The 57,671-nt window shown below is 61.4% G+C and carries 50 protein-coding genes (2 of these 50 running past the window's edge); 42 read left to right on the top strand and 8 right to left on the bottom strand.

What is annotated here, in order from left to right:
* From R5M92_RS07640 to R5M92_RS07585, 12 genes are all read left to right on the top strand, one after another.
* Window positions 1–766, top strand: partial view of an HAD-IIB family hydrolase gene (locus R5M92_RS07640; RefSeq protein WP_346799098.1) — the 3' portion only. 143 nt of this gene lie to the left of the window's left edge; 766 of the gene's 909 nt are visible here — the last part of the coding sequence; its start codon lies off the left edge, out of view; it ends in the stop codon at window positions 764–766.
* A complete protein-coding gene (locus R5M92_RS07635; protein ID WP_346799096.1) occupies window positions 763–1,983 on the top strand; it encodes a glycosyl transferase in 1,221 nt (406 codons plus the stop codon). The genes R5M92_RS07640 and R5M92_RS07635 overlap by 4 nt, the downstream gene beginning before the upstream one ends.
* 258 nt (window positions 1,984–2,241) lie before the next feature.
* On the top strand, window positions 2,242–2,853 hold the full coding sequence (locus tag R5M92_RS07630) for a rhodanese-like domain-containing protein (protein ID WP_346799095.1): 612 nt from the start codon (window positions 2,242–2,244) through the stop codon (window positions 2,851–2,853).
* Window positions 2,854–2,954: 101 nt separating this feature from the next.
* Window positions 2,955–3,431, top strand: coding sequence for a hypothetical protein (locus R5M92_RS07625; protein ID WP_346799093.1), 477 nt, complete (start codon window positions 2,955–2,957; stop codon window positions 3,429–3,431).
* Window positions 3,432–3,461: 30 nt separating this feature from the next.
* Entirely contained in the window at window positions 3,462–4,328 is an 867-nt protein-coding gene (locus tag R5M92_RS07620; RefSeq protein WP_346799091.1) for an MBL fold metallo-hydrolase, read from the top strand.
* A 20-nt stretch (window positions 4,329–4,348) separates the two neighbouring features.
* On the top strand, window positions 4,349–4,543 hold the full coding sequence (locus R5M92_RS07615; RefSeq protein WP_346799089.1) for a DUF2892 domain-containing protein: 195 nt from the start codon (window positions 4,349–4,351) through the stop codon (window positions 4,541–4,543).
* Window positions 4,544–4,584: 41 nt separating this feature from the next.
* Window positions 4,585–5,046 carry a YeeE/YedE family protein gene (locus R5M92_RS07610; RefSeq protein WP_346799087.1) on the top strand — a complete coding sequence of 154 codons (462 nt, stop codon included), beginning with the start codon at window positions 4,585–4,587 and terminating at the stop codon, window positions 5,044–5,046.
* The gene (locus R5M92_RS07605; protein WP_346799086.1) at window positions 5,043–5,465 is read left to right on the top strand and encodes a DUF6691 family protein; all 423 of its coding nucleotides are present in this window, start codon (window positions 5,043–5,045) and stop codon (window positions 5,463–5,465) included. The genes R5M92_RS07610 and R5M92_RS07605 overlap by 4 nt, the downstream gene beginning before the upstream one ends.
* A 205-nt stretch (window positions 5,466–5,670) precedes the next feature.
* Window positions 5,671–6,369, top strand: coding sequence for a response regulator transcription factor (locus tag R5M92_RS07600; protein ID WP_346799085.1), 699 nt, complete (start codon window positions 5,671–5,673; stop codon window positions 6,367–6,369).
* Window positions 6,366–7,736, top strand: coding sequence for an ATP-binding protein (locus tag R5M92_RS07595; protein WP_346799083.1), 1,371 nt, complete (start codon window positions 6,366–6,368; stop codon window positions 7,734–7,736). The genes R5M92_RS07600 and R5M92_RS07595 overlap by 4 nt, the downstream gene beginning before the upstream one ends.
* 32 nt (window positions 7,737–7,768) lie before the next feature.
* A complete protein-coding gene (locus R5M92_RS07590) occupies window positions 7,769–8,425 on the top strand; it encodes a c-type cytochrome (protein WP_346799082.1) in 657 nt (218 codons plus the stop codon).
* 10 nt (window positions 8,426–8,435) lie between these two features.
* Entirely contained in the window at window positions 8,436–9,482 is a 1,047-nt protein-coding gene (locus R5M92_RS07585; protein WP_346799081.1) for a c-type cytochrome, read from the top strand.
* Between the two features lie 99 nt (window positions 9,483–9,581).
* Here the strand turns inward: R5M92_RS07585 and dsbG are convergent, their stop codons facing one another.
* Window positions 9,582–10,385: a thiol:disulfide interchange protein DsbG gene (dsbG, locus tag R5M92_RS07580; protein ID WP_346799079.1), complete on the bottom strand. Its 804-nt coding sequence runs from the start codon at window positions 10,383–10,385 to the stop codon at window positions 9,582–9,584.
* A 70-nt stretch (window positions 10,386–10,455) separates the two neighbouring features.
* A complete protein-coding gene (locus R5M92_RS07575; RefSeq protein WP_346799078.1) occupies window positions 10,456–12,288 on the bottom strand; it encodes a sugar phosphorylase in 1,833 nt (610 codons plus the stop codon).
* Window positions 12,289–12,435: 147 nt separating this feature from the next.
* Here R5M92_RS07575 and nrdR point away from each other — a divergent pair, with 147 nt between their 5' ends.
* From nrdR to ilvD, 11 genes are all read left to right on the top strand, one after another.
* On the top strand, window positions 12,436–12,900 hold the full coding sequence (gene nrdR / locus R5M92_RS07570) for a transcriptional regulator NrdR (RefSeq protein WP_346799299.1): 465 nt from the start codon (window positions 12,436–12,438) through the stop codon (window positions 12,898–12,900).
* The gene (ribD, locus tag R5M92_RS07565; protein ID WP_346799077.1) at window positions 12,897–14,078 is read left to right on the top strand and encodes a bifunctional diaminohydroxyphosphoribosylaminopyrimidine deaminase/5-amino-6-(5-phosphoribosylamino)uracil reductase RibD; all 1,182 of its coding nucleotides are present in this window, start codon (window positions 12,897–12,899) and stop codon (window positions 14,076–14,078) included. Before nrdR ends, ribD begins: the two co-directional genes overlap by 4 nt.
* A gap of 44 nt (window positions 14,079–14,122) precedes the next feature.
* Window positions 14,123–15,280: a bifunctional 3,4-dihydroxy-2-butanone-4-phosphate synthase/GTP cyclohydrolase II gene (gene ribBA / locus R5M92_RS07560; RefSeq protein ID WP_346799076.1), complete on the top strand. Its 1,158-nt coding sequence runs from the start codon at window positions 14,123–14,125 to the stop codon at window positions 15,278–15,280.
* A gap of 14 nt (window positions 15,281–15,294) precedes the next feature.
* On the top strand, window positions 15,295–15,783 hold the full coding sequence (ribE, locus tag R5M92_RS07555; RefSeq protein WP_346799074.1) for a 6,7-dimethyl-8-ribityllumazine synthase: 489 nt from the start codon (window positions 15,295–15,297) through the stop codon (window positions 15,781–15,783).
* Window positions 15,780–16,283: a transcription antitermination factor NusB gene (gene nusB, locus R5M92_RS07550; protein WP_346799072.1), complete on the top strand. Its 504-nt coding sequence runs from the start codon at window positions 15,780–15,782 to the stop codon at window positions 16,281–16,283. The genes ribE and nusB overlap by 4 nt, the downstream gene beginning before the upstream one ends.
* A 23-nt stretch (window positions 16,284–16,306) precedes the next feature.
* Complete coding sequence (gene thiL, locus R5M92_RS07545; protein WP_346799071.1) at window positions 16,307–17,269, top strand: thiamine-phosphate kinase; 963 nt, start codon at window positions 16,307–16,309, stop codon at window positions 17,267–17,269.
* Window positions 17,266–17,739: a phosphatidylglycerophosphatase A gene (locus tag R5M92_RS07540; protein ID WP_346799069.1), complete on the top strand. Its 474-nt coding sequence runs from the start codon at window positions 17,266–17,268 to the stop codon at window positions 17,737–17,739. The genes thiL and R5M92_RS07540 overlap by 4 nt, the downstream gene beginning before the upstream one ends.
* Before the next feature lie 72 nt (window positions 17,740–17,811).
* Window positions 17,812–19,065 (top strand): DUF945 family protein, encoded by a 1,254-nt coding sequence (locus R5M92_RS07535; protein ID WP_346799067.1) that lies wholly within the window; start codon window positions 17,812–17,814, stop codon window positions 19,063–19,065.
* An 80-nt stretch (window positions 19,066–19,145) separates the two neighbouring features.
* Entirely contained in the window at window positions 19,146–21,602 is a 2,457-nt protein-coding gene (lon, locus tag R5M92_RS07530; protein ID WP_346799066.1) for an endopeptidase La, read from the top strand.
* Window positions 21,603–21,911: 309 nt separating this feature from the next.
* Window positions 21,912–24,107, top strand: coding sequence for a methyl-accepting chemotaxis protein (locus R5M92_RS07525; protein WP_346799065.1), 2,196 nt, complete (start codon window positions 21,912–21,914; stop codon window positions 24,105–24,107).
* 195 nt (window positions 24,108–24,302) lie between these two features.
* The gene (gene ilvD / locus R5M92_RS07520; protein ID WP_346799064.1) at window positions 24,303–26,147 is read left to right on the top strand and encodes a dihydroxy-acid dehydratase; all 1,845 of its coding nucleotides are present in this window, start codon (window positions 24,303–24,305) and stop codon (window positions 26,145–26,147) included.
* Window positions 26,148–26,405: 258 nt separating this feature from the next.
* On the opposite strand, the gene nudE is transcribed toward ilvD, so the two are convergent.
* Entirely contained in the window at window positions 26,406–27,002 is a 597-nt protein-coding gene (nudE, locus tag R5M92_RS07515; RefSeq protein WP_346799062.1) for an ADP compounds hydrolase NudE, read from the bottom strand.
* A 73-nt stretch (window positions 27,003–27,075) separates the two neighbouring features.
* Here nudE and yrfG point away from each other — a divergent pair, with 73 nt between their 5' ends.
* From yrfG to rsd, 8 genes are all read left to right on the top strand, one after another.
* Window positions 27,076–27,768 (top strand): GMP/IMP nucleotidase, encoded by a 693-nt coding sequence (gene yrfG, locus R5M92_RS07510; protein WP_346799060.1) that lies wholly within the window; start codon window positions 27,076–27,078, stop codon window positions 27,766–27,768.
* The gene (gene hslR, locus R5M92_RS07505) at window positions 27,765–28,157 is read left to right on the top strand and encodes a ribosome-associated heat shock protein Hsp15 (protein ID WP_346799058.1); all 393 of its coding nucleotides are present in this window, start codon (window positions 27,765–27,767) and stop codon (window positions 28,155–28,157) included. Before yrfG ends, hslR begins: the two co-directional genes overlap by 4 nt.
* 17 nt (window positions 28,158–28,174) lie before the next feature.
* Window positions 28,175–29,050 carry an Hsp33 family molecular chaperone HslO gene (hslO, locus tag R5M92_RS07500; protein ID WP_346799057.1) on the top strand — a complete coding sequence of 292 codons (876 nt, stop codon included), beginning with the start codon at window positions 28,175–28,177 and terminating at the stop codon, window positions 29,048–29,050.
* Window positions 29,051–29,385: 335 nt separating this feature from the next.
* Complete coding sequence (locus R5M92_RS07495) at window positions 29,386–30,942, top strand: phosphoenolpyruvate carboxykinase (RefSeq protein ID WP_346799056.1); 1,557 nt, start codon at window positions 29,386–29,388, stop codon at window positions 30,940–30,942.
* A gap of 204 nt (window positions 30,943–31,146) precedes the next feature.
* A complete protein-coding gene (locus R5M92_RS07490; RefSeq protein WP_346799054.1) occupies window positions 31,147–33,489 on the top strand; it encodes a Tex family protein in 2,343 nt (780 codons plus the stop codon).
* A 189-nt stretch (window positions 33,490–33,678) separates the two neighbouring features.
* A complete protein-coding gene (gshA, locus tag R5M92_RS07485) occupies window positions 33,679–35,280 on the top strand; it encodes a glutamate--cysteine ligase (RefSeq protein ID WP_346799297.1) in 1,602 nt (533 codons plus the stop codon).
* A complete protein-coding gene (locus R5M92_RS07480; RefSeq protein ID WP_346799052.1) occupies window positions 35,277–35,792 on the top strand; it encodes a disulfide bond formation protein B in 516 nt (171 codons plus the stop codon). The genes gshA and R5M92_RS07480 overlap by 4 nt, the downstream gene beginning before the upstream one ends.
* 83 nt (window positions 35,793–35,875) lie before the next feature.
* Window positions 35,876–36,376, top strand: a complete 501-nt coding sequence (gene rsd, locus R5M92_RS07475) for a sigma D regulator (protein ID WP_346799050.1) — start codon at window positions 35,876–35,878, stop codon at window positions 36,374–36,376.
* A gap of 306 nt (window positions 36,377–36,682) precedes the next feature.
* Here the strand turns inward: rsd and R5M92_RS07470 are convergent, their stop codons facing one another.
* On the bottom strand, window positions 36,683–39,754 hold the full coding sequence (locus tag R5M92_RS07470; RefSeq protein ID WP_346799049.1) for an efflux RND transporter permease subunit: 3,072 nt from the start codon (window positions 39,752–39,754) through the stop codon (window positions 36,683–36,685).
* Complete coding sequence (locus R5M92_RS07465; RefSeq protein ID WP_346799047.1) at window positions 39,738–40,859, bottom strand: efflux RND transporter periplasmic adaptor subunit; 1,122 nt, start codon at window positions 40,857–40,859, stop codon at window positions 39,738–39,740. The genes R5M92_RS07470 and R5M92_RS07465 overlap by 17 nt, the downstream gene beginning before the upstream one ends.
* A 226-nt stretch (window positions 40,860–41,085) precedes the next feature.
* Between R5M92_RS07465 and R5M92_RS07460 the strand changes: the two genes are divergently transcribed.
* Complete coding sequence (locus R5M92_RS07460) at window positions 41,086–42,060, top strand: malate dehydrogenase (RefSeq protein ID WP_101145309.1); 975 nt, start codon at window positions 41,086–41,088, stop codon at window positions 42,058–42,060.
* A 99-nt stretch (window positions 42,061–42,159) separates the two neighbouring features.
* Here the strand turns inward: R5M92_RS07460 and R5M92_RS07455 are convergent, their stop codons facing one another.
* Window positions 42,160–42,816 carry an HAD family hydrolase gene (locus R5M92_RS07455; protein ID WP_346799045.1) on the bottom strand — a complete coding sequence of 219 codons (657 nt, stop codon included), beginning with the start codon at window positions 42,814–42,816 and terminating at the stop codon, window positions 42,160–42,162.
* Window positions 42,817–43,074: 258 nt separating this feature from the next.
* Between R5M92_RS07455 and R5M92_RS07450 the strand changes: the two genes are divergently transcribed.
* Window positions 43,075–43,566, top strand: a complete 492-nt coding sequence (locus tag R5M92_RS07450) for an RNA pyrophosphohydrolase (RefSeq protein WP_346799043.1) — start codon at window positions 43,075–43,077, stop codon at window positions 43,564–43,566.
* Between the two features lie 43 nt (window positions 43,567–43,609).
* A complete protein-coding gene (gene ptsP, locus R5M92_RS07445) occupies window positions 43,610–45,871 on the top strand; it encodes a phosphoenolpyruvate--protein phosphotransferase (protein WP_346799296.1) in 2,262 nt (753 codons plus the stop codon).
* A gap of 31 nt (window positions 45,872–45,902) precedes the next feature.
* Here the strand turns inward: ptsP and R5M92_RS07440 are convergent, their stop codons facing one another.
* On the bottom strand, window positions 45,903–46,673 hold the full coding sequence (locus R5M92_RS07440; RefSeq protein ID WP_346799042.1) for an NRDE family protein: 771 nt from the start codon (window positions 46,671–46,673) through the stop codon (window positions 45,903–45,905).
* Window positions 46,674–46,860: 187 nt separating this feature from the next.
* On the opposite strand from R5M92_RS07440, the gene R5M92_RS07435 reads away from it, so the two are divergent.
* The 8 genes from R5M92_RS07435 to R5M92_RS07400 all read left to right on the top strand — a co-directional run bounded on the left by R5M92_RS07435 (window position 46,861) and on the right by R5M92_RS07400 (window position 55,718).
* Window positions 46,861–48,060: a response regulator gene (locus tag R5M92_RS07435; RefSeq protein WP_346799040.1), complete on the top strand. Its 1,200-nt coding sequence runs from the start codon at window positions 46,861–46,863 to the stop codon at window positions 48,058–48,060.
* A complete protein-coding gene (locus R5M92_RS07430; RefSeq protein WP_346799039.1) occupies window positions 48,057–48,854 on the top strand; it encodes a sulfite exporter TauE/SafE family protein in 798 nt (265 codons plus the stop codon). Before R5M92_RS07435 ends, R5M92_RS07430 begins: the two co-directional genes overlap by 4 nt.
* 108 nt (window positions 48,855–48,962) lie before the next feature.
* Window positions 48,963–49,766, top strand: a complete 804-nt coding sequence (gene lgt, locus R5M92_RS07425) for a prolipoprotein diacylglyceryl transferase (RefSeq protein WP_346799038.1) — start codon at window positions 48,963–48,965, stop codon at window positions 49,764–49,766.
* 84 nt (window positions 49,767–49,850) lie between these two features.
* A complete protein-coding gene (locus tag R5M92_RS07420) occupies window positions 49,851–50,624 on the top strand; it encodes a thymidylate synthase (protein ID WP_346799294.1) in 774 nt (257 codons plus the stop codon).
* Window positions 50,621–51,166, top strand: a complete 546-nt coding sequence (locus R5M92_RS07415) for a dihydrofolate reductase (protein WP_346799036.1) — start codon at window positions 50,621–50,623, stop codon at window positions 51,164–51,166. The genes R5M92_RS07420 and R5M92_RS07415 overlap by 4 nt, the downstream gene beginning before the upstream one ends.
* A gap of 25 nt (window positions 51,167–51,191) precedes the next feature.
* Window positions 51,192–52,028 (top strand): ProQ/FINO family protein, encoded by an 837-nt coding sequence (locus R5M92_RS07410; protein WP_346799034.1) that lies wholly within the window; start codon window positions 51,192–51,194, stop codon window positions 52,026–52,028.
* A 262-nt stretch (window positions 52,029–52,290) separates the two neighbouring features.
* On the top strand, window positions 52,291–53,397 hold the full coding sequence (locus R5M92_RS07405; RefSeq protein ID WP_346799032.1) for a porin: 1,107 nt from the start codon (window positions 52,291–52,293) through the stop codon (window positions 53,395–53,397).
* A gap of 416 nt (window positions 53,398–53,813) precedes the next feature.
* Window positions 53,814–55,718: a diguanylate cyclase gene (locus R5M92_RS07400; protein ID WP_346799292.1), complete on the top strand. Its 1,905-nt coding sequence runs from the start codon at window positions 53,814–53,816 to the stop codon at window positions 55,716–55,718.
* 22 nt (window positions 55,719–55,740) lie between these two features.
* Here the strand turns inward: R5M92_RS07400 and R5M92_RS07395 are convergent, their stop codons facing one another.
* On the bottom strand, window positions 55,741–57,671 hold the 3' portion of the coding sequence (locus R5M92_RS07395) for an EAL domain-containing protein (RefSeq protein ID WP_346799031.1). It continues 1,147 nt past the right edge of the window; the window shows 1,931 of its 3,078 coding nt (coding positions 1,148–3,078); the start codon falls outside the window, past its right edge; its stop codon occupies window positions 55,741–55,743.

Below are 57,671 nucleotides of genomic sequence, written 5' to 3'. Positions count from 1 at the left end.
GCTCAAGGAGTGGGGGGTGCCGGTGATCCCGGTGACCAGCAAGACCCGCGCGGAAATGCTGCCGCTACGCGAGGCGCTGGGTCTCACCGCGACTCCCTTCATCGCTGAAAACGGTGCGGTGATCGGGCTGCCACCGTCGTGGTGTCATGCTCGCCTGGACCGCCCCGGGTCGGGACGCGACGGTATGGTCATCAAGCATACCGGGGTGGATATCGGTTTCATTCATGCCCGACTCGATGTCTGGCGCCAACGCCTCGGCGTGGCGTTTACCCGCATGGATGAGCTTTCGCTGGACGAGGTCAAGGAATTGACGGGGCTCGACGACGAGGGAGCGCGGCTGGCCTGCTTGCGTGAAGGCAGCGAGCCGCTGATCTGGCAGGACAGCGACGAGGCTTTGGCACGTTTTCGGCACAGCCTGGAAGGAGACGGCCTGCGCCTGACCCGAGGTGGACGGTTCTGGCACGTCATCGGTGTCGCCACCGACAAGGGCAATGCCACGGAGTGGCTGATCGGTCGTTTCAGCGCCTTGCGCGGCAAGCACCCGCTTTCCATCGGGCTCGGCGACGGTCCCAACGATATTCCCATGCTGGAGGCGGTCGACCAGGCGGTAGTGATCCGGGGCTGCCACCAGTTGGACGTGGAGCCCAGCGCTCAGGGGCTGTATCGCACACGCCAGCGCGGGCCGTTAGGGTGGGCTGAAGGAGTGGCCTACTGGTGGGGGCAAAGTGACCGCCGGCTTACGGCGGAAACGAGGGAGACGGCATGAGCGATTTTCATCAGAACGGTGTCATTACCGATTTTCATAACTTGACGCGGCGTCCGGTGGAAGCGCTCGAGGCGGACCTGGTCAAGTTCTCCCGGCGACGGCCCATGGGCTTGATTCTGCCTTCGCTGTTTTCCGAACTGGAAGGCCCGGCGCTTTCCGGGATCATCGATGAGCTGACCAAGGTGCCCTACCTGAGCGAGATCGTGGTGGGCCTGGACCGGGCCGACCGGGAGCAGTTTCTCCATGCACGGGAGTTCTTTTCCCGCTTGCCGCAGCATACCCGTATCCTGTGGAACGACGGCCCGCGCCTGCGCGAGCTCGATGAAGAGCTGGATAGCCACGGCCTGGGGGCGCTGGAACCGGGCAAGGGACGCAACGTCTGGTACTGCTCCGGCTACGTGCTGGCGTCCGGGCGCACGTCGGTGGTGGGCCTGCACGACTGCGATATCCTGACCTACGAGCGGGGCATGCTGGCGCGCCTGTTGTACCCGATCGCCCATCCGCGCTTCAGTTACCGCTTCTGCAAGGGCTACTACCCGCGAATTGCCGAGGGCAAGTTCAACGGCAGGGTGGCGCGCCTGCTGGTCACGCCGCTGCTGCGGGCGCTGAAAATCGTCTGCGGGCCGCTGCCGTACCTGGACTATCTCGACAGCTTCCGCTATCCGCTTTCCGGCGAGTTCGCCATGCGCAGCGATGTTCTGGAGGGGATTCGCATCCCGGCGGATTGGGGGCTGGAGATCGGTGTGCTTTCCGAGCTGCAGCGCAACTATTCCCACCGGCAGATATGCCAGGTGGATATCGCCGATACCTACGATCACAAGCATCAACCGGTGAGCCAGGATGACCCCGGCAGCGGCCTGAACCGCATGAGTCTGGATATTTCCAAGGCGCTCTATCGCAAGCTTGCCACCCAGGGGGTGAGCTTCAGCAGCGAGGATTTCCGCACCCTGAAAGCGACCTACTACCGCCTGGCGCTGGACTTGATCGAAGCCTACGACCACGACGCCACCATGAACGGCCTGAGCCTCGATCGCCACAGTGAGGAGCAGGCGGTGGAGCTGTTCGCCGGCAACCTGCTGGAAGCGGGCAACCTGTTTCTCGACAACCCACGCGAGCGGCCCTTCATTCCCAGCTGGGACCGCGTTCAGGCGGCCGTTCCCGATATTCTCACGCGCATGCACGAGGCCGTCGAACTCGATAACCGGGGAGAGGTGTAGCCCTCTGCTATAAAGGTTTAGAAAAACAACTACTTGAACTAACGTATAAACCGGCCACGTCACCCAATAGTCATGGGTGGCGTGGTCAGTTTTTTTATAGGGATAAGTAAGAGTCAGTACCGTCATCAAATATGGCATGGGAAGCCAGCCGTAGCTCGGGATCGACCTTGGTATTGCGACAACTTGTCTCAGGTAACGGAACGTAAAAAGGACTACTCTCTAGAAATCAAATAGGTTATTTGCTTAGAGGAAATGGTTATGAAAAACCTCCTTTTTTCACGCCGTGCGTTATCCCCTCTTTTGCTGGGGGGCATGGCGTGGGCGGCGTTGGCTTCGCCGGGCATGGCTGACGAAACCGCCGCTTACCGCGAGACCCAGTTGGGTCTTTACCTGACGGCCAGCGAAGCCTATGACCTATTGCAAGAACAGGACGATGCCCTGTTGATCGATGTACGCGATCCCATCGAGATCAAGTTCACAGGCTTTGCCGAACCTACCGATATCCATGTGCCGTGGATGCTTGCCGACCGCGACAAGTTCGATGAACAGGCGCGAACCTGGGCGATGGCGGCTAATGAAGACTTTGCCCGTCAGATCGAGGCGCAGCTCGACATGCATGGCGCGAGCGACGCGACTCCCTTGATCGTCATGTGCCGCTCCGGTGCCACACGCAGTGCCCCGGCGGCGGACGTGATCGCGGACATGGGGTATACCCAGGTGTATTCCGTCAGCGACGGATTCGAGGGGGGCAAGCTCGAAGAGGGAAATTCCGCCGGGGTGAGGGCAAGGAACGGCTGGCGTAACTCCGGCTTGCCCTGGAGCTATGAAATCGATCCAGACGTTGCCTGGCAAGGGAATGATCGACCCTGATATCCGAGCTTCACTCAGCCTCGGTTGGTTGAGGATGTCTTCCGACACCCCTGGTTCCCGATAACTTGTTTCTGAAGGCTTTCTAGCCCACTGGAGATCACATGTCCTTACCATTCAATAATACCTGCCGCTTCAATTCCGTGTTTGCGGGAGTGCTGTGCACGGCAGCCTTGAGCATTGCACCCGTGGCTTTTGCCGATGACGGCAGCGAGGCATCGCGAGAGCGTGCCCTGGTTATCGTCACCAGTGACTCCCTTGAAACCCAGAGCATGGCGATGATTCTTTCCCGTGCAATGCAGGAGCAGGGGAGCGACCTGCACCTCTTGTTGTGTGATGGCGCGGGGGATCTGGCGGTGGAGGGCTATGCCAGCGAACGGACGGTCGCCCCTCGCGACATCAAGCCCGAGGGGCTGTTGGCAACCATGATGAATGATGGCGCGAAGGTGGATGTCTGCGCCATTTACCTGCCCAACTCCGAATATGAACAGGACGACCTGCGGGAAGGTGTCGGCGTCGCCATGCCGGGGCCCATGGCGGAAATGATGCGCGACCCGAAGATTCCGGTCTATACCTTCTGATAACCCCACATTCTGTCGAATGGAGGCTATATGGCAACGCCGCTGGTCACCCCTTTCTTCGATGAACCGACCAATACGTTCAGCTACGTGGTGCAGGACCCCGCCGGCCGGGCGTGTGCGATTCTCGATTCGGTGCTGGACTTCGACTATGCCGCCGGGCGTACCGACGTACGTTCCGCCAACGATATCATTCGGTTCATTCAGGATCGTGAGCTCGAGGTGGAGTGGATACTGGAGACCCACGTGCATGCGGATCACCTCTCCGCTGCACCTTACCTGCACGAGGCCCTGGGCGGCAGGACGGGGATAGGCGCTCGCATCCTGGAGGTGCAGGATATCTTCGGCAAGGCATTCAACGCGGGGAGCGAATTCGCTCGGGACGGCAGCCAGTTCGATCGGCTTTTCGAGGAAGGCGATACCTTCACCATCGGTGGACTTGAAGGTTATGTCCTGCATACCCCGGGGCACACGCCGGCGTGCCTGACCTATGTCATCGGCGACGCCGCGTTCGTCGGCGATACGCTGTTCATGCCCGACTACGGCACCGCCCGCTGCGACTTTCCCGGGGGCGATGCCCGCACCCTGTTTCGCTCGATTCAGAAAGTTCTTGCCCTGCCCGATGCCACGCGGCTGTTCCTTTGCCATGACTACAAGGCACCGGGGCGCGATACGTATCAGAACGAGACCACGGTGGGCGAACAGCGATCCCATAACGTGCATGTGCGGGAGGGCGTGAGCGAGGACGAGTTCGTCAGCATGCGTACCGAGCGCGACGCCACCCTGGGCATGCCGAAGCTGATCCTGCCCTCGGTTCAGGTCAACATGCGAGCCGGGCATATGCCACCGGCCGAAGAGAACGGCCAGGTCTATCTCAAGGTCCCCCTCAATCTTTTCTGAAGCGCTCGAAGGAGAAAACCATGAAACACAATGTAGGCAGTATCGACAAGATCGCCCGTATCGTGATCGGCCTGGCGCTTATCGTGCTGGCACTGACCGGCACCATCGGGATATGGGGCTGGATTGGTATCGTGCCGCTGGCGACGGGGCTGCTGGGCACCTGTCCGCTCTACTCGCTGCTGGGGGTCGATACCTGCAAGCGCCGTCATTCGTAAGTGGGCGAGCCGGCAGTTAACAGGTAACGGGAGAACATTACGTGGATTGGAGTGCGAGTCTGCAAGGCTTGGTGGGCGGAATCTTCATCGGCCTGTCCGCCGTCTGGCTGATGGCAACCATGGGGCGAATTGCCGGTATCAGCGGCATCGTGGGAAACCTGGTGACCCGTCGGCCCCCAGGGGACAGCGCCTGGCGCGCCACCTTCGTGCTGGGCCTGATCAGCGGGCCGCTGTTGCTGATGGCATTCGGTGGCGGCTTGGGCAATGTCGAGGGGCGACCGGGAGCGGTCGTGGGCGAACCGCTCGGGGGTGTCTCGCTGATGCTGGTGGCGGGCTTGCTGGTGGGCCTGGGCACCGGGCTGGGAAGCGGCTGCACCAGCGGCCATGGCGTTTGTGGCCTGGCGCGGCTGTCGAAACGCTCGATGGCGGCCACCGGCGTGTTCCTGGTGAGCGCAATTGTCACGGTCTTCGTTGTGCGCCACATATGGGAGATAGGAGTATGAATGCCGCTGCAATGCGAACCGTCATGGGCTATATCGCCGGGTTGCTGTTCGGCCTGGGCCTGGCGCTTGCCGGCATGACCGATCCTGCACGGGTGGTGGGGTTTCTGGATATCGCCGGCGCCTGGGACCCTACCTTGATGTTCGTGCTGGGCGGTGCGGTGGTCACCACCTTCATTGGTTATCGTCTTGTATTCAGGCGAACGCGTCCGCTGTTTGACGAAGCATTCCAGCTACCCACGCGCCGCGACCTTGACGCCAAGTTGCTGGGAGGCGCGGCACTGTTCGGCATCGGGTGGGGGCTTTCCGGCTACTGTCCCGGCCCGGCCATCGCGTCCGTGGGAGGGATGACACCGCCCTTGGCGGCCATGCTGATTGCCATGGTGGCGGGGTGGTTCGTCGCCCGGCGTTACGCGGGGTAGCGCCTGACGCTGGAGCTGTGTGACGGCGCCTTTCCGCTCTCGCATTTCACTACCGTTTTTCACCCTTGGCGCTTGGCGTCAAGGGTGTTCTCGTTGCGCCACTGTTCGACCATTTGCCGTGGCTCGGGTCGTCTTGCTCTCCCTCGGGTTAACGCTGTGTTAATGCTGCCTTGGCATGCTCTCACCCATCAACAAGGACACTTTCATGCATGTACTGCTGATCGAAGACGACGCCTTGGTGGCAGCGGGGATTCGCGCCGGGCTGAAGACCTACGATTTCGTCGTGGATCACGTTACCACTCAGGCCGCCGCCCGCCAGGCCATTCTGGGCGTGGCCAGCGACGTGGTGATACTCGATCGTGGACTGCCAGACGGTGATGGGCTGGATCTGCTGGAGGAGTGGCGTGATGCGGGAATTGCCACCCCGGTACTGATCCTGACGGCCCGCGATGCGGTACACGACCGGGTGGATGGCTTGCGCGGCGGGGCGGACGACTATCTGGTCAAGCCGTTCGATCTCGATGAACTGGTGGCGCGCCTGCATGCCCTGCTGCGGCGTGCCGCCGGTCGTTCGCGAGCGGTGATCGAGCATGGCGCCTTGCGCCTGGACCCGGCCAGCCGGGAGGTGACGGTGGGTGGTCGCCCGGTGACCCTGTCGCGACGTGAGCTGGTGCTGCTGGAAACCTTTCTCCAGGCACCCCGCAGCGTGCTGACCAGCGACCAGCTCAAGGACAGCCTGTACGGCATGAACGACGAGGTCGAAAGCAATGCCTTGAACGTCCATCTCCACCATCTGCGGCGCAAGCTGGGCAGTGGCGTGATCGAGACCGTGCGTGGGCTGGGCTATCGGTTGGGCCAGCCCGAAGCGGTTCAGTTGCCGGGCGCGCCGCGAGGGCGCCAATGAGCTTGCGGACGCGGTTATTGCTGACTCTCGGGATCACCCTGGCCCTGCTGTGGGGGCTGGCCGCTGCCTGGCTGATGCGCGACCTGGAGGAGAAGTTCGTCGAGACCCTGGACCAGCGGTTGGCGCAGTCGGCCCGCATGGTGGCGGGGCTGATGCTACAGCTACCGCCGGAGGTGTGGGAGAGCGCCGACCAGCGGGCGCTATCGATTCCGCCCATCGAGGGGCTGGCGTGCCAGGTGCATTCACCGCGTGGCGAGATCATGGCGCGTACTCATACTGATATGGAGAACATCCTGACACCGGGCGAGCGCGGCCACGCCTATCGCCGCGAGGGCGACATGACCTGGCGGGTGTTCACCTACGAACGGGGTGGCTTGACGATCACCACGGCGGACCGCATGGATGAGCGCGACATGCTGCTGGCGGAGGTGATCAAGGTGGCGGTCGTACCCTTCGTGGTAGCGTTGATTGGCAGTCTGGCCGCGTTGTGGCTGGGCGTGGTGCGAGGCCTGGCGCCGCTGACCCGGCTGCGTGAGTCGCTTGCCCGGCACCATCCGGATGCCTTGGCCCCGGTGTCGACCTACGGCGTACCCCAAGAGATTCGCCCCTTGATCGAGACGCTCAATGCGCTGCTCGTTCGGGTGCAGCAGGCGATCGTGCGCGAGCAGCGCTTCACTAATAACGCCGCGCATGAGCTGCGCACACCCTTGACCGCGATCAAGACCCATCTGCAAGTCGCGCGTCGGGTGGGGGAGGAGCCGGCACGCGAGGCGCTGGCTCACGCCGAGGAGGGGGTCGAACGCCTGACCCGGACGTTGGAGCAACTGCTCACCCTGGCGAGGGTGGAGGGGCGGGTGGAGTTCGATGACGGTACGTCGTGCGGCGTCGAGGAAGTAGCCGAACTGGCCATCGCCGATGCTGAGTGCCGCGATCCTGCGCGCATCCAGCTTCCTGCCGCGTGGCCCCAGGCCACGCTCGCCATGCCCCAGGCGCTGGCGGTCACGGCGCTGCGTAACCTGCTAGACAATGCCTTGCGCCATGGTGCTCCAGGCGGCCCGGTAACGCTCGACGCGCGCTGGGTGGAAAACAAGGCCATCGAGTTTCGTGTGCAAAACCAGGGGCCGAAGCTGGACGATGCCACGCTGGTGCAATTGACACAGCGCTTCTGGCGCTCGGGCAAGCAACAGGGTAGCGGGCTCGGCCTGGCGATCGTCGCGGCGATAGCCGAGCGCTTCGGCGCCACTGTGAAATTCTCCAGCCCCGCGGGAGGCGGGCTCCAGGCACGGTTGCTCTTGCCGGCGGTCATTGTTCCGCCCGGCACAGACGATGATGCAGCACTACCGGGGCGACCCGGCAATAACCTATAACGAATGAAATTGACGAGTGAAGGGAGAGCGCGATGCACAATAACAGAAACGCCGTGGGCCTGGGCCTGCTTCTGGCCACCGGGCTCGTCCATGGGGCGGCATCGGCCGCCCAGCCGGGCGATGCCGAACGGGGTGAGGCGGTGGCAGCCGTCTGTACCGCGTGCCATCAGGCCGACGGTAGCGGAATGAACAACCCTCAAGGTGAATCGTGGCCGCGCCTGGCGGGACTGGATGCCGTCTATCTAGCCAAGCAGTTGCACGACTTCAAGTCAGGCGAGCGTCGTAACGCCACCATGCAGCCGTTCGCCAACATGATCGACGACCAGCAGATTGACGATGTGGCCGCGTACTACAGCGCCATGCCTCCCACGGCCGGGCATGGCGGAGAGCAGGCCGACGACGCGCTTCTGGCACGTGGCGAGCAATTGGCCGAGCGTGGTGACTGGGATGACTATATCGTCTCGTGCAAGAGCTGCCACGGTCCCGGTAGCACTGGGGTGGGCGAAACCTTCCCCGGTATCGCCGGACAGCATGCCGGTTACATCGCCGCGCAGCTCAATGCCTGGAAAGAGGGCGAGCGCGACAACGACCCACAGAACCTGATGGGCGCGATCGCCACGCGCATGAGCGACGAGGATATCCAGGCGGTTTCCGCCTGGCTTGCCAACCAGACCCCGGCCGAGAAGTGAGGGTGACCCCATGAAACGCTACCATACTGCACTGACGCTCTTGGGCGCCTCCCTTGCCACCGGCCTGGGTGTTGCCGCTTATGCCGCCGAGACCACCAGCGAAACGCAAGAGATGCCTTATCAAGGGCTGGTGGAACTGGGTTATCCCGCGCCCCAGGAAGGCGAGCTGGTACACGTTCCGCCGACCATGGATGACCTGGAAGAAGCGGATATCCATCCGCAACTGAAGCGCGTGATCCGCCGCGGTTACGACCTGTTCACCAATACCCAGCAATTGCGCGGCAAAAACGTCTTCAACGACATGAACTGCTCCAGTTGTCACCTGGGCGAAGGTCGCCAGCCCTTCAGTGCGCCGATCTGGCCGGCGGCGGTGACCCTGCCGGACTTTCGTGGCAAGAACCAGCACGTCAACAACCTCGAAGAACGTATCGCCGGCTGCTTCGCCTACTCCATGAACGGTACGCCGCCGGAGTATGGCAGCGACGACATGCTGGCGCTCTCCGCCTACCATCAGTGGCTGGCTACCGGCGTACCGATGTACCCCGGTCAGCCGATCTATGGACGTGGCTTCCCCGCGCCGCCCGAACCGGAACTCGAACCCGACTACACCCGGGGTGAAGCGGCCTATCGGGAGAACTGCGCGATCTGCCACGGGGAAGATGGTTCCGGTCACTACGAAGATGGCGACTATGTATTCCCGGCATTGTGGGGAGACGGCTCCAATAACTGGGGGGCGGGGATCGCACGCACCCATACCGCAGCCGGGTTCATCCAGAACAACATGCCGCTGGGGCAGCCCAACTCGCTATCCGACCAGCAGGCCTGGGATATCGCCTACTACATGGTGAGTCAGGAACGCCCGCAGGACCCGCGTTATACCGGAGACGTGGACGAGACGCTGGAATTGTTCGGCCCCACGTTCCATCGCCATTCACGCTATGGCGAGGTGCGAGAGCACGACAATCATCGCCTTGCCGATCACGCCAATACCGGCGAAAAGGATTTCCTCAAGCCGTGGAATGTCGGCGTGTCGCGTTTTGAAGAGCTGAGCGAGTAGGTTCTTGGCAGCTGGACGTTGGTGAGCGGCGCTTGAGGGCGCGATGGAGGGTGGCCGGCCTCCACCCTGAAGCGGGTAATGGTGCCGGGCCTTACGTGACTACTTGAGAGCGCCGCCCATCATCTCTTCCAGGCGCTCCTGGTCGGGCACGCCCTGTACCCGGTCGATGCGTATGGTGCCGCTCTCGTCTTCGCGCTGGAAGGCGCTGGTCGGCGTGGCGTAGAGGCCGAGTTCCTCGAACAGCTGGTTGTTGGTGTAGGCCTGCTCCTCGATCTCGCGGGGCTGTGCGCTGGCCTGGATCTTCTCGCCGTCTTCGCTGTGCGCGTATAGGGCGCTAGACGGATCGTCGGCTCCCAGCAGGGCAGCGGCCTTGCCGGGGCTATCCGCCTGAAGAATCCCTACCATGATATGGCGCAGCTGCACTTCACCTGCTTCGACCCAAGGGCGGCTCTGATCCCAGAACTGCTGGCAATAGGGGCAGTTGGCATCGGTAAAGGTATAGATGACGCGGGGCGCGTCGGGCTCGCCGTCCTGAATCCAGTGGCTCTCCTCCAGGGCCTGCCAGGTCTGGGTCTCGAGCGGGGCGCGAACGTGCTGGTCCAGTTGCGGTTCGGTCAGGTCGGTGCCCTCGCTATCCATCAAGGTGCCGACAATGGCGTGCTCGCCATCCGGGGTCAGGTAGATCGCCATTTCTCGGCCCTGGATGCTGGCACCGAAACCGCGCATCCCGCTGGGTGCGGCGAAACTGCCATGGATTTCCACTCCCTGATTGGCGATGGCCTGAACCGGGGGCGGAAGCGCCTCTTCGGCCCACAGTGAATGGCTCGTCACGACGCCCGCCAGAGCCAGTCCGACAAGATAAAAGCGGCGCCCCGGTGCGGGGCGGGAAATACGTATCGGCATGCTGAACCTCATCATGGAAACATCGCCCAGCTTGGCATAGCCAGGTTAGCGGCGCATTAATGTGCCCGGCTCAATGTTCCGCTACCCACCAGATCGCGGCGTAGGGAGGCAGGGTTTCGATACCGGGGCTCAACCCTTCAGGCGCCAGCGAGCGCCATTCGAACTGGTTCAACAGCTTGCCCAGGGTTTCACCGCCCTCGTTCAACGGCACCGGCTGGTCGGTGACATTGTACAGCGCCAGCAAACGTCGACCGCTCTCCAGAGGGCCACGCTCCAGGGCCAGCAGTTCGGGCGGCGTGGCGATGATTCGTTGCGCGGCACCGGGATGGAAGCAGGGCTCCACGCGGCGCCGTTCGAGAAGCTTGCCCAGGGTGGCGAAGACTTCATGGGTGGGAGTGGCGGGGCTGTCCAGCAGGGTTTCAAGCTCCTCCAGGTTCCAGCGGCGGCGGTTGATCGAGCGCAGGCGGCCGCTGCGCTCCACGCCTTCATGATCGTTGAGCGTGGCGGTCAAGGTATGCAGGTAGAGCGCCGGGATGCCCTGCAGGCTGAGCATGATCGCCTGGCTACACAGAAACCGCGCCACTTGCCAGGGGTCCGGGCCGCGCCGCGTTCCCTTCATTGCCTCGAACCAGGTGATGTTCAGCTCGTAAGGGGTGTCGCTGCCGTCGGCGTTGGCGCGCATGCTGACGAAACCACCGAAGCGGTGCATCAGTTCCAGCAGGGCGTCGCGCTCGTGGTCGGGTAGCAAACCTTCCAGCGGACGAACGCCGATGCCGTCGTGGCTGGCGGTGAAGTTGAGATAGGTACAGGTCGGCGGCAGGGTGGGCAAGCTGTGCAGCCAACCCTGAAGCGTGGCGGCTTCACCGCGAGTCAAGGTATGCAGCAACAGTGGCGGCAAGGTGAACTGATAGATGAGGTGGGCTTCGTCGGGATGTTCCGTGACTGGGTGCAGGTCGTCGCTGCCGAGCCGGTCGAGCCCGAAATAGCTCATGTTTTCCCGGTGAGGCACGTTGGTCTCGGTGACCAGCAGCGTACCCGGCGCCACATGGTCGACCAGCGCCCGCAGCAGGCGCACCACGCTATGGGTCTCGGGAAGATGGATACAGGAGGTGCCCAGGCGCTTCCACAGAAAGGCGATGGCGTCCAGGCGGATGATGCTGGCGCCCTGCTCCAGGTAGAAGAGCAGAATGCCGACGAACTCGAGCAGCACGTCGGGGTTGGCGAAATTGAGGTCAATCTGGTCTTCCGAAAAGGTCGCCCACAGGTGGCGAGTGCCACGCCGGGTCGAGACCGGCGCCATCAGCGAGCTACTGCGCGGTCGCACGACTTGGGAGACGTCGGTATCGGGGTCGATTTCGATGAAATAGTCGCGTCCCGGCAGGCTGCCGCTGAGATAGTCGACGAACCATAGCGATTCCCGAGAGACATGATTGAGCACCAGATCCACCATGACATCGTAGTCCTGCGCCAGGCGGCGTATATGGCTCCAGTCGCCCAGTGCAGGGTTGACCTCGCGATAATGAATGACCGAAAAACCGTCATCGCTGCTCCAGGGAAAGAACGGCAGCACGTGTACACCGCTGAAACGATTCCCCAGCTGGCGCTGGAGGAAGTCCTGCAATACTTCCAGGGGCGGCCTGTCCTCGTCCAGAACGCTGTCACCATAACTGATCAGCCACTGGTCCTTTTCGCTCCATAGTGGTGCAATGGGAACGCAGGCGGTGCTATCGCGCCCGGTAACCGCCAGAAAGTGATCGATGTGTCGATGCAACCGCCGCAAGACTTCCTCGCTGCGCCGGCCATAGAGATGTTGCAGCAAGGGGCGGGCCGAGGCATCGAACGTTGCGGTGCGCGAAACCGTACTGGTTGCCGTATCGGGAGGCGGTGGCTGGGTCTCGTTCATGATAGCCTTCCTGGTAAAGACATGGAGGGAATGTAGACAGACGCTGCAGCTTGTGTGCCAAATCGTTACAATGGTTTCATCGATACACAAGACATGAAACGCTATTCGGGGTTCTTCGAGCCCATTGACCAACAGGTTGCGATCCTCATGCATTGCCCTTTCTGTGGTGACAACGACACCCGAGTGACGGACTCTCGCCTGGTCGCGGATGGTGACCAGGTGCGCCGGCGACGTCAGTGCGCCAGCTGCGCCGAACGCTTTACTACCTACGAAACCGCCGAACTGGTCATGCCGCGGGTGGTGAAGGCCGACGGCTCGCGGGAAACCTTCGACGAAACCAAGCTGCGCGCCGGCATGTTGCGGGCGCTGGAAAAGCGACCGGTCAGCGCTGAAGCCATGGAAGCCGCCGTGGAGCGTATTCGTCAAGCCCTGCGTGCCCGTGGCGAGCGCGAAGTGAACGCCCGCGACATCGGCGAGGCAGTGATGCAGTCGCTCAAGCAGCTCGACCAGGTCGCCTATATCCGCTTCGCTTCGGTGTACCGCAAGTTCCAGGATATCGATGAATTCCGTGCGGAAATCGACCGGCTGTCCCAGGAGCCGGACCCGCAATGACGAGTCGTCGGGCCGCCGATCCTCGTCACATGGCGCGCGCCCTGCAATTGGCGCGTCGTGGGCTCTATACCACCCACCCCAACCCGCGCGTGGGCTGTGTGCTGGTGCGCGAGGGCGCCTCCGGCGAAGAAGACGAGGTGGTGGGAGAAGGCTTCCACGAACGCGCCGGCGAGCCCCATGCGGAAGTTCATGCCATCAAGGCCGCGGGCAGCAGAGCCCATGGCGCCACCGCTTATGTAACCCTGGAGCCGTGTTCGCACCACGGGCGTACCGGACCGTGCGCTGCGGCCCTGATCGACGCCGGGGTCGCCAGAGTGGTGGTGGCGATGGTCGACCCCAATCCTCAGGTGGCGGGACGCGGTATCGCGCTGCTGGAACAGGCGGGCATCGCGGTCGAGGTGGGGCTGCTGCAGAGCGAAGCGGAAGCCCTGAATCCCGGTTTCATATCCCGCATGCGGCGTGGCCGACCCTTCGTGCGCTTGAAAATGGCCATGAGCCTGGATGGCCGCACTGCCATGCTCTCCGGCGAGTCCCAGTGGATCACCGGCCCCGAAGCGCGCACCCAGGTGCAGCGGCTACGGGCACGCTCCAACGCCATTCTCAGTGGGGTGGAGTCGGTGATCATGGACGACTCGCGCCTGACCCTGCGAGCGGATCAGCTCAAGCTGGACAACGCCGAGCAGATTTGTCGGCACCAGCCGCTGCGCGTGATCGTCGATACCCGCCTGCGGCTGCCGCTGGCGGCGGCTTGCCTGAGCGAGCCGGGACGCACGCTGGTAGTCACCGTGCCCGAGCATGACCCGGCAAGACGCCGTCGCCTGGAAGCGGCCGGAGCCGAGATACTGTCGCTGCCGGCGGGGGAGGACGGTCGCGTCAGCCTGCCGCTGCTGTTGCGCTGGTTGGCGGAGAACGCCGAGATCAACGAATTGCTGCTGGAAACCGGCGCCACGCTGGCCGGGGCCATGCTGGATGCCGAGCTGGTGGACGAGATGCAGCTGTTCGTGGCGCCGACCCTGCTGGGAGGCGAGGCCCGCCCCCTGTTCGCCTTGCCGGGGCTGGCGCGCATGGCCGATCAGCGCCGTCTGGCAATTCATGACATGCGTGCGGTGGGCCGCGACTGGCGCATCATCGCCACACCCGAGCCGACTAGCGCCGCAAGCCCGAGCAAGGTACCCTGACGCGCGAAATCGCAAGCATGCGACCGACTTTTTTTGGAGATTCCATGGTGCAATCCTCCTCCGGGGGCCTGGCCCCCATCGCTGACCTGATCGAAGACATCCGCCAGGGCAAAATGGTGATTCTCATGGATGATGAGGATCGCGAGAATGAAGGTGACCTCATCATGGCCGCGGAGAAAGTCCAGGCCGAGCACATCAACTTCATGGCGCGCTTCGCCCGGGGGTTGATCTGCCTGCCGATGACCCGCGAGCGCTGCGAGCAGTTGAACCTGCCGCTGATGGTGCGTGACAACGGCTCCGGTTTCGGCACCAAGTTCACGCTTTCCATCGAGGCCACCCAAGGCGTCACCACGGGCATTTCGGCAGCCGACAGGGCGCGTACCGTACAGGCGGCAGTGGCGCCCGGCGCCGGCCCCCGCGATATCGTCCAGCCAGGGCATATCTTTCCGTTGATGGCGGAGCCCGGCGGTGTATTGCGTCGGGCCGGGCACACCGAGGCCGCGTGCGACCTGTCGGCACTGGCCGGGTACGATCCCAGCGGTGTGATCTGCGAGATCATGAACGACGACGGCAGCATGGCCCGCCGGCCCGAGCTCGAGACCTTCGCCGAAGAACACGGGATCAAGATGGGCACCATCGCCGATCTGATTCACTATCGCATCGTCAACGAGCAGACCATCGATCACCTGGAAGCCACGCCGGTCGCTACCGCCTATGGCGAGCTGACCCTGCACGTCTTCCGCGATCGTATTCAGGGCGCGCATCACCTGGCGCTGGTGAAAGGCAACCCACAAGCCGCCGAGCCGACTACGGTGCGCGTTCACCTGGCCGACGCCCTGCGCGATATGCTGGGCCTGCTCAAGAGCGGTCAGCACAGCTGGAATGCCGCCCAGGCCCTGGCGGAGATCGCCCAGGCGCAAAGCGGCGTATTCGTGCTGCTCGACGATGGCCGTCCGCACCAGGACCTCAAGAGTCAGCTGGACGTGTTCCTCGACCGGGTGCCGGTACCCCGCACCAGCGACTCCGATGGCGCCGGCAACTACTTGACCATCGGCACCGGGTCGCAGATTCTGCGCTACCTTGGGGTAGGCAAGATGCGGCTGTTGAGTTCGCCGTGGAAATTCTCGGCACTTTCCGGCTTCGATCTGGAAGTGGTGGAGCGTCTGGGGCCGAACGATACGGCTCTCGACACAAAATCTTAAGCAGGAATCTATTGATGCAACCCCTCTCGCAAGTCGAAGGCAGTTTTGTGGATGTCGATGGTCGCTACGTGATCGTGGTCGGCCGCTTTAACCATCATGTGGTCGATAGCCTGGTGGAAGGCGCCGTGGATAGCCTGGTGCGCCATGGCGTGGATTCCGAGCATATCGATATCGTCCATGTGCCCGGCGCCTGGGAAATCCCGCTGGCAGTCAAGCGTGTGCTGAATGTGATCCAGCCGGACGCGGTGATCGCACTCGGTGCGGTGATTCGCGGCGGTACACCGCATTTCGAATATGTCGCCGGCGGATGCAACGCGGCGATGAACAACCTTCAGCTCGAGTTCGAGACGCCTATCGCCAACGGCGTGCTGACGGTGGAGTCCATCGAGCAGGCGATCGAGCGTTCCGGCACCAAGGCCGGCAACAAGGGTACCGAAGCGGCCATGGCGGCCATGGAAATGGTCTCGCTGCTACGCGCCATCGTCCCGGGAGACGCGCAATGAGCGAGCGTCGCGAACGCAAGCCCTCCGCCGCCCAGCAGGCGCGCCGCGCCTCACGGGAGCTGGCGGTACAAGGGCTTTACCAGTGGCAGATGACGGGCAAGTCGATCACGGCGGTCGAGGCGGAGTTCCGCAGCCAGCTGCCCGACGACGACATGGAGGAGCACGAGAACTGGGTCAAGGTGATGGAGATCGCCGACCAGGCGTTGTTTCATGAACTTCTGCACAATACGGTTCGCTACAAGGCGGAGCTTGATGCCGCCATCGCGCCGCTGCTGGACCGCCGCCTGATGGATCTGGACGGAGTGGAGCTGGCGATCCTGCGCCTGGGTGCCTACGAGCTTTCCCGGCGCATGGAAGTACCGTACCGCGCCGTGATCAATGAGGGGGTCGAACTGGCGAAGTCTTTCGGCGCCACGGATGGACACAAGTATGTCAACGGCATCCTCGACAAATTGGCCAGCCGCCTGCGCAGCGCCGAGGTCAGTGCTCGCCGGCGTTAAGCGGCGTTGCCTGGGGCTTCTCCGTGCTGGCTGAATTCGATCTGATCCGTCGCTTTTTCACCCCGGCCGCCCCCGTTGTTCAAGCGGGCGTGGGACTGGGCGTGGGCGATGACGCCGCCTTGCTCGTCCCAACCCCCGGCCACCAGTTGGCGGTCAGTGTGGATACCTCGGTGCAGAACGTCCATTTCCCCGCCCAGGCGCCGGCTCGTGCCATTGGTCACCGTGCCCTGGCGGTGGCGCTCAGCGACCTGGCCGCCATGGGGGCCAGGTCGCGCTGGTGTTTCATGGCCTTGACCATGGCCGGGAGCGAGGATGATTTCGAGTCTTGGGTGGCGGCATACGCCGAAGGCTTTCTGGCGTTGTGCGCCACGACCGACACGGTGCTTGCCGGCGGCGATATCACTGCCGGGCCGTTGACCATCGCTGTCACCGTCATGGGGGAGGTGCCCGAGCGCCAGGCCTTGACGCGCCACGGCGCCGGTGCTGATGACCTGATCGCGGTGACGGGTAGCCTGGGAGGAGGAGCCGGCGGGCTGGCTCTGTGGCAGCGTGGCGAGCGCGATCTTTCACACCCGCTGCTCAAGCGTTACCTGCTCCCCGAGCCCCGCTTGCAGGCGGGCGAGGCACTGCGCGAGCTGGCGACCTCCGCTATCGATATCTCCGATGGCCTGCTGGCCGACCTGGGCCATATACGCAAGGCTTCCGGGGTAGGAGCGGTGTTGACTCCCGATGCCATACCGCTGGCCGCTGGCCTGGAAGCCGAGCTGGGGCTGCGTGGCGCCGAACAGGCTGCGCTGTGCGGTGGCGACGATTACGAACTGTTGGTCACCCTACCTCGTGCCAACCTGGAGCAGGCTCGCCAGCGCCTGGCCGCCCTGGGACAATCGCTGAGCGTGATCGGCTATTGCCGCGAAGCGCCGGGGGTGGCCGGGGTACCTGATAATCTTCAGGACGGCTGGCAGCATTTTTCCGGAGAGACGCCATGAACCGAGCTCCATCCAGCGTTTGGCGGCGTCCGACGCATTTCTTCGCTTTCGGCCTGGGTAGCGGCGCCGTTCCCTGGGCGCCGGGAACCTTCGGTACCCTGGCGGCGATACCCTTTTATTGGGTAATGACGGATTTACCACTAGGCTGGTATCTGAGTCTGACTTTTGTCGCGTTTGTCATCGGTGTCTGGCTGTGTGACAAGACCTCGCACGATCTGGGGGTTCACGACCATTCGGGTATCGTGTGGGATGAATTCGTCGGCTACTGGATTACCATGGCGGCGGTGCCGTTCTCCTGGGAGGCTGCGCTCTGGGGATTTGTGGTCTTTCGCATTTTCGACGTCTTCAAGCCCTGGCCGATTCGCTGGGCGGACCGGCGTGTCGCGGGAGGATTCGGCATCATGATCGATGATGTCATGGCCGGGATATATGCCTGGAGTACCATGCATCTGTGGTTCTGGCTGCATTGAAATTTAGCCATACATGCCCGTAGACGTTCGGCAGCATTGGCCCGCCGCTATCGAGGCATGCAGGGAGGTGGGATGCGCAAGGAACGTTTGATCGTCCCCGTTTTGGTGACGATAGCGGTGATATGGATGGTCGCTCAGCTATGTTCGGCGCTGCTCTTCGAGCGTGGCTTGCGCCAGGCACTGGAAGACCTGGAAGCCCGCGGCGAGTGGCGAGTCACTCGCACGGAAAGCCATCAAGGATGGCTGCGTTCCAGCGGCCGGATAATCCTTTCTCCCTTGCTCGGCCGTCCCTGGCGGCTGGTGCTCACCTATAACGCCCGTCACGGCATTCTCAGCACCGATGTGGAAGGTACGCTGTTGCCACGCCTGGATTCGGCATTGCAGCAGGCGGTGGGCGAGGTGTCGGCGCCTTCCGTGCCACATTGGGAAGGCCGCTACCATACCCTGAGTGGACGCAGCGAATTGCGCCTGGCCCTGGCGCCTTTCGTGATCCAGCAGAACGGCCGCGAACTCGATGTGCGCGGCGCGCGGCTGCGCCTGGAAGGGTCGTTCGGCGACTGGCGCCTGCGGGCGTTGCTCGAGCGGCTCACCCTGACCGATGCCAATGCGCGCCTCAGCCTAGGGCCGCTGGAGCTAAAGAGCCGTTACACCTATATCGACGACGCCTACCACTTCAATCAGCATGATCACTTGCATCTCGATTCGCTGACCCTGGAACACCCAGACCTGCACGTACGGGTGGAGCCGCTGGACCTGCGCAGCCATATGCAACTCGACGAGCGGGAGCTGCGCCTGCGCGGGGAGCTTGAGCTGGGCAGCGTGATGTTGCCGCGGGAAGCACCCGAGACTCCCTTGTTGGCTGGCACGGTATCGATGGAGCTGTCGCGCCTGAATGCCGACGCCATTCGCCGAGTGATTCGCCATCTGCGTCAGGAGGCTTCCTGGGGCGACCCCTCCATGCCCACCGCCGATGGGCTGATGAGTCGCCTGGAGCCCGAACTGTTGCAGGTATTGAACGACTCGCCCCGCCTGGACGTCGATACCATCGCCTTGCAGAGTCCGCTGCTGGGTTTCAACATTACCGCCGATGGCGCGCTGTTCTTCGATGCCCGCGAGCTCGATGAGCTGAGCCTGCAGCAACTCGATGATCCCGCCGAGCGACAGCGCTGGACGCGCCGCGTCGACGGGGATTTCACCTGGTACGACGCGCCCACCATGGCGGCCCTGTGGCTGGGCCTGCCCCTGAGTACCCAGGAGCTGGAATTCGATGTCGTTCAAGGTCGATGGCGAATCAATGGCCGACCCATGCCCGACCTCTGGCCTTGAAGTTCGCCTTTCGTGCCCGCATTTTTGAGGCAAAGGCCGTGCGGTAACCGAGACCGGCGGCGCTGTTCAATGGAGGGCGCATGAACGACCAGGATTACGATCACGATAACGACTACCCCAACGCATCCGACGGTGACGACTCAGCGCCGGGCAATGAGCAAAACGAGAAGGGCGATTATCGCTCCGATGGCGAACGCATCCATGCGGTAGTGCCCGCCAGCGATATGCTGCCCGAGCGTATCTACCTGCTACCCATCCACAATCGCCCCTTTTTTCCCGCACAGGTCCAGCCGCTGGTAATCAATCGCGAGCGCTGGGAAGAGACCATGCGGCGCGTCGGCAATACACCCCATCACACCATCGGCGTGGCATTCGTGGGCGAGAAAGGTGTCGAGTCGCTGGATCACGAGGGTTTCCCCGAGATGGGCACCGCGGTCAAGGTGCACAAGCTCAAGAACGAAGACCAGCAAATCCAGTTCATCGCCCAGGGGCTGCAGCGCTTCAAGATCACACGCTGGCTCTCCAAGGAGCCGCCCTATCTGGTGGAAGTCACGTATCCGCGCGAGCCGGTCGACGCCGAGGACGAGGAAACCCGCGCCTACGCCATGGCGATCATCAACGGTATCAAGGAGCTGCTGCCGATCAATCCGTTGTATGGCGAGGAGCTCAAGCATTACCTGAATCGCTTCAGCCCGCACCAACCCGGGCCGTTGACCGATTTTGCCGCCGCCATTACCTCGGCCAAGGGACGTGAGCTGCAGGACGTGCTGGCCACCCTGCCGGTGGCCGAGCGCATGCAGAAGGTGCTGCCCTTGCTGCGCAAGGAGATCGATGTCGCTCAGCTGCAGAGCGAAATCAGCGAGCAGGTCAACGCCCAGATGCAGGAGCGTCAGCGCGAATTCTTCCTGCGCGAGCAGCTCAAGGTCATCCAGCGTGAACTGGGCATCTCCAAGGGCGACCGGGAAAATGACGTGGATACCTTCCGCGGCCGGCTGAAGGACCTGGTGGTGCCAGAGCGGGTGCAAAAACGTATCGACGACGAGCTGGACAAGCTCAGCGTGCTGGAAACCGGGTCGCCGGAATACGGCACCACGCGCAACTATCTCGATTGGCTGACTTCGATGCCGTGGGGCATCACCAGCGACGACCACCTCGACCTGGGGCACGCCCGCCAGGTGCTGGACCGTGATCACGACGGCCTGGGAGACGTGAAGGAGCGGATCGTCGAATTTCTCGCCGAAGGAACCTTCAAGGGCGATGTTGGGGGTTCCATCGTGTTGCTGGTAGGCCCGCCGGGGGTGGGCAAGACCTCCATCGGCCGCTCCATCGCTGAAGCCCTGGGGCGCGAATTCTATCGCTTCTCCGTGGGGGGCATGCGCGACGAGGCGGAGATCAAGGGACATCGGCGCACTTATATCGGCGCGATGCCGGGTAAGCTGGTCCAGGCGTTCAAGGAAGTCAATGTCGAGAACCCGGTCATCATGCTCGACGAGATCGACAAGCTCGGCCAATCCTTCCAGGGCGATCCCGCTTCGGCTCTGCTCGAAGTGCTCGACCCGGAACAGAACGTCGATTTCCTCGACCACTACCTGGATGTGCGCCTGGACCTGTCCAAGGTGTTGTTCCTGTGTACCGCCAATACCCTCGACTCCATTCCCGGGCCGCTGCTCGATCGCATGGAGCAGATTCGCCTGTCGGGTTATATCGCCGAGGAGAAGGTGGCGATCGCCAAGCATCACCTGTGGCCGAAACTGCTTGAGCGCGACAAGATTCCCAAGAAGCGCATCAACCTGACCGACGCGGCGCTGAAGCAGGTAATCGAAGGCTACGCGCGTGAAGCCGGGGTACGTCAACTCGAGAAGCAGCTGCACCGGATCGTGCGCAAGGCGGCGGTCAAGTTGCTGGAGAGCGGCCAGCAGAGCGTCAAGATATCGGTGAAGAACCTCGAGGAGTTTCTCGGCGCGCCGCTGTTCCGCAAGGAGAAAGTGCTCAAGGGCGAAGGCGTGGTGACCGGCCTGGCATGGACGTCCATGGGCGGTGCCACGCTGCCTATCGAGGCGGGCAAGATTCATTCCCTGGATCGCGGCTTCAAGCTGACCGGCAAGCTCGGCGAGGTGATGCAGGAATCGGCCAATATCGCCTACAGCTACACGCTCGGGCACCTGGAGGAGTTCGGCGCCGATGTCGACTTCTTCGACAAGGCGTTCGTTCATCTACATGTGCCCGAAGGCGCCACGCCCAAGGACGGTCCCTCGGCAGGCGTGACCATGACCACGGCGCTGCTATCCCTGGCCAAGCATCAGGCAGTCGGCCGCCCCCTGGCGATGACCGGTGAGCTGACCTTGACCGGTCAGGTACTCCCGGTCGGCGGGATTCGCGAAAAGGTGATTGCCGCGCGGCGCAGCGAAATATTCGAACTGATCCTGCCGGAAGCCAACCGGCGCGACTATAACGAATTGCCGGACTACCTCAAGGAGAACATGACGGTGCATTTTGCCGACCGTTACCCTGATGTGGCCAAGGTGGTATTCGGCTGAGCGGAAGTACCCTTTCGTCACCTGCAATGAAAAACCCGCCAATTCTGAACGGCACCCCGTCCAACCTGGGCGGGGTTTTTTTATGTGTGATTACTGTGTACGCAGCGTAACCCTCTGCCTGGTGGCGCAATGGCTACGTCATTGATCGGTATTACATTGAATGTGCGCTTATTCCAACTTTTTGTAGATCCAGGTTAAGTGTTATCAAAAACCATCTACTTATAAAACATGACATTTTTGGCATCATTGCTGCATGAGAATTACGTCATATGACGTCGCTATCACATAATTAAGAATCAGAGACTGCTAATGCGCGATTACCAATCTGTGACCCAGAGAGAGTACGTCTTGGATGAAGACGATGTACTCATTTCGCGATCCGACCGGCAGGGGCATATCACTTACGCCAATCAGGCGTTCATCGCAGCCAGCGGGTACGAAGCATTCGAGCTGATCGGCGAGCCGCATAGCGTCTTGCGCCATCCCGATATGCCCGCAGCGGTATTCAAGGACTTGTGGTCCACCGTGGAGCAGGGCAAGACCTGGCAGGGGGTGATCAAGAACCGGCGCAAGGATGGCGACCACTTCTGGATCCAGACCACCGTGGCACCGCTGTTGGATGGCGACACGGTGGTGGGCTACACCTCGGTACGCCGCAAGGCCACGGCCAAGTCGGTGGCGCTCGCCGAGAAAGTCTACGGCGCCATGAACCAAGGCAAGAAACGTGGCTTCAAGCTTGCGGCGGGGGGCATACGCCGTACCGGCTTGAGGGGGTGGGTCCAGCGTTTCAGTTTCTCCAGCATGCAGGCCAAGCTCATGGGCATGGTGCTGGCTTCCCTGCTGCTGTTGATCGCGGCGGGTGGTCTGGGAGTGTTCGGCCTCACGACTTCGGCGGAGCGTCTCGAAACTCTGAACCGTACCGGGTTGGAAGGGGTGGCGGATCTACAGCGCATCGAGCAACTGATGAACCAGACCAGCCAGGCGCTCGAGCCGGTGGTGAGCAATCCTCGCCGGGCGGATCTCGATATGCTCACGGCGCAAGTGAGCGATAACGCCGAGGAGATGCAGAGCACCTGGCAGCGGTTTGACCAGAGCCATGAACTGGGTGGCGACGTCCAGGCGGCCCTTACCGAGCAGATCGGAGCCTATATTGCAGGGGCGGAAGCTACCTTGCAGGCGATTCTCGACGGCAGCGGATTCGCCGCCTTCGAAGCCTTCAACGATGCTGTCCAGCCCACGGCCGAGGCCATCAGCGGGAGCATCAACTCCCTGGTCGAGCAGGAGAGAAGCCAGGCTCAAGCCCTCATGGAAAATGCCTCGAGCCATCAGAACAACATGTTGATGGCCCAGTTGGCCCTGGTACTTATCGGCATCGTGTTGATGATCGGCCTGAGTGTCGCGGTGCTCAAGTCGCTGCTCAACTCCTTGAACGAGGCGCGCCGGGTCACATTCCAGATAGCGGCGGGCAACCTGGCGACACGCGTGACGCGTCAGCGTGACGATGAGCTGGGAGAGCTGCTGGGGTCTCTCGAGATCATGCGGGCCAGCCTGGCGGGGCTGATCACCGAAGTCGGTGCGCGGGTGGAAGTGGTCACGCCTGCATCGCGGCATATCGCCAGGGAGAACGAGGACCTCGCGTCGCGTACCGAGGAGCAGGCGTCCTCGCTGCAACAGACCGCCTCCAGCATGGAGCAAATGACCGCCACGGTTCAGCAGAACACCGATAATGCCCGCCAGGCCAACCAATTGGCGATGCAGAACGCCACCACTACGCGTAGTACCGGGGAGCAGATGCAGGCCCTGGTGGGGCGCATGGAGCGCATCGCGCAGAGTGCCGACAAGATGACCCATATCATCGGCGTCATCGATGCGATTGCGTTCCAGACCAATATCCTGGCGCTGAATGCCTCGGTGGAGGCGGCCAGGGCCGGCGAGCAAGGGCGGGGGTTCGCCGTGGTGGCCAATGAGGTTCGGCAACTGGCCGGCCGTTCGGCGGATGCGGCACGCGAGATTCGCGGCTTGATCGAAGCCTCCACCCAAGAGATCCAGGGCGGCGCCGAGGCGGTGAAACAGGCAGAAAAATCGATCGACGACGTGGTCAGCCAGGTATTGAAGGTCAGCGATATCATGGAGGAGATCAGTTCCGCCTCGGACGAGCAGAGCAGCGGCATCGCCCAGATCAATACGGCGGTGGCGGAAATGGATCATGTCACCCAGCAGAACTCCTCGCGGGTGCAGTCGATTTCGAGCGCGGCCGAAGGCCTGACACGGGAGGCGATGAAGCTGGCCAACGTGATCGCCGCGTTTCGCCTGGAAGGGACGGCCGAGGAGGACACCACCACCTCGCGCCGACGCCTGACGGAGACCCTGGGTGGCGAGGGCGGCTCGGCTCCGGCCCTGGCGCAGGCCGGCTCGCGTCCCGGTCGGCGCGCGTCAGCCCTGCGCGAAGCGGAAAAGCGTGAACTGGAAAATCCCGAGCTGGAAACGGAGTGGGATGAATTCTAGCCACGCGAGGCCTATTACGGCTCAAGCGATACACCGCAACTGACAAGCCTCTAGTCTGGCGACCTGGCTCATGCCAAAATCAGGTCGCTGGATTCACATACCTCGTCGGCGCCCTTGAAGGCGCCGGTTGCCGCTGTAGCCGTGACACCGGATAAAAGAACAAGCCGGCGGGGAGATAACCGATTAGAGGACACCATGCCAGAGTATCGCTCCCGTACCACCACCGCCGGCCGCAACATGGCCGGCGCCCGCGCTCTATGGCGCGCCACCGGCATGAAGGACGAAGATTTCCACAAGCCGATCATCGCCGTGGCCAACTCCTTCACCCAGTTCGTGCCCGGGCACGTCCACCTCAAGGACATGGGCCAGCTGGTGGCGCGTGAAATCGAGAAAGCCGGAGGCGTGGCCAAGGAGTTCAACACCATTGCCGTGGACGACGGGATCGCCATGGGCCATGACGGCATGCTCTACTCGCTGCCGAGCCGCGACCTGATCGCGGATAGCGTCGAGTACATGGTCAACGCACACTGTGCCGACGCCATCGTATGTATCTCCAATTGCGACAAGATCACTCCCGGAATGCTGATGGCGGCGATGCGCCTCAATGTTCCGGTGATCTTCGTCTCCGGCGGGCCGATGGAGGCGGGCAAGACCAAGCTGCTCGATCACGGCCTCGACCTGGTCGATGCCATGGTCATGGCGGCCGACGACAGCGTGGACGATGAAACCCTGGCCGAGGTCGAGCGCAGCGCCTGTCCTACCTGCGGCAGCTGCTCCGGCATGTTCACCGCCAACTCGATGAACTGCCTGATGGAAGCCCTGGGCCTGGCGCTGCCGGGCAATGGTACGGTGGTGGCCACGCACAGCGACCGTCGGCGGCTGTTCGAGACCGCAGGCCACCGCATCGTCGAGCTGGCCAAACGCTACTACGAGGGCGACGAAGCCCACCTGTTGCCCCGCGCCATCGGCGCCAAGGCGGCGTTCAAGAACGCCATGACCCTGGATATCGCCATGGGCGGTTCCACCAATACCATCCTGCATCTGCTGGCCGCCGCCCAGGAAGCTGAAATCGATTTCACCATGGATGACATCGACCGGCTCTCGCGGGAGGTACCGCAGCTGTGCAAGGTGGCGCCCAATACCCAGAAATACCATATCGAAGACGTTCATCGTGCCGGCGGCATCATGGCGATCCTGGGCGAGCTGGACCGTGCCGGTGTGCTCGATACCCGCGTGCCCACCGTGTACGGCGACAGCCTCGAGGCGGCACTGGATGAGTGGGATATCATGCGCAACCCCTCCGCCGAGGTGGTGGAATTCTACCGTGCCGGCCCCGGCGGCGTTCCCACCCAGGTGGCGTTTTCCCAGAGTGCCCGCTGGCCGAGCCTGGACGGCGACCGCGCCATCGGCTGCATCCGCGATCTCGAGCATGCGTTCTCCCGGGAAGGCGGCCTGGCGGTACTCAAGGGCAATATCGCCGAGGATGGCTGCGTGGTGAAGACCGCCGGCGTCGACGACTCGATCCTGGTATTCGAAGGTCCGGCCCATGTGGTGGAGTCCCAGGACCAGGCGGTGGAGCACATCCTGGCGGGCAAGGTGAAGGAAGGGGACGTGGTGGTGATCCGCTACGAAGGACCCAAAGGCGGCCCGGGCATGCAGGAGATGCTCTACCCGACCTCCTATCTGAAATCCAAGGGACTGGGCAAGGCGTGCGCGCTGCTCACCGATGGTCGTTTTTCAGGCGGCACCTCGGGACTTTCGATCGGCCACGTGTCACCCGAAGCCGGGGCGGGCGGTGCCATCGGGCTGGTCGAGCAGGGCGATATCATCCATATCGATATCCCCGGGCGGACCATCAACGTCAAGCTCGCCGATGCCGAGCTGGCGCGCCGCCGCGAAGCGATGGACGCGCGGGGCAGCCAGGCCTGGAAGCCCGCCATCCAGCGCTTGCGCAAGGTGACACCGGCGCTCAAGGCGTACGCGCTGCTGGCCACCTCCGCCGACAAGGGCGCGGTGCGCGACCTGAGCAAGCTGGATTGAGCCGCTGCTGAAACCGAAGCCAAGGAGGCCGGCTGTGCCGGGCGAGGGTTTTAGCCCGGTCAACAAACCATCGCGCGCTAAAGCGCCCTCCCACCATGGATCAAGCCTGAAAACCATATGTCTGGTAGGAGGCCGGCTGTGCCGGGCGAGGGTTCAAAGCCCGGTCAACAAACCATCGCGCGTTAAAGCGCCCTCCCACCATGGATCAAGCCTGAAAACCATATGTCTGGTAGGAGGCCGGCTGTGCCGGGCGAGGGGTTACAAGAGTGGTGGCTGGCTGTCGCGCTCGGCACGCATCTTGTCACGGGCAATATACAGAGCCGCGATGGCACGCGCTTCGTGGAAATCATCGCGCAGCAGTAGCGCCGGGAGCTCCTCAAGGGCGTGGGTTTCGACGACGAGTGGTTCGGGCTCGTCGCCGGGAAGGCGCTTGGGGTAAAGGTCGGTGGCCAGCACCACCTGCATGCGGTGACGCATGTAGTTGGGGGCCAGCGACAGCTCCACCAACGGCTCGATACAGCGGGCGCCGAATCCGCACTCCTCCATCAGCTCACGGTTGCCGGCGGTAATGACATCCTCTCCGGGGTCCACCAGCCCCTTGGGCAGGGTCAGGACGTAATCCTCGAATCCCGCCGCATACTCGCGAATCAGCAGTACATGCTCGGGGTCCGGCATGGCCACGATCATGACGGCACCGCGGTCGGCCCCGGTCAAGCGCTCGAAGACGCGCTCCTCGCCATTGGAAAAACGCAGGTCAAGCGACTCGACATGGAACAGGCGGCTTTTCGCCACGCTGGTGCGCTTGAGAATGCTGGGTTTCTGTAGGTAACCGGACGCTGACTCCGAGTTGGCCATGCTCGCCTCCGTGGCTGCTATAGGGTGGTTGCGCTACAATAGCATGCTTATCCACGCAATGACTGGAGCCGTGATGATCGACTGGCGCGCCATTGATACCGTCCTGCTGGATATGGACGGCACCTTGCTGGACCTGCATTTCGACAGCCATTTCTGGCTCGACCACCTGCCGCGACGCTACGCGGAATTGCATCATCTGGACGAAGCGACCCAGGAAACGATACGCGCACGCATCATCCGCGAGCAGGGTACCCTGAACTGGTACAGCCTGGCCTACTGGAGTCGTGAACTGGGGGTGGATGTCGTGGCGCTCAAGCGCGAAGTCCAGCACCTGATCGGCTTGCGTGGCGATGCGCTGGACTTTCTCAAGTGGCTCAAGCAAGCCCACCCGCGAGTGGTGCTGGCGACCAATGCCGACCGTGCCGGCCTCGAGCTCAAACTCCCGTTGACCGGCCTGGAGGAATATCTGGATGCCATCGTCTCCTCGGAGGACCTGGGAGCGGCCAAGGAGGAGCAGGCATTCTGGTTCGCGCTGCAGGAGATCGAGCCTTTCGATCCCGAGCGAACCCTGTTCATCGACGATAACCCGATGGTGCTGGAGAGTGCCCGCGAGTTCGGTATACGCCATCTGCTGGGTATCAAGCAGCCGGATAGCCAACGGCCGGAGAAGGAGCTGGAGGAGTTCATCGCCCTGGACCGCTTCGCTCATCTGATGCCCGATGAATTACCCGATTCGGTAATGCGACCGCACAAGGAGGTACCATGAGCGACAGTGTACGTCTGGACAAGTGGCTGTGGGCGGCACGGTTCTTCAAGACCCGTGCGCTGGCCAAGAAAGCCATCGAAGGGGGCAAGGTGCACTACGATGGGGCGCGGGTGAAAACCAGCAAGACCGTGGAAACGGGCGCTGTCATTCGCGTGCCCCAGGGGTGGGACATCCTGGAAGTCGAAGTCATGGCGATTTCCGACCAGCGCCGAGGTGCGCCGGAAGCTCGCAAGCTCTATCAGGAGACAGCCGAAAGCGTCGAGCGCCGTGAGCGCGAAGCCGAGGCCCGGCGCTTGACCAACGAAGTCATGCAGCACCCGCTCAAGCGCCCGGACAAGAAACAACGCCGCGATATCCAACGTTTTCAACGCCAGCAGGGCGATGAGTGACCAACTACAGGATTGTCATGAACGACCAGATTCAACGCTTTCTGTTTGACCAGACCAATGTGCGCGGTGAAATCGTCACACTGGAGAATGCCTATCATGAAGTGCTGTCCCGCCACGCCTACCCGGCAGCGGTCAATAACCTGCTGGGCGAACTGTTGGCGGCGGTGGCGCTGCTGACCGATACGGTCAAGCTCGACGGCACCCTGAGTATCGAAGTCCGCGGGCAAGGAGCGCTGTCATTGTTGATGGCCGAGTCCAATCCCGGCGGCGAGTTGCGAGCCATCGCGCGTCTGGCCGAGGACGCCGTGCTGCCCCAGGAAGAGGCCGGCTTTCGCCAACTGGTGGGTGACGGCCAGATCATGATCACCCTCGACCCGCGAGAGGGGCACCGCTACCAGGGTATCGTGGCGCTCGACCACGACAGTCTGGCGGGCTGCCTGGAAGCTTACTTCTTCCAATCCGAACAGCTGCCCACCCGCTTGTGGCTGGAAGCGGACGGGACTCGCGCCGGTGGTTTGCTGCTGCAGCGGCTGCCCGACGCTGCGCAGAACCAGGATGTGGATGCCTGGGAGCGCAGCGTGCACCTGGCCGACACCATCAAGGCCGAGGAGCTTCTGGGACTGGAGCAGCGCGAGGTACTGCACCGGCTCTATCACGAGGAGACGGTACGGGTCTTCGAACCCAAGGCACTGCGCTTTGGCTGTACCTGTTCCCGGGAACGCATGAGCCACGCCTTGCTGACACTCGGTGACCAGGAGCTGCGCGATATCCTACAGGAGCAGGGTTCGATAGAGACCCAATGCCATTTTTGTCACACCTTTTATCACTACACGGCGGCGGAAATCGAAACATTGCTGGATAATCCCGACGCTCCGGCGCCGGTGATTCATTGAAGTTTATGCATTCGTGTAGTCGGGTCGTGACGGCTCGGCGCAGCGAGCGATACAAAAAGTGTCCGGTGTTTCAAGGAGGTCAGTTTGCAGAGCAAACGAACGTTTTATTTTTATGTTGCACCGCAACACACCATCTAGTGTCTTTGTAGTAGTTTAACTACAATATCTTCTGCCAACGCCCCCGTTCCCCGGGGGCGTTGTTTTTGTCATAATGCCCGCGTTTTCAGCGAGCCCGACCCCGTCAGAGCGCCTGTCAGAAACGGTTGGGATGATTTTTTGGTGGCGTCCCCGGCGCCGATAAACGAGAGAATCGGCCGCAAGGCCCAGGAATCGACATGACCACGACTCAAGCCGCTCCCCAAGCCCACGTGAATCTTAGCAGCGCCGAACTCATCGAGCGCGCCGTGGCCCGTGGTGAAGGCCGCCTGTCGGCCAATGGTGCCCTGGTAGTGAATACCGGGTTGCGCACCGGCCGCTCTCCCAAGGACCGGTTCATTGTCGACGAGCCGTCGACTCGCGACAGTATCGACTGGGGCAGCGTCAACCGTCCTTTCAAGGCCGACCATTTCGATGCCTTGTGGGACCGTGTCGATGACTATCTCGCCAGCAACGAGAGTTTCGTTTCCGAGCTGCATGTCGGTAGCGACCCCGAGCACTACCTGCCGGTACGCGTCACCACCGAAACCGCGTGGCACAACCTGTTCGGCCGTACCATGTTCGTGCGTCCCACCGCCTATAACACCGCCGCCAAGGACGAGTGGCAGATCCACAATGCCCCGTTCTTCGAGTGCCAGCCCGAACGTGACGGCACCAACTCCGACGGCTGCGTGATCATCAACTTCGCTCAGAAGAAGGTGCTGATCGCCGGCATGCGCTACGCCGGTGAAATGAAGAAGGCCATGTTCTCGGTGCAGAACTACCTGCTGCCGGATGCCGACGTACTGCCGATGCACTGCAGTGCCAACGTTGGTGAAGACGGCGAGACCTGCCTGTTCTTCGGCCTTTCGGGTACCGGCAAGACCACCTTGTCCGCAGACCCGGCACGCTATCTGATCGGTGACGATGAGCATGGCTGGGGCGAAGGCACCGTATTCAATATCGAAGGCGGCTGCTACGCCAAGTGCATCGACTTGTCCGAGAAGAACGAGCCGGTCATCTGGAACGCCATCAAGTTCGGCACCGTACTCGAGAACGTTGTGCTGGATGACCGTCGCGAGCCGGATTACGCCGACGACAGCCTGACCCAGAACTCCCGCGCCGCTTACCCGCTCGAGCACATCGACAAGCGTGTGCCGGAAAACCGTGCCGGTGAGCCCAACGCCATCGTCTTTTTGACCTGCGACATGTCGGGCGTGCTGCCGCCGGTTTCCGTGCTGTCCAAGGAAGCCGCCGCGTACCACTTCCTGTCCGGCTATACCGCCAAGGTGGGCTCCACCGAAATGGGCTCGTCCGCCGGTCTGGAAGCGACGTTCTCCACCTGTTTCGGCGCACCGTTCTTCCCGCGTCCGGCCCGTGAATATGCCGATCTCTTGATCAAGCGCGTGGAAGCCAAGGACGCCCAGGTCTATCTGGTCAACACCGGCTGGACCGGTGGCGCCTACGGCGAGGGCGGTGCCCGCTTCTCGATTCCCACTACTCGCGCCATCATCAGCGCCATCCAGTCCGGCGTATTGCGTGACGTGGAAACCCGTCTTGTCGAGGGCTTGAACCTGTCCGTGCCGACCGCCGTACCGGGAGTGGATTCCAGTCTGCTCGATCCGCGCGATACTTGGGAAGATCGTGCCGCCTACGATCGTCACCTCAAGGAGCTGGCGACCAAGTTCGTCGACAACTTCAAGAAGTTCGAAGGTGTCAGCGACGCCATCGTCAAGGCCGGCCCGCAGCTGACCTGATCGGTAGCCAGCCACACGAACTACACAGTGGCAAAACAACAAGAACGGAGCAGCGCCTGGCGCGGCTCCGTTTTTTCGTTGGGCGCCGGGTCGAGGCGGGCGGGGCAGGGACGACGCTGTGTTTGGTGCCCACTTGAAGCGGTTGGCAGACGATTGTGATACCTTGTCGCGAATCTTTATTGCAGCATGAGCTATTGGCGATTTATGGATGTGAATCAGCGTATCATCTCGCGCCTTGCCGAAGAGCTGGGCGTACGCCCGCAGCAGGTAGCCGCGACGGTAGAACTTCTCGACGGCGGTGCCACCGTTCCCTTCATTGCCCGTTACCGCAAGGAAGTCACCGGCGCACTCGATGACAGCCAACTGCGCAGTCTGGATGAGCGCCTGCGCTATCTGCGCGAACTCGAGGAGCGCCGCACGGCAGTGCTCGCTGCCATCGACGAGCAAGGCAAGCTGGATGCTGCGCTGAGTGCCAAGATACAGGCCGCCGATACCAAGCAGCGCCTGGAAGACCTCTATCTTCCCTTCAAGAAGAAGCGCCGCACCAAGGCCCAGATCGCTCGCGAGGCGGGCCTGGAGCCGCTGGCGGATGCACTGCTCGCCAATCCCGAGTTGGACCCCGAGCAGCAGGCCGCCGCTTACCTGCGCCCGGCAGAGGGTGATATACCCGCCATCGAAGACGCCAAGGCCGCCCTCGATGGGGCCAAGCAGATTCTGATGGAGCGTTTTGCCGAAGACCCCGAACTGGTCGGCAGTCTGCGTGAGCGGTTGTGGTCCGAAGGCGAGCTGAGCGCCCGTGTGCTGGAAGGCAAGCAGCAGGAGGGCGCCAAGTTCTCCGATTACTTCGAGCACGATGAAAAACTGGCCAAGACGCCGTCGCACCGAGCGCTGGCGATGTTCCGTGGCCGCAACGAAGGCGTTCTGAGCCTGGCGATCCGCCTACCCGGCGAAGACGAAGCCCCGCTGCACCCGGCTCAGGTCGCCATTGCCAAGCAGTTCGGCATCACCGACCAGGGACGGCCCGCCGACAAGTGGCTGGGCGAAGTGGTGCGCTGGACCTGGCGGGTCAAGCTGTACACGGCGCTGGAAACCGAACTGCTGGGCCGCCTGCGTGAACAGGCCGAACTTACGGCGATCGAGGTCTTCGCCGCCAATTTGAAAGACCTGCTGCTGGCCGCGCCGGCGGGGCAGAAAGTGACAATGGCGATCGACCCCGGCCTGCGTACCGGCTGCAAGGTCGCGGTAGTCGACGCCACCGGCCAGTTTGTCGATCAGGCCACGATCTACCCTCATGCGCCGCAGAAACACTGGCGGGACTCCCTGGCCGAGCTTGCCCGGCTGGCGAAAAAGCATGGCGTGGAACTGGTTGCCATCGGCAATGGTACCGCCAGCCGGGAAACCGACAAGCTGGCCGCCGAACTGGTCCAGATGCTGGCCTCCGAGCAGCGGCTGAGCAAGGTAATGGTCAGCGAGGCGGGTGCCTCGGTGTATTCGGCTTCGGAGTACGCCTCCCGCGAGCTCCCCGACCTGGATGTCACGGTGCGTGGCGCGGTCTCCATCGCCCGCCGCTTGCAGGACCCGCTGGCCGAACTGGTCAAGATAGAACCCAAATCCATCGGGGTGGGCCAGTACCAGCACGATGTGTCGCAGCTTCAGCTGTCGCGCAGCCTGGAAGCGGTCATCGAGGATTGCGTGAATGCCGTCGGGGTCGATCTCAATACCGCGTCCAGCGCGCTTCTTTCGAGAGTGGCGGGGCTCAGCGCCGCGCTGGCGGAAAATATCGTCCAGCAGCGTAACCAGCAAGGCGCGTTCAAGAGCCGCAAGGAGCTTCTGGAGGTGAGCCGGCTGGGGCCGAAGACATTCGAGCAGTGCGCCGGCTTTCTGCGTATCAACGGGGCGGAAAACCCGCTGGATGCCAGTGCGGTCCATCCGGAAGCGTACTCGCTGGTGGAACGTATTGCTCAGCGCAGCGGACGTCAGGTCAGGGGGCTGATCGGCGATAGTGCTGCGTTGAAGGCGCTCAAGCCGGCCGATTTCGCCGACGAGCGCTTCGGGGTGCCCACGGTCAGCGATATCCTCAAGGAGCTGGACAAGCCCGGCCGCGACCCGCGTCCCGAGTTCAAGGCCGCGGAGTTCCGTGAAGGAGTGGAAACCCTCAACGACCTGGCGCTGGGGATGGTGCTCGAAGGGACTGTGACCAATGTCACCCACTTCGGGGCGTTCGTCGATATCGGCGTTCACCAGGATGGCCTGGTGCACATTTCGGCGCTTTCCGATCGCTTCGTCGAGGACCCGCGCAGCGTGGTCAAGGCGGGAGATATCGTCAAGGTCAAGGTGATGAGCGTCGATATCCCGCTCAAGCGTGTCGGACTTTCCATGCGCCTCGATGACACCCCCGAGGCGGCCGGCAGCGAAAAACCGTCGCGTTCGGCGGCCTCGGCCCCGGTACGTAAATCCCGCCCGCAGCAGCAAAAGGGACGCAGCGAGGCCGCGGCGCCGGTGGGCGCACTGGGTGCCGCCTTGCTCAAGGCTCGCCGGGACAACTGAGGATGGCTGTCTTGAAACTTTCCTCAAGGTCGCCATATGCTGCGTTTCTACGGCATGGCCGTCTGTTTTCATACAGGCCCGCGAGACGGGCCTCCCTGACAAGGAGCGTTCGCCTTGCCTGATTCAATTTCCTCTTCAGGTTCACAAGCCGCGCAAGGAAGCCAAGCCGCCTCCAGCTCTCTTTCCGCCATGGTCGAGCGGCTGATGGTTCCCGCTCGCCAGGGGCGAATCAGCCGCTTGCGTCGCGGTCTGGAAAAGGAGGGGCTGCGCGTTGACCCGCAAGGCCACGTGTCACAGACGCCGCACCCGTGGGCGTTGGGTTCCAAGCTTACCCATCCGCATATCACCACGGATTATTCCGAGGCATTGCTGGAGTACATTACGCCGGTCTATACCCGGCCGAGTGATGCGCTGGCGTTTCTCAACGACCTGCACCGCTTCAGCTACCGCCACCTGGGAAATGAGTTGATCTGGCCCGGCAGCATGCCGGCGCGGCTATCGGGCAACGATAGCGTTCCCATCGCCGACTACGGCACTTCCAACGTGGGGACGATGAAGCACGTCTACCGCAAGGGCTTGGATATACGTTACGGGCGGATCATGCAGGCGATTGCGGGGGTTCACTACAATGTGTCGCTGGCCGATGACATGTGGCAGGCCCTGCGCGAGCTGGACGGCGTGACCGACACGCCTTTCAACGACTATCGCTCGTCGCGCTATTTCGGTCTGATCCGCAATTTCCGCCGCCATAGCTGGTTGCTGCTTTACCTGTTCGGGGCGTCTCCGGCAATCGACAAGAGTTTCCTGGCCGGGGGCAAGGTGCCGGCAAAACTCAAGGAACTGGATGCCGAGACCTACTACGCGCCCTATGCCACGACCTTGCGCATGTCGGACCTGGGCTATCAGAACAAGGTCCAGGAGCAGCTGAAGATCTGCTTCAACTCGCTCTCCAACTACGTCAATACCCTGCGTCATGCGATCTCGAGTCCGTGGCCGGACTATCAGGTGCTGGGAGTGAACGAAGAGGGGGACTGGCGCCAGCTCAACGCCAATATCCTGCAGATCGAGAACGAGTACTACAGCGATATCCGCCCCAAGCGCGTGGCCAAACACAATGAAACGCCGAGCCAGGCACTCGAGGCGCGGGGAGTGGAGTATATCGAGGTGCGTTGTCTGGACCTCAACCCCTTCGATCCGCTGGGGGTCACCGAAACCCAGATGCGTTTCGTCGATACCTTCCTGATGTGGTGCCTGCTGAGCGAAAGTCCGTGGATCAGCGACGAAGAGTGCGATCGCCTTGACGATAACCGTCGCCTGGTGGTGGAACGGGGACGCGACCCCGCACTCGAGCTGGTGGATAACGGCACCACGCTCAAGTTGGCCCAGTGGGGGGGAAGGATCTTTACCGAGATGCGCGACGTTGCCCGCTTGCTGGATGCCATGGAGGAGGGCTCGCCCCACGCCGATGCGCTGAACGAGCTCGAAGGGATGCTTGAAGACCCGGGGTTGACGCCATCCGGACGTCTGCTGGCTCGTTTGCAGGAAAACGGCGAATCCCTGAGTGACGCCATGCTGGCGCTGGCCAAGGAGCAGGCGGCAGCGCTGGCGAACGAGCCCATACCGCGGGCGCGGGAGGCCCTGCTGACGCAATTGGTCGAGACCTCGCATCAGCAGCAACGCGATATCGAGCAGGGGGATACGCAATCCTTCGCTGAATTCCTCGAGGTCTACTTCAGTCAGGCTCGGGAATCTCGATCGTTGAGCGCTCTGGATAGCGGAGCGAATTCATGACGTCCTCTCTTCGTCCGGTAGCGCTGCGCCCCTTGGCGCTGGCGGGCTTCGGTTTTTGTGTGTTGATGATGGCGGTGGCGCTGGGCCTCGAGCATATCGCGGGGCTGGAGCCGTGTCCGTTGTGCATTTTTCAGCGTGTCGGGGTGATCGCCACCGCTGTCGTGCTGCTGGTGGCGGCAATACACAACCCGGCCGGGCGCGTCGGGCGAGCGATCTACGGCGTGCTGGGCCTGTTGACGGTGGGCGGCGGCGCGTTTGTCGCCGGGCGCCACGTCTGGCTGCAGACCCTGCCCGCCGATGAAGTGCCGAGCTGCGGACCGGGGCTGGACTACATGATGGATATCCTGCCGTTCCAGGAAGTCGTGGCGATGGTGCTTACCGGCTCGGGGGAGTGCGCCGAGATCGATTTCCTGTTTCTGGGAATCACGCTGCCTGCGTGGACCTTGATCGGTTTTTTGTTATTGGCTCTGGCCCCGTTGGCAATTGTCTGGCAGGCTGTAAGCCGTCGTTAGTGGACCGTTGTCGGGAGTGACGGCGGGAATCGAAAAGGCGAATTACGCCATCAATTAGTCTGGCAACAGCAAGGAGAGACCCCATGCTCGAGAATTGTAAAAGCGCCCAGGAGCGCTGGGGGGGCGTGCATACGCTGATTGACCGCTGGCTGGAGCAGCGCCGGGAGCTGCTGGTGGGTTTTCTTGAACTCAAGGAAACCTGCGATGCGGAGCTGGAAAAAGTGGAAAAACCGAGCATCGATGGTTTTAGCCAGTTATTGATGGACTACATCAGTGCCGGTCACTTTGAAATCTATCCGCAGTTGGCGGAAGAAGCGCGTGCCTTCGATGATGACCAGGCATTGACGATAGCGGAAAAACTGCTCGAGCGTTTGGAGCTGTCGACGCAGATGGTGCTGGAGTTCGATACCGAATACGCCACCACGGTGAAATGCGAGCAGTACATGCACCGTCTGCCCGCTTGGGTGGACCGCCTGGCGAAAGGATTGACCGAGCGTTTCGCTCTGGAGGATCAGTTGATTGCTCGGTTGCATGCAGCGCATACTCCCCCCGCACCGGCAGCAGCGGCCCGTCCCTCGGTCTGAGCCTTGGACGCCCATCGAGCCTTAGAATAGTAATAAACGTCTTCCAGCCCAGCGAAGGCTACCCCCGAACAAACCGTATTCGAATTGGCTTTATACAAATACAAATAGACGAACGGCGCCTAAGGGCGCCGTTTGGTTAGTGGAAAATCTAGTCGGCAAATTGAAACATTGCCCAACACAGGATCGGAATCAGCCTGAAGCGGGGGTTATTCGCCAAGGATGGCGAATTTAGCGCCCAAGGACGGGTTCATAGCGCCCCCGCAGAGGGCTGGATACGATGCTGTGGTTCTAGCAAATTAACGGCGCCTAAGGGCGCCGTTTTGCCTTGCTGCCCAGTACCAGCATGCACGGGGTGAGCAGCAGCGTCAGGACGGTAGCAAAGGTAAGCCCGCCGGCTATGGCGCTGGACATCTGCGTCCACCACTGCGCGGAAGGGGCACTGAAGCCCAGCGCGGGGGTGAACAGGTCGACATTGATGCCCAGCACCATCGGCATCAAGCCGAGCACTGTGGTAATCGCCGTGAGCAGCACGGGACGCAGGCGCAGACAACCCGCCTCCAGCGCGGCGTCGCCAGGCGCCATGCCCTCGCCACGCAACTCGTTGAAGGTATCGATCAAGACGATATTGTTGTTTACCACGATCCCCGCCAGAGCAATTATCCCCATTCCCACCATGACGATCCCGAAAGCCTGACCGGTGATGAGCAACCCCATCAGTACCCCGGCCGTGGAAAATACGATTGCCGAAAGCACCAGGCCCGCCTGGTAGAAGCTATTGAACTGGGTCACCAGAATCAGCGCCATCAAGCCGATGGCGACCAGGAACGCGGTCACCAGGAACTGCATCGACTCCTGCTGGTCTTCCTGCTCGCCGGCGACATTGACCATCAAGCCGTCCGGCAAGCTGTCGCCACTGGCCTCGAATAGTGCGCTCAACCGCTCGTCGGCGAGAAAACCGGGGGCGAGATCGGCCTCGATGGTAATGGCGCGCCGACCATCGATACGGTTGAGCGTACCCACCTTCGGCGCCGGGGTCAGAGTCACGAAGTGCGAGATCGGCACCTGGCCCCGCTGGGTGTTGATGGTGAGACGTTCCAGTTGATCGAGTGAGCGCCAGTGCTGCGGCAAGCGCACACGAATATCCACTTCGTCACTGACTTGCGGTGGGCGGTAGCTTGCGACCTGAAGGCCGGTGGTGAGCAGTTGTACCGCGCTGCCGATGGTCGTTACGTCGGTGCCCATGCGCGCCGCGGCTTCGCGATCCACGTTAACTCGCCACTCCACGCCCGGCAGGCTGCGGTTATCCTGGATATCGACGAAACCGCCCAGATCGCGCATCCACTGGTTCAGTTGGTTGACTCCCGCATCGGCGACGGCGGGATCGGTGGCGCTGACTTCGAGCACGATAGGCTTGCCCCCGCCGGGGCCCATTTCCTGTTCCTGGAACTCCAGCGTGATGCCGGGAATATCGCGGGCGCGCTCGGCCATGTCGGCCAGGATGGCGCGGGCGGGGCGGCGTTGATGCCAATCGATGAACTGAAATTGCAGCATGCCGATCACGTCGTTGCCCATCTGTTCGTTGGGCACGGCAAAAGAGCGAGCATACAACGCCCTGACTTCGCTCATGCCCGATAATTTGGCTTCCACGCGCTGCACGATGGCGTCGGTCTCCGCGGCAGAGAAATCGCCGCGGGCGCGCACGAGTACCTGGGCACTTTCGGGCTCGACATTGGGAAAGAAGTCGATACCGTGATTGAAGCGGGCGTAGCCGGTGTACAGCAGCACCATCAATAACACGGCGATCAGCAGCACCCAGGCCGGATGCTTGAGCAATCTGGCCAATAAATGACGGTAGCCGCGCCCGAATGACGTGGCGGTATCGCCTGTATCGGCACCGTTAGTCGCAGTGGCCGTGCGGGTAAACAAGCGACCCAGGGCGGGCAGGAACACCAGCGCCATGGCCAATGACGCCAGAAGACACAAGATCACCGTGGCCGGCAGGTATTTCATGAACTGGCCCACCACGCCGGGCCAGAACAGCAAAGGCACGAATACCGCCAGTGTGGTGGCGGTAGAGGCGATGACCGGCCAGCTCATGCGCGAGGCGGCGTTAAGCCATGCCTGATGAGGTGGCTCACCGTCGCGCAGGTGGCGGTCGGCAAGCTCGCTGACCACGATGGCGCCATCCACCAGCATTCCCGCCACCAGAATCAGCGCAAACAGCACCACAATGTTGAGCGTGAAACCAAACGCCCAGATCAGCAGGATGCCGGTGAGGAAAGCACCGGGAATGGTAAGTCCCACCAGCAGCGCCATGCGCCAGCCCATCACCGCGACTACCACGATCAGTACCAGCACCACGGCAGTCAGCACGTTATTCAAAAGCTCAGAGAGCATGTTTTCGACGGTCGTCGACTCATCCAGAATCGTGGTGATCTGCAACTCTTCGGGCAGCATATCGTCCGCCTGGGCCAGGCGTTCGCGTACGGCGTCGATGGTGGCGATGATATTGGCCCCGGCGCGTTTGGATATTTCCAGTACCACGGCGGGTTGGTCATCGATGCGGGCAAAGCCTTCGGGGTCCTTGTAGGTGGGATTGATCCAGGCGACATCGCCAAAGGTCACCACCTGGTCGCCCTCGACCTTGATCGGCATGTTCATGACGTCTTCAAGGGATTCGATGATGCCGGGGACTTTCAGCGCCAGACGCCCGGCGCCGGTATCCAGGCTGCCCGCCGCCACCAGGCGATTGTTGCGCGAGACCTGGTTGAACAACGTATCGAAGTCGATGCCGTAACTTTCGAGTACCAGCGGGTCGACGACGATTTCCAGCATGTCCTCCCGCTCGCCGGCGATATCGACTTCCAGCACATCGGCGATGCCTTCGATCTCCTCCTGCAGCTGCCGGGCGATGGACATCCGCTCGCGGGTATTCAGCTGCCCCGAAAGGCCGATGGTCAGTGCCGGAAACTCCGAGACATTGACTTCCATCACGCGCGGCTCGTCGGCTTCGGAAGGCAACTCACTGCGGGCGATATCCACGCGGTCGCGCACGTCGGTAAGCGCGGCGTCGGGGTCGAAACCGGCATCGAATTCCAAAGTAATGGAGCCATGGCCCTCGCTGGACTGTGCGGTGAACTTGCGCAGCCCTTCTATACCGCGAAGTTCCTGTTCCATGGGACGAATCAGCAGCCGCTCGCCATCTTCGGGGCTGACCCCTTCCAGCGACAGCGAGACATAGATCATGGGAATGGTGACGTCGGGGTTGGCCTCCTTGGGAATCATCTGCCAGGCGGCGGTACCCGCCAGCAGCAAGCTCACCAACAGCAGCAACGTCGTACGGGAGTGGGCTAGTGCCGCGTCAATCAACTGGCGCATGCACGCTATCCTGACCGTTCGGAGATTGGGAAATTGTCGCCTCTTCAGCGGGGACAGGGGATACCGTCTGCCCTCTTTCCACCATGCCCGCCCCCAGCGTAATCAAACGCAGCGGATCGGGAAGCCCCGCCACGTAGGCGCGTTGCGTGTCGGCACTGATGAGCTCGACGGCGCTCTGGCGCACCTGGTCGTCGTCATCCAGATGCTTGACCGTCAACCGGCCTTCGCCATCCAGGCTGAGCAGTGCCGGTGAAAACGTGTGTACCTGGCGGGGCGGCAGGGTGATCGTCAGTTCGGCACTGCCGCCCGCCAAGCGCTTGTTGGTGGGGTTGTCAAGCGTCGCTTCGATATAAAAGCTGCGTGTGGATTCATCGGCACGACTGCTGATATGGGTCAACTCCCCCTCGATGTGATCGCCGTTGAGCAGCCGCGCGGTCACGGGCAGGCCGACGCTCAACTCACCCACCTGCTGTTGGGAAACCCAGGCCACACCCGTCAGACGCCGGTCGTCCACCAGCCGCCCCCACTCCTCGCCGGGTTGCAGCAGGTCGCCCAGCTCCACCTGGACGCGGTCCAGTACACCCGCGAAAGGAGCCGTGGGGCGGCTATCTTCCAGCTGATTCTCCAATTGAGCCACCGAAGCGGCGCTGGCGCTCAGTGCGCTCTGCAAACGCAGAAGTTCTGGCTGCGAAATGAGTTCGCGCTGGCGCAGGCTGCGTGCCCCGCTATATTCCGCCTCGGCCACCGCCAATTCGTCGCGTGCCTGCTTCAGGCGCTCGGAGAGAGCATCGTTATCCAGCACCAGTAGCGTATCGCCTGCCTCGACACGGCTGCCTTGCGCTACCGGCTTTTGTTCCACGAAACCGGCGACATTGGCGCGCAGGGTGGTTTCGCGCTCGGCAGTCAGCTGGCCCTGGACGACCTGCTGAGGAATGAATGGGGTACTCTGCTGCACGACGACTTCGACCCTCGGCCCCGCTTCGCTGCGGGGGGAGGCATCCGGTGGTGTGGACTGGAAACGCTGGAAATTACCGAAGGCGAGCCATATCGCTAGAACCAGTACCAGCAGACTGGCCAGGGCATAAGAAAAGGGGATTCTTCGCATGGGGGTCCATGTCCATATCAACACAAGCAGGGGAGGAGGTTGCGGCCCGGTCACACCATAGCGCAACTCGACTCTTTCAGCGAGCGGCGGGCCGCGGCGAAGCTCGGGAATAGCCTCATGTCTGATTGAGTTTTTGTACCACTGGGCATAACATCTTGGCGTCTCGAGTTCTGTCGACCCACCCACAGGCAAGAACCTACACTAGGCGAACCACCAAGGAGCGATGATGAAAGATCCCGTACGTATTGCGATTACCGGCGGTGCCGGCCAGATCAGCTACTCTCTCATTTTCCGCATCGCCGCTGGCGACATGCTGGGGCCGGATCAGCCCGTCATTCTCCAGTTGCTGGAAATCCCGCAGGCCATGGACGCGCTGAACGGCGTGGTGATGGAAGTCAACGACTGCGCCTTCCCGCTGGTGCAGGATATCGTTGCCACCGACGACCCCAATGTCGCGTTCAAGGATGCCGACTTCGCCCTGCTGGTAGGCGCGCGTCCGCGTGGCCCGGGCATGGAGCGCAAGGATCTGCTGGAAGCCAACGCGGCGATCTTCTCGGTGCAGGGCAAGGCGCTGAACGATCACGCCAGCCGTGACGTGAAAGTGCTGGTCGTGGGCAACCCGGCCAACACCAACGCGCTGATCGCTTCCTGCAACGCGCCGGATCTCGATGCGGGCCAGTTCACCGCGATGACTCGCCTGGACCACAACCGCGCCCTGACCCAGCTGGCCCAGAAAACCGGCAAGCACGTCACCGACGTCGAAAACATGATCATCTGGGGCAACCACAGTGCTACCCAGTATCCGGATCTGGCCCAGTGCAAGGTCGACGGCAAGGCAGCGTTCGACCTGGTCGAGCGTGACTGGTACGAAAACGACTTCATCCCCACCGTGCAGCAGCGCGGCGCGGCGATCATCAAGGCGCGCGGCGCGTCTTCCGCTGCCTCGGCGGCGTCTTCCGCCATCGACCACATGCACGACTGGGCATTGGGTTCCAAGGGCATCGTCAGCATGGCGATTCCTTCCGACGGCAGCTACGGCATCGAAGAAGGCATCATCTACTCCTACCCGGTACGTTGCCAGGGCGGCAAGTACGAAATCGTCCAAGGCTTCGAAATTGACGCCTTCAGCGAAGAGAAGATGAAAGCGACCGAGAAGGAACTGCGTGAAGAGCGTGCCGCGGTCGAGCACCTGCTCGGCTAAACGTGCCACCGGTTCCCCCGGGTAAACGCAAAACCCCACAAGTATCGCTTGTGGGGTTTTTCTTGTCTGGCTATCGGCTCAACGACCTGATGATCGGGCTCAGCCACGTAGGCTCATGATGCGCCAGTGACGATCTTCGGCGACCTTGCGCAGGGTGTCGTCGGGGTCGACGGCGACGGGGTGTTCCACCTTTTCCAGCAGCGGGATGTCATTGTGCGAGTCGCTGTAGAACCAGGCGCCATCCATGACTTCGTCCTGTTCTTCCAGCCACTGTTCCAGGCGCTGGACCTTGCCTTCCCGGTAACTGGGAATGCCGCTGACCTTGCCGCTGTAGTGACCGTTTTCGATATGCGGCTCGACGGCGATGAGGTGATCCACGCCCAGGCGTTCGGCGATGGGACCGGTAATGAAACGATTGGTGGCGGTGATGATCAACAGCGTGTCGCCCCGCGTGCGATGGCGTGCCAGCAGCTCTTCGGCCTTGGGCAGGATGTTGGGTTCGATCTTGCCGGCCATGAACTGCTGGTGCCAAGCGGCCAACTGCTCGGGAGTATTGTCGGCCAGCGGTTTCAGGGCCACGGCGAGAAAGGCGTCGATATCCAGCGTGCCGGCGGCATAGTCGGCCATGAAGCGCTCGTTGGCTTCGCGGTAGGCCACAGGGTCCACGGCGCCCTGTTCCAGCAGAAACTCGCCCCAGGCATGATCGCTGTCGATGGAGAGTAGCGTATTGTCCAGATCGAAAATCGCCAGGCTCACGGCGTTCCCCTTTTCGTTGTTGGTTATCGTGGATGTCGTTGTTGGATATCGTGGATGAATATCGTTAATCGGTTGCACGACGACGTGAGGCGTCGCGCCGAAAGCGGGGCGGATTATCGCAGAGTCGCGGAGCTATTCCCACCGCTTGGCGAGACGCCCGAACCAACGCGTTTGCGCTCCAGAGCCGGATTATATTGATGGGGTTGATCGCCTTGTGGAAAAATGGGGGTAATTGAAATTTTATAAGGTGATATGCCCGTGATCGACGCAGACGGCTTTCGCCCCAATGTTGGCATCATCATTGCCAACCCCGAGGGGCAACTGCTTTGGGCGCGTCGGGTGGGACAGAATGCATGGCAGTTTCCCCAGGGAGGCATCAAGGCAAGCGAGACACCGCAAGAAGCACTTTTTCGTGAGCTTTACGAAGAAATCGGCTTGACGGTCGACGATGTCGATATTATTGCCTGCACTAGGGGATGGTTACGCTATCGCCTGCCACGACGCATGATTCGCACACATTCACGGCCGGTATGTATCGGTCAGAAGCAGAAGTGGTTCTTGCTCAGGATTCGCTGCCAGGAGAGCCGCATCTGCATGACGGCGACTCCCAAGCCGGAGTTCGATGGCTGGCGCTGGGTCAGCTACTGGTATCCGTTGGGCCAGGTCGTGCCGTTCAAGCGGGAGGTCTACCGGCGAGCGCTGCGTGAACTGCTGCCGCGCGTACAGCGACTGGCTCAGGGGGAAGAATGACGACGCTGCAGCGAGGCTGACCAACATGAACAAGAAGACATCGATGCTCGAGGTGCTGCGTCGCGTGATCCAGGAGGTCAACGGGGCGCGCAACCTGAACGCTGCGCTATCCACCATGGTGCGCCGTATTCGCAAGGCGATGCGCACCGATGTGTGTTCGTTCTACCTGTACGACAAGACACTGGAATCCCTGGTACTGATGGAGACCATCGGCCTGCGCACCCAGGCGGTGGGCAATGTGATATTGCCGGTGGGTGAGGGTCTGGTAGGCCGTGTGGCCCAGCGCAGCGAGCCCTTGAATCTGGAAGATGCCCAGGCCAACCCGCACTTTCGCTATTTCGAAGCCACCGGGGAGGAGCGTTACTCCAGTTTCCTCGGCGTGCCGATCATTCATCAGCGACGGATGCTCGGCGTTCTGGTCGTTCAGCAGGCCGAAAAGCGCCGTTACGATGATGAGGACGAGGCGTTCCTGGTCACTATGGCGGCCCAGCTGGCGGGGGTGCTGGCCCATGCCCTGGCCACCGGTAATCTGACGCGCCCGGCCCTGGCCGGTGGGCAGGCCATGTTCACCGGGGTGGCGGCTTCGCCGGGTATGGCGATTGGCGAGGCAGTGGTCATCGCCGCGCCGGCGGACTTGAATAGCGTACCGGACCTGGTACCCAGCGACGTCGAGTTCGAGATCGCCAGGCTCAAGGAGGCGATTGGCCGCACTCAGGAAGAAATCCGTGCCGCCGCCGAACGTCTGGTGAATCGCATCTCGACCCAGGAACTGGCGCTTTTCGACGTTTACCAGCAGATGCTGGGCGAAGCCGCTTTGTCGAAGGAGGTAGAAAAACGCATTCGCGAAGGCCAGTGGGCGCCGGGGGCGCTGGCGGATGTGGTGCGTCGGCATGTGCAGTATCTCGAGCGTGTCGACGATGATTACCTGCGTGAGCGGGCGGCGGATATCCGCGACCTAGGACGCCGTGTTCTGGCCCATTTGCAGGAAGACACACCCACGACTCCCGAAGCCTATCCAGACAACACCATTCTAGTGGGTGATGAGATCAGTGTGGCCATGCTGGGGGAAGTGCCCCGCGACAAGCTGGTTGGCCTGGTGTCGGTGCGTGGGTCGAGCACCTCGCATGTGGCGATCGTGGCCCGTGCCATGGGGATACCCACGGTACTGGGAATGGTCGATTTGCCCTTGCCGCGTCTCTCGGGAGCGCCCGTGGTACTGGATGGTCATCGGGGGCGGTTGTTCGTGCGTCCAGTGGCGGAACTCAAGACTCGCTACGAAAGCTTGATCGCCGAAGAGCGGGCCTTGAGCGAGCTGCTCGAATACGAACAGGACCTGCCCAGCGAAACGCCAGATGAGCACGCCATGCCGCTCATGGTCAATACCGGATTGGCGGTGGAGGCCACGGCCCAGCTCAAGAACCGCATCAGTGGTGTCGGGCTGTATCGCACCGAAGTTCCCTTCATGATCACCGAGCGCTTCCCCGGCGAAAAGGAGCAGACGCGGCTGTATCGGGAGCAGCTGGAGAGCTTCTCGCCCTTGCCGGTAGTGATGCGTACCCTGGATATCGGCGGTGACAAGGATCTGCCCTATTTTCCCATCGATGAAGCCAATCCGTTTCTGGGTTGGCGGGGCATGCGGGTCACACTGGATCATCCCGAGGTATTGATGGTGCAGTTGCGCGCCATGTTGAGGGCCTCTCGCGAACTGGATAACCTCTACGTGCTGCTGCCTATGATCACTAATGTGGAAGAGGTGGATGAAGCGCTGAAACTTCTGGACAGGGCGATCATCGAGCTGGGCGAGGAGGGCGTCCGGGTCGAGCGGCCACCGGTGGGGGTCATGGTCGAAGTCCCGGCGACCATCTATCAGATGGATGCACTCGCCGAACGGGTGGATTTCTTCTCGGTGGGCAGCAACGACCTGACTCAGTATCTGCTGGCGGTGGATCGTAACAATCCGAGAGTCTCGGGTCTCTACGATGCCCTGCATCCAGCGGTTCTGTCTGCCCTGGACGAGCTCTCGCGTGATGCCAGGCGGCTTGGCCGTCCTATTTCATTATGCGGTGAGTTGGCAGGTGACCCCGGCGGCGCCCTGCTGCTGATGGCGATGGGATTTACCAGTTTGTCGATGAATGCGCCCAGCCTACCCAAGGTCCGCGCCGCGATACGGCGGGTGACCTTGGCCGACGCACAGCAGTTGTTGAATGAAGTCCTGCGCTTGGCCACACCGACCCAGGTACACCAGCATCTCGAGGCACGCATGGACGAGTGGCAGCTTTCGCATCTTATGCCGCCCCGAGATTGAATTGTCACTCAAAAAGACGAAAGGCCAATGGCTATGCCGGGACCTGCAGTTCCAGATGGGTTTCTCCATTGGCACGACCTTGCTCGGCGAAGCGCTGTTCGCTGATGGACAACTTGCCGTCGGCAGTCAGGCTGAGCCAGGTGGTGGCGCGAGTGCCGTAGACCTCGCCGAGGATGAACGCCGCCGACAGACGTAGCTCCAGCTCCTTGCCGACCCCGGTGTCGGGCAGGGCCTGGGGGGAGGCGGTACGCACATCGTGCATGGCGTCGAGCGAGGCACATGGCCAGCCGGAGACGTTATCACGGGACAAGGCTTGGCGCGCCCGAATCAGTTTGGGCCAGGCGGTATCGAGATCGGCATTGGAAAGTCCGTGAATACCGGGAGTGACACGGCTTAGATGGGTACGTTCGCGCCCACGGTATAAATGCCACAGCTGGTTGGCTTCTCGTACCAACAGGTTGAACCCGGCGTACTGCAGGGCCGCTCCATCGGCCAACTCGTGCAGCCACTGTTTCAGGTGCGGGTGCTCCAGTGCCTCCCTGACCAATGCGCCGCGGCTGGGCGTGGTGGCGGGCATGATCAGGCTTGGGTCACGAACGTTGGTCAGGGCGGCGATACGTCCGTTGCGGTTTACTGCGAGCCAGGTGCCTCCCGCTTCCAGGTCACGGCCACCCACCAGGTGAGGGGCGTCGGACCAGGTAGCCAGAGGGGCCGCGGGACGTGCATGCAGTTCGTCACGGTTGGCGATCAAGCGCAAGGGCGTGGCGTCCCCCGGCTGCCAGGAAAAGGCGATCAGGCACATACCGGCTCTCTCATATAGGCTGGATAAATACATTTGACTGGACGCATATCGGATAGTCGAATCATAGGTGCTTTTACACTAAGTCCTCCTGAGCCATAAAGTATGAAATATGCCGCTCTTTTGCGGTAATGTCGTGTCATGAATATAGGCGCTGACCACATTCGTCAAGCCAACAGGAAGGCTCGTCATGCCTCATGAACTCCGCAAGAAACGTATCTGGGAACGGGTTATATGGCCGGTATTGTGGCCGTTGCTGCTGGCACAATTCGTTCTGGTACTGTTGTGCTTGCTGGTAGGAATGGTGATGTGGTGGACGATGCCGCTATACGTTTCCTGGTCTACGGCCGGCGGTATGATGCTGTTGTTGTTGTTGGGTACCGGTCTCAATATGTGGGCTTTTCTCGTCCTGCTGGGCGCACGGCTCAAGCGACAAGAGGACCAGTTTAATCATGAGCTCCTGGAGCTGGAGCAGATGATGAGTGAGCTGAGGCGGCAACGCCAAGATGCGCCAAACGTGCTGGAGTCCTCGTTCACCCCTGCCGCTGCAGAGCCCCTCGAGCGCCTGAGAAATATCAGCAAGAGCCTGAGGGAGCTGATGGAAGTTATCCCCTTAGTGGCATCGGCTCAATCGGGGCAGGGCAAGGAACAGGCTTTGCTCAGCGATATACAGCAACACCAACACCAATTGGAGCAGGTCCTCGCCGGCCGTGAGCGAGCGCGAGAGGAGTCGCGCTTGAAAACGGGGTATCTTTCCGTGCTGCAAGGCGAGATCGACAAGTTGATGGAGTACTTGGAGGGGAGGGAGCAACAGGATCTCGCTGAAGAGTGCCGCCAGATGGTGTTGCATATGCGCGCTCAACTTGCTGATATCAGCATGCTGCTTTCCAGTCTGGGCGATGACAATGCCGGGACGATGGAAACGCCGTCGGCTGCGGCAGCGCCCCGCGCGAGCAAGGAGCCGATCATCGCTCCCCAGGCTGGCCGCGGTAGATTGAAGTTGCTGGTAGTGGACGATGGGCCGGTGAACCTCATGTTGGCGCGTCAGTTGCTGGAGCGCCAGGGGTTCGAAGTGGATAGCGTCACCAGTGGCTATCAGGCGCTGGAACGACAAAAAAGTACCCATTTCGACCTGGTATTCATGGATATCTTCATGCCCAGCATGGATGGCATGCAAACCAGCCGCCTGTGGCGCGCTGCGGAGCAAGCGTCGGGTCGCAGGAGCAGCATACTGGTCGCGCTTACCGCCAATATCGACCAGGCTGGACGTGAACAGTGCCGGGAGGCGGGGCTGGATGACCTGCTGGCCAAGCCCTACCAGCCTCAGGCATTGCTGCAGATGGTCGAAAAGTGGTTCCCCGCAAAGGACAAGGAGACTCCCCAAGCATGAACGATGTATTGACGTTGGCCGGATATCTGGGCCTGGGGGCCGCCGCCGGGACGATGGCGGGCTTGTTCGGCGTGGGCGGCGGGTTGATCATCGTTCCTGCCCTGGTCCTGGCATTCGGCCTGCAAGGGGTGCGCGACGAGATCGTCATGCACGTGGCGGTCGGTACCTCCCTGGCTACCATCGTGGTGACGGGCGCTTCTTCCGCCCTGGGCCATTATCGGCGTGGCAGCGTGTACATGCCCTGGTTCCTGGCGCTTCTGCCGGGCTTGATGCTGGGGGCTATCGCAGGCGTGTTCGTTGCCGGTTCGCTGTCGGGTACGCTGCTGGGAGCCTTGTTCGGGGTGTTTGTGCTGCTGGTGGCGCTGAAGATGGCGTTGGGCCTTGCCCCCAAGCATGGCGCCAAGACGCCGGGCAGGGTGGGCATGGCCGTTGCCGGCACCGTTATCGGTGGTATTTCCGCACTGTTCGGCATCGGCGGTGGCACGCTGGCGGTGCCGTGGCTATCGCGTTGCGGCGCCAGCATGACCCAGGCGGTGGGAACATCGGCGGCGTGTGGCTTTCCCATCGCGCTGTTCGGCGCACTGACATTCATGGTGGTGGGCTGGCAGCATCCGCTGCTTCCCGGGTGGACCACGGGGTTCGTCATGTGGCCGGCGGTGCTGGGTATCGTCGTCACCAGTGTGCCGTTTGCGCGTCTAGGAGTGAAACTGGCGCATCGGCTTCCCGCCCGCCTGTTACGGTTGGCCTTCGCCACCTTGTTGGCCGTGGTGGGGGTGCGTTTCCTGCTGGCGTGATGACCAGAATCTGAATACGCTCATGGGCGCCTGCACCGGCCGCGTCATTCTTCCGATCGCAGCGTTTTGCCAAGCGCGCCCATAACCTGAAAAAGTGAGTAAGAGACCTTGGATTATCCCGATATTGACCCGATCGCCATCTCCCTGGGACCGTTGCAGGTACATTGGTATGGATTGATGTATGTCGTCGGTTTCGTTTCCGCCTGGTGGCTTGGCTGTCGGCGTGCGCCGCGCATCGGCCTGACCAGTGAAGACATCGGCGACTTTCTGTTCTATACCGCCATCGGGGTGGTAGCCGGCGGCCGCCTGGGCTATGCCTTGTTCTATGGCTTGGAGCAGTGGCTCGCCGATCCGCTGTGGATCGTGCGTATCTGGGATGGTGGCATGAGCTTCCATGGCGGGTTGCTTGGCGTGTTGCTGGCCACGTTTTATTTCGCCCGCAAGAAGCATCTGGCCTTCTTTACCCTGACCGATTTCATCGCGCCGCTGGTGCCGATTGGTTTGGGTGCGGGCCGGATCGGCAACTTCATCAATAGGGAGCTTCCTGGGCGGGTGACCGATCTGCCCTGGGGGATGCCGTTTCCGGGCATGGGACCCCAGCCCCGTCACCCTTCGGCCCTTTACGAAGCGCTGCTGGAAGGGCTCGTCCTGTTCGTTATCCTGTGGTGGGTGAGTGCCAAGCCGCGCGCACGTGGTCTAGTGTCGGGGCTGTTTCTCCTTCTCTACGGCTTGTTCCGCTTCATGGTCGAGTTCGTGCGCCTGCCAGATGCCCATATCGGCTTCATCGCCTTCGGCTGGCTAACGATGGGCATGCTGCTGACGCTGCCGATGATCGCCCTGGGTTTGGCTTTAGTAGTCTGGTCTCGAAAGCAGCCTGTCGATGGCCGTCCCGGGACAGGCAGCGTAAACTAGCCGCAATACCGACCACCAATTTTTTGTGGATGCCTCGTGATCGCTGATAACTCGCCTGCCCTGGAGCAACCCTACCTGGATTTGATGCGTACCGTGCTCGAGCACGGTGTCGAACGTGGCGACCGCACGGGAGTGGGTACGCGGTCGATCTTTGGCTACCAGATGCGCTTCGATCTGGGCCGGGGATTTCCGCTGCTGACCACCAAGAAGCTGCATTTACGCTCCATCATCCATGAGCTACTGTGGTTTCTGCGCGGCGATACCAATATTGCCTACCTGCAGGAAAACGGTGTGCGTATCTGGGACGAGTGGGCCGATGCGAATGGTGAACTGGGGCCGGTCTACGGTTATCAGTGGCGTAGCTGGCCGGACCCCAAGGGCGGCCACGTCGATCAGATCGCCAAGGTGATAGAGCAGATTCGCCACAATCCCCAGTCGCGCCGCTTGATCGTTTCCGCCTGGAACCCGGCCCAGGTCGACGATATGCAGCTGCCGCCGTGCCATTGCCTGTTCCAGTTCTACGTGGCGAAGGGCAAACTCTCCTGCCAGCTCTACCAGCGCAGCGCGGATATCTTCCTGGGGGTTCCCTTCAATATCGCCAGCTATGCGCTGCTGCTGAGCATGGTGGCGAAGGTCACCGGGCTCGAGCCGGGAGAGTTCGTTCACACCTTGGGCGATGCGCACCTCTACAATAATCACCTGGAGCAGGCGCAAGTGCAGCTCTCTCGTACTCCGAAGGCGCCGCCTCGCCTCGAGCTTTGCGGCAGCGCTGAAGACGTGACCGACTTTCGTTTCGAGGATATCAATATCCTCGACTACGACCCCCATCCTCATATCAAGGCCAAGGTGGCGGTATGAACCAGAAAACTTCCAGCGCCGATACTTTGGTGCCTATCGCCATGATCGTCGCCATGTCGCGTAACCGGGTTATCGGCGTGGATGGCAAGCTGCCTTGGTATCTGCCCGAGGATCTCAAGTTCTTCAAGCGTATGACTCAGGGCAAGCCCATGATCATGGGAAGGAAAACATTCGTCTCCATTGGCAGGGCGCTTCCCGGACGGCTCAACATCGTGGTGACCACGGACACCGATTTCCAAGCTCCCGGTACACGGGTGTTCCACGACCTTGATGCGGCCATGGCCTTGGCCGATCAACAGGCCACCATCGACGCCGCCGAAGAAATCATGGTCATAGGCGGGGGGGAGATCTTTCAACATACACTACCTCATGCACAGCGACTCTATGTTACCGAGGTGGATGCTGACGTCGACGGTGATGCCTATTTCCCGCCGATCGATCCATTGCAATGGCGAGAAGCCCAGCGTGTGGCGGGCAATCCCGCAGAAGGGCAGCTCTGTTATGATTTCGTGATCTACGAGCGCACCGACCCGTCGCGCTAGGCAGGATCAAGGAGAGGGAACGGCGATGACCCATAACATACTGTACTTGCTGGATGACCTGGAGCGACGTCTTGACGAGGCATATGCCGAACTACATGACCTGCGGCGGGAGAACACCGCTCTCAAGCATCGACTGCAGGAGCGCTCCCAGTCGGAGCAGTTCGAAGTCGAGACGCATACAGCCAGGCAGCATGAATTCAAGCATGAGGCAGGGACTATCGACCCCGAGGTGACAACCGATGCAACGGCTATCTCTGTTCCCCCTCCGCCTGCCCCCGAGCCTGCCGCGGCAACGACTCCTTCCCCCCACGCCTTACTGAGCCAATGGTACGAGCGCTATCCCCAGGCGTTCTTCAAGGGCCACACCCGTCCGCTGAAAGTGGGTATCCACGAGGACCTGGCGCTACATGAGCCCTGGTCGAAAAAGTTGATCCGGCGTACCTTGGCTAATTACGTCAACTTGCCCCGTTATCTTAAAGCCGTGAAAGAAGGCGCCGAGCGAATCGACCTGGAGGGGCGTCCCGCCGGAAAGGTGGACAAGGAAGCGGCACGCCACGCGGCGGAAAAACGAGAGCAGACCCAGCGTCGTGACGGCAAGACCGCTGCCGCCAAGCCAAAGGGGGCGGAGCAGCCGAAGTGGCAGGTAACCCGGACTTCTCGGGCGGAGAAGACCACTAGGCAAAAAGCTTCCATGCATGAGACTCCTGTGCAGGAAACCTCTGGGCACGAGCACCGGGGCGCTGGCGATTCTACACGGGAACATTATTCACGAAAGCCAGTGGCGATAGGCGAGGAGTCACCTTCCGAGCAGACGCTGGAAGCGAAACTTTCGGCGCTCCAGCAGAAATTCAAAGGGCGCTGAGACCGGCAATAAGTCTGTTGGTTCCTGGAAAGGGGGCCAGAACGTAAGAAAACAGTGTTTTTTTCTATTGCGTTCCCTGGAATCCCAGTATAGAGTTTGACCTGCGAGCATTGGACTATAACAAGGCTTCGTTGAGGACATGTCACACATCACCGGGAAAAACCGGAGAGTGGCGTAAAGAGCATGCCCGGCAAGCCGACTGCATATCGCCAAACGATATGTGGAAACGATCGAAACAGTAAGCTAGTTAAGGAAACTCAACATGAAAAAGACACTTTTAGCGACTGCTATCGTCGGTGCCATGGGCGCTACCGCCGCCGCTCAAGCTGCTACCGTTTATGACCAGGACGGCACCAAGCTGGACATCTATGGCCGTATCGCTCTGGGTATCGCCGGTGGCGGTTCTGAGTACACCGATACTGGTGTCGAGCGTAATGCCGATGCTGATTTCGTCGACGCCTACTCCCGTCTCGGCTTGAACCTTACCCACGACATCACCTCCGATCTGACCGGTTTCGGTCGTCTGGAATGGCGTTTCCGTGCTGATGGTGACGATAATCGTTTTGATGCTTTTCATGAAACGCGTCAAAGCTACCTCGGCTTGAAGAGCAAGCAGTTCGGTACTATCCAGGCCGGTAACTTCGATGCTTTTTACAATCAATTCGTTTCCCTGCCGTTCGATGTTTACATCGATCGCGGCCTGGAATTTGCGGGTCACCCGACACAGTCGCGTGGCGACTCCATCGGTTACTATACTCCTGAAATGTCCGGCTTCACCGCCTTCCTGCAGGCTAAACACTACAGTAACCGTGGCACTACTTTCGCTGAAACCACGGATGCAGATGGTAACGTAACCAATAACCAGGATGCAGTGGATGAGGATACCACCGTTGCTGCACAGGGTGGTGTGCGTTACGCCACCGGCCCGTTGACCCTCGGCCTTGGCTTTGTTGACGATGTGGAAGAAGCTGGCGGTAATAGCAATGATGAAATGCTGTACGGCGCGACTGCTGCCTACGCTTTCACCGATGCCTTCTCCGCGCGTCTGGGTTACGAAACTCGTGATAACAACGACGACCGAGCAGACAATGCCGCTGGTGTTTCCAAGAACGGCTATGACACTTGGGGTATAGGTGCTTCTTACGCCACCGGCCAGTGGGCCTTCAACGTTGACTACTACAACGTTGACTTGGATGATGCTGGTAGCCGTGATTCTTGGGCCGCTGGTGCGTACTACACCGTGTCCAGCAACTTCAACGTCTTCGCGGAAGTTCAGGATGCTGACGCGCCGACTCTGGACCGTGACGTCACCCTCGGTGACCTGACCGATGACGTGTACTGGATCACTGGCGCACGTTACATGTTCTAATTCGGTTAAAAACCGATTGGAACAGCGTTACGGATAGTACCTGTTGTAAAGATAAGCCGGCCCTTAGTGGGCCGGCTTTTTAGTGGCCGCAAGCCGTGATGTGTATCAAAGCGTTGATAGACGATCTTGTCGGCCCATTGGTTATGGCGGGCTATTAGGAGATTCCAAGTTAACGTATGAGATAGAGTACAAGGCAGGGTATGAAATAGAATGTGTGCGATAATCTCGTTGGAGTGACGTCTCCTGAAAATGAGGAGCTTTTCTATATTGGCGAAAGGACAATTTGTGATCCAAAAGGATAGCCCGTGCGCTTTAATCGTGGCGTAAGGTTCTTTCACCTCTTTTCCACGCTTCAAGGTCGGCTTCTATTGGGGCTGGCGTTTACCTGGTTGCTGGTGGTAGCTCTGGTACTGGGCATGGCGTGGCAATTCGGCAAGTCGCTGGTGCATGAAACCAATCTCGCGCATCTACGCTACGAATCCACGCTGGTGGCGGATGAAGTCACCCAGCAAATGGAAAATCGGATACGAGCCATGGAGCAACTGGCCAATTCGCTGGGTCCTAGAGACGACCCAGGCTGGTTGCGAACCGAATTGAGTCGTCATGCACCGTTGCTGGAGTGGTTCGAAGGCATAGTGATAGGAGATGCCGAGGGACGCATTCTCGCTGACTGGCCGGTAGTGGAAGGGCGAGTGGGTCTATCGACTTCAAGCCTGGAATATTTCCAGATGATGCGCGGGACACTCCAGCCCTATGTCAGCGAGCCTTTTGTGGGGCGAGCCAGCGGCATGCCGATGGTGTTGGTGGGTGCCCCCCGCAATAATGAGCAGGGTGAATTTTCCGGTTTCGTCGGGGGGCTGGTAAGTCTCGATAGTAGCGGCTTGTTCGACCGGCTGTCGCGTATCCGCCTGGGCAACGAAGGATATGCGGGGGTCACCACGGCATCCGGTAAGATTCTGCACCATCCCGATCGTTCGCTGATCATGCAGGATGTCCCGACCGCAGCCATCAATCCCTGGCTGGACCAGGCGCTCGATGGCTGGACGGGAGAGGCTATCGGCCCGCTACTGAATGGCCGAGTGGGATTGCAATCCTACGCTCAGATATGGCCGGCGGATTGGATCGTCGGCTTGTTTCTGCCCATGGAGCAAGCTCAGGAGCCGTTGGGTGGTTTCATTCGCAAATTATGGTGGGTATGGGTCTGCCTGGCTTTGCTCATGCTGCCGCTACTGTGGTGGTTGATACACGAAATGCTGTTGCCCCTACGACACTTGGAAGCCCAGATCGGTGAAGTGGGGAAGGGCAAGCGTGACAAGGTGGACCTGGATACCGCCATGATGGAGCTGCGGCAGGTGTCGGACACCTTCAATCGCGTGGAGGATGAGCGTCAGAATCTGTTGGCCAGTCTCCAGGAGCGTCAGGCCTTTCTGGATTCCGTGTTGAACTCAACTCCCCTGGGGATGTTCGTGGCCAATTTCGAAGGGAATATCACCTACATGAACCCGGCACTGTTGGAGCTTTTGGGGCTAGAGGCGGCAGCACAGTCGGATAAATGGGGCAAGCAGATTCATCCCGATGATTTTGGTGGGGCCGTAGACATGTGGCGCCATAGCTTGAAGACAGGAAGCGAGTTCCTGCGCCAGTTTCGCTTTGTACGTGAGGACGGTGAGACCTTATGGCTGGAGGTGCATGCACGAGCGGTAATGGTCAATCAAGGCGACCATTCGCTGGGGCTGGTGGGAATGGTCAAGGATATTACCGAGCGCCGCCAGCAGGAAGCCATCCAGCGCTGGGAAGCCGAGCATGATCCATTGACGGGGCTATTGAATCGCCGGGGATTCATTCGTCGACTGGAAGAGGCCTTGGCGGACTTCCAGAAGACCAGCACTCCTTCTGCCTTGCTGCTGTTCGATCTTGACCATTTCAAGCCCATCAATGATGAGGGCGGCCATGCTCTTGGCGATGAGATGCTCCGCCGTATCGCCCAGGTAGTGGCCTGGGAAGTACGCAGAAGCGATCATGTGGCCCGTCAGGGTGGGGATGAGTTCGCCGTGCTACTGCCCAGTTGTACCCTGGGGCAAGCGAGGAAAATCGCGGAATCGCTACGCCAGGCGGTGGCGGACATTTCCGTAACTCAGAATGGCCAGGTGTATCGGGTGACCTTGAGTATCGGTCTCACTGCTTTCGATGATAACGATCAGAGTATAGAAAGCGTGATGTCCCGTGCCGACAGCGCCAGCTATGAGGCCAAGGACCAGGGGAGGAACGGGATCGTGGTAGCCATGCCGGGAGAGGAGTATGCCCTGGAGGCGAGTAAATGAGGCCAAGCCTGTCGTCGCCGTATTATTGTGCAGCCTGCCACTCTTCCAACCAGACAGGAAAGTCCGCCGCAGGCATGGGCCGGGCAATACCGTAACCTTGGGCGAGGAAGCAGCCGAGATCGACCAGTGCCTCGGCATGAGCCATGGTCTCGACGCCTTCGGCAAGTACCGCGCGCGAGAACTTGCGCGCCAGGAAGACAACGCTCTCGACGATGGCCTTGTCGTCTTCATTGACCAGCATGTCCCGTACGAAATCGCGATCGACCTTGATCAACTGCACCGGCAGGTGGCGAAAATAGGCTAGTGACGAGTAGCCGGTGCCGAAATCATCCAGGGCGACATCCACACGCAAGCGACGGCACTCCTCGAGAACGGCGAGGGCCGCCTGCGTATCATCGAGCGTGGCGGACTCAAGAATCTCCAGCGCCAACAACCCGGGAGGAAGCCCGGGGAAACTCTCCAGTAAGCTCTGGAACTGAGTAATGAATCCCGGATGGAGTAGATGTTGCGGGCTTATATTGATACTGACCGGCACGTCGATGCCGCTGGATTTCCAACGCATCAGCTGTTTCAGGGCGGCGTTGATGACCCATTCGCCCAAGGTGATTTCCAGTTCGCATCCTGCCACCAGGGGCAGGAAAGCGGCGGGAGGAAGCAGCCCGCGCTGGGGATGCTGCCAGCGTATCAGAGCCTCGACACCGATGACGCGACGGGTCTTCAAATCCACCTGGGGTTGATAGAAGAGCTGGAATTCATCGCGTTGAAGCGCATCGGCAATCTCCAGTCGTTCCTGGCGCTGTTCGCGAATAAGCAGCTCTTCGGCGGCATCGTATATGGCGACACTGCCGGCGCCCTGTCGCTTGGCCTGGTAGAGCGCCTGGTGGGCATGCCGGATCAGCGTGTCGGGGTCGGCGCTGTCCTGAGGGTAACGCGTGACCCCGAGGCTTGTCGTCAGCTTTAGGCGTTGGCCTGACAGTTCGAATGGCGGGGCGATAGCGGCGAGCAGCGTCTCGGAAGTCGGTGTCTCGGCGTCTTCCTCCTCCGTCAAGATCACCACGAATTCATCCCCGCCCAAGCGTCCGACGAGCCCGTTGTCGTCTACGGCACGAGTGAGGCGTTCGGCCATCAGCCGCAGGACGGTGTCGGCGCTCTCGTGCCCCAGCAATTCATTGACACGCTTGAAGTCATCCAGATCCAGCACGTGGACGCGCAAGCCGATCTGCCGGGTATCGGCTTGCTGAGCCAGATGGCGCAGCTGGCTATGAATCAGACGTAAATTGGGCAAGCCGGTGAGTTCATCCAGGTTAGCGACCTTATAAAGCGCGTCGGCGTGAGCCTTGGCGGCGCTGATGTCGGATTGCAACGCAATGAAGCCGCCACCGGGATGATCCGACGGGGAGAGTGGGTTGCAGCTGACATGAGCCCAATAAGTCGAGCCATCCTTGCGGTAGTGCAACAGCTCTTCCTCGAAGCTCTCCTGGCGCTGCAGGGCATCGATTATCCGGGCAGTGGTGGCTTTGTCGGTTTGTGGTCCGAGCAGCAGGTCAACGGGCTGTTGGCCTTGTGCGTCGTCGAGTTCATATCCGCTTAGACGGGTAAAACCTTCGTTGATCCATTCAATGGCGCCATTGGCATCGGTGATCAATACGCCGTTGCTGGTTTTTCTGGCCACCATCGAGAGACGAGCGATCGCCTGCTGGTCGAGACAATGACGTCGATGCACGCGTAAACTATTGACCAGTTGGCCGATACTGCCCAGCAGCGGGGCGAGGAAGCTGACCAGTCTTTCGTCATACCCGCCTGGGCGATTGGTGAGCCCCAGCATGGCGACCAGTTCATTATCGACGTGGATAGGTACGCCTAGGAATGCCTTGAGTGGCGGATGGCCGGCAGGTAGGCCCTGGCTACGCGGGTCATCCGCTGGATGGTTCGAGATCACAGTTTGTTCATGCA

It is taken from the genome of Halomonas sp. Bachu 37 (genome assembly GCF_039691755.1).
In the GTDB taxonomy this organism is placed as follows: domain Bacteria; phylum Pseudomonadota; class Gammaproteobacteria; order Pseudomonadales; family Halomonadaceae; genus Vreelandella; species Vreelandella kashgarensis.
The sequence above is the reverse complement of the archived record's forward strand: the minus strand, read 5'-3'. Positions and strand labels throughout refer to the sequence as shown.

Bases quoted from the DNA above. Each gene is read 5' to 3' on its own strand.
- R5M92_RS07635 (WP_346799096.1), top strand. From the start codon at position 763: ATGAGCGATTTTCATCAGAACGGTGTCATTACCGATTTTCATAACTTG.
- R5M92_RS07630 (WP_346799095.1), top strand. From the start codon at position 2,242: ATGAAAAACCTCCTTTTTTCACGCCGTGCGTTATCCCCTCTTTTGCTG.
- R5M92_RS07625 (WP_346799093.1), top strand. From the start codon at position 2,955: ATGTCCTTACCATTCAATAATACCTGCCGCTTCAATTCCGTGTTTGCG.
- R5M92_RS07620 (WP_346799091.1), top strand. From the start codon at position 3,462: ATGGCAACGCCGCTGGTCACCCCTTTCTTCGATGAACCGACCAATACG.
- R5M92_RS07615 (WP_346799089.1), top strand. From the start codon at position 4,349: ATGAAACACAATGTAGGCAGTATCGACAAGATCGCCCGTATCGTGATC.
- R5M92_RS07605 (WP_346799086.1), top strand. From the start codon at position 5,043: ATGAATGCCGCTGCAATGCGAACCGTCATGGGCTATATCGCCGGGTTG.
- R5M92_RS07600 (WP_346799085.1), top strand. From the start codon at position 5,671: ATGCATGTACTGCTGATCGAAGACGACGCCTTGGTGGCAGCGGGGATT.
- R5M92_RS07595 (WP_346799083.1), top strand. From the start codon at position 6,366: ATGAGCTTGCGGACGCGGTTATTGCTGACTCTCGGGATCACCCTGGCC.
- R5M92_RS07590 (WP_346799082.1), top strand. From the start codon at position 7,769: ATGCACAATAACAGAAACGCCGTGGGCCTGGGCCTGCTTCTGGCCACC.
- R5M92_RS07585 (WP_346799081.1), top strand. From the start codon at position 8,436: ATGAAACGCTACCATACTGCACTGACGCTCTTGGGCGCCTCCCTTGCC.
- dsbG (WP_346799079.1), bottom strand. From the start codon at position 10,385: ATGCCGATACGTATTTCCCGCCCCGCACCGGGGCGCCGCTTTTATCTT.
- R5M92_RS07575 (WP_346799078.1), bottom strand. From the start codon at position 12,288: ATGAACGAGACCCAGCCACCGCCTCCCGATACGGCAACCAGTACGGTT.
- nrdR (WP_346799299.1), top strand. From the start codon at position 12,436: ATGCATTGCCCTTTCTGTGGTGACAACGACACCCGAGTGACGGACTCT.
- ribD (WP_346799077.1), top strand. From the start codon at position 12,897: ATGACGAGTCGTCGGGCCGCCGATCCTCGTCACATGGCGCGCGCCCTG.
- ribBA (WP_346799076.1), top strand. From the start codon at position 14,123: ATGGTGCAATCCTCCTCCGGGGGCCTGGCCCCCATCGCTGACCTGATC.
- ribE (WP_346799074.1), top strand. From the start codon at position 15,295: ATGCAACCCCTCTCGCAAGTCGAAGGCAGTTTTGTGGATGTCGATGGT.
- nusB (WP_346799072.1), top strand. From the start codon at position 15,780: ATGAGCGAGCGTCGCGAACGCAAGCCCTCCGCCGCCCAGCAGGCGCGC.
- R5M92_RS07540 (WP_346799069.1), top strand. From the start codon at position 17,266: ATGAACCGAGCTCCATCCAGCGTTTGGCGGCGTCCGACGCATTTCTTC.
- R5M92_RS07535 (WP_346799067.1), top strand. From the start codon at position 17,812: ATGCGCAAGGAACGTTTGATCGTCCCCGTTTTGGTGACGATAGCGGTG.
- lon (WP_346799066.1), top strand. From the start codon at position 19,146: ATGAACGACCAGGATTACGATCACGATAACGACTACCCCAACGCATCC.
- R5M92_RS07525 (WP_346799065.1), top strand. From the start codon at position 21,912: ATGCGCGATTACCAATCTGTGACCCAGAGAGAGTACGTCTTGGATGAA.
- ilvD (WP_346799064.1), top strand. From the start codon at position 24,303: ATGCCAGAGTATCGCTCCCGTACCACCACCGCCGGCCGCAACATGGCC.
- nudE (WP_346799062.1), bottom strand. From the start codon at position 27,002: ATGGCCAACTCGGAGTCAGCGTCCGGTTACCTACAGAAACCCAGCATT.
- yrfG (WP_346799060.1), top strand. From the start codon at position 27,076: ATGATCGACTGGCGCGCCATTGATACCGTCCTGCTGGATATGGACGGC.
- hslR (WP_346799058.1), top strand. From the start codon at position 27,765: ATGAGCGACAGTGTACGTCTGGACAAGTGGCTGTGGGCGGCACGGTTC.
- hslO (WP_346799057.1), top strand. From the start codon at position 28,175: ATGAACGACCAGATTCAACGCTTTCTGTTTGACCAGACCAATGTGCGC.
- R5M92_RS07495 (WP_346799056.1), top strand. From the start codon at position 29,386: ATGACCACGACTCAAGCCGCTCCCCAAGCCCACGTGAATCTTAGCAGC.
- R5M92_RS07490 (WP_346799054.1), top strand. From the start codon at position 31,147: ATGGATGTGAATCAGCGTATCATCTCGCGCCTTGCCGAAGAGCTGGGC.
- gshA (WP_346799297.1), top strand. From the start codon at position 33,679: ATGGTCGAGCGGCTGATGGTTCCCGCTCGCCAGGGGCGAATCAGCCGC.
- R5M92_RS07480 (WP_346799052.1), top strand. From the start codon at position 35,277: ATGACGTCCTCTCTTCGTCCGGTAGCGCTGCGCCCCTTGGCGCTGGCG.
- rsd (WP_346799050.1), top strand. From the start codon at position 35,876: ATGCTCGAGAATTGTAAAAGCGCCCAGGAGCGCTGGGGGGGCGTGCAT.
- R5M92_RS07470 (WP_346799049.1), bottom strand. From the start codon at position 39,754: ATGCGCCAGTTGATTGACGCGGCACTAGCCCACTCCCGTACGACGTTG.
- R5M92_RS07465 (WP_346799047.1), bottom strand. From the start codon at position 40,859: ATGCGAAGAATCCCCTTTTCTTATGCCCTGGCCAGTCTGCTGGTACTG.
- R5M92_RS07460 (WP_101145309.1), top strand. From the start codon at position 41,086: ATGAAAGATCCCGTACGTATTGCGATTACCGGCGGTGCCGGCCAGATC.
- ptsP (WP_346799296.1), top strand. From the start codon at position 43,610: ATGCTCGAGGTGCTGCGTCGCGTGATCCAGGAGGTCAACGGGGCGCGC.
- R5M92_RS07440 (WP_346799042.1), bottom strand. From the start codon at position 46,673: ATGTGCCTGATCGCCTTTTCCTGGCAGCCGGGGGACGCCACGCCCTTG.
- R5M92_RS07435 (WP_346799040.1), top strand. From the start codon at position 46,861: ATGCCTCATGAACTCCGCAAGAAACGTATCTGGGAACGGGTTATATGG.
- R5M92_RS07430 (WP_346799039.1), top strand. From the start codon at position 48,057: ATGAACGATGTATTGACGTTGGCCGGATATCTGGGCCTGGGGGCCGCC.
- R5M92_RS07420 (WP_346799294.1), top strand. From the start codon at position 49,851: ATGCGTACCGTGCTCGAGCACGGTGTCGAACGTGGCGACCGCACGGGA.
- R5M92_RS07415 (WP_346799036.1), top strand. From the start codon at position 50,621: ATGAACCAGAAAACTTCCAGCGCCGATACTTTGGTGCCTATCGCCATG.
- R5M92_RS07410 (WP_346799034.1), top strand. From the start codon at position 51,192: ATGACCCATAACATACTGTACTTGCTGGATGACCTGGAGCGACGTCTT.
- R5M92_RS07405 (WP_346799032.1), top strand. From the start codon at position 52,291: ATGAAAAAGACACTTTTAGCGACTGCTATCGTCGGTGCCATGGGCGCT.
- R5M92_RS07400 (WP_346799292.1), top strand. From the start codon at position 53,814: ATGGCGTGGCAATTCGGCAAGTCGCTGGTGCATGAAACCAATCTCGCG.